Annotated in this window: 53 protein-coding genes (2 of these 53 only partly in view); 22 read left to right on the top strand and 31 right to left on the bottom strand. The window is 68.9% G+C overall.

What is annotated here, in order from left to right; all coding sequences use genetic code 11:
• The 9 genes from LOS78_RS14830 to bhcA all read right to left on the bottom strand — a co-directional run.
• Positions 1-578: the 5' portion of a class I SAM-dependent methyltransferase gene (locus tag LOS78_RS14830; RefSeq protein ID WP_230377323.1), read on the bottom strand. 160 nt of this gene lie to the left of the window's left edge; only the first 578 of its 738 coding nucleotides appear in the window; its start codon is at positions 576-578; its stop codon lies beyond the left edge, outside the window.
• Positions 579-655: 77 nt separating this feature from the next.
• On the bottom strand, positions 656-1,903 hold the full coding sequence (locus tag LOS78_RS14825) for a urate hydroxylase PuuD (RefSeq protein ID WP_230377322.1): 1,248 nt from the start codon (positions 1,901-1,903) through the stop codon (positions 656-658).
• A gap of 205 nt (positions 1,904-2,108) precedes the next feature.
• Positions 2,109-2,459 carry a hydroxyisourate hydrolase gene (gene uraH, locus LOS78_RS14820; protein WP_028712346.1) on the bottom strand — a complete coding sequence of 117 codons (351 nt, stop codon included), beginning with the start codon at positions 2,457-2,459 and terminating at the stop codon, positions 2,109-2,111.
• A gap of 16 nt (positions 2,460-2,475) precedes the next feature.
• Positions 2,476-3,819: an 8-oxoguanine deaminase gene (locus LOS78_RS14815; RefSeq protein ID WP_230377321.1), complete on the bottom strand. Its 1,344-nt coding sequence runs from the start codon at positions 3,817-3,819 to the stop codon at positions 2,476-2,478.
• A complete protein-coding gene (locus tag LOS78_RS14810; protein WP_230377320.1) occupies positions 3,819-5,300 on the bottom strand; it encodes a nucleobase:cation symporter-2 family protein in 1,482 nt (493 codons plus the stop codon). Before LOS78_RS14810 ends, LOS78_RS14815 begins: the two co-directional genes overlap by 1 nt.
• A 41-nt stretch (positions 5,301-5,341) precedes the next feature.
• Positions 5,342-6,304 (bottom strand): iminosuccinate reductase BhcD, encoded by a 963-nt coding sequence (bhcD, locus tag LOS78_RS14805; protein WP_230377319.1) that lies wholly within the window; start codon positions 6,302-6,304, stop codon positions 5,342-5,344.
• The gene (bhcC, locus tag LOS78_RS14800) at positions 6,304-7,467 is read right to left on the bottom strand and encodes a 3-hydroxy-D-aspartate aldolase BhcC (RefSeq protein ID WP_230377318.1); all 1,164 of its coding nucleotides are present in this window, start codon (positions 7,465-7,467) and stop codon (positions 6,304-6,306) included. Before bhcC ends, bhcD begins: the two co-directional genes overlap by 1 nt.
• 21 nt (positions 7,468-7,488) lie before the next feature.
• The gene (gene bhcB, locus LOS78_RS14795; RefSeq protein ID WP_147428863.1) at positions 7,489-8,448 is read right to left on the bottom strand and encodes a beta-hydroxyaspartate dehydratase BhcB; all 960 of its coding nucleotides are present in this window, start codon (positions 8,446-8,448) and stop codon (positions 7,489-7,491) included.
• A gap of 2 nt (positions 8,449-8,450) precedes the next feature.
• Positions 8,451-9,641 (bottom strand): L-aspartate--glyoxylate aminotransferase BhcA, encoded by a 1,191-nt coding sequence (gene bhcA / locus LOS78_RS14790; RefSeq protein ID WP_230377317.1) that lies wholly within the window; start codon positions 9,639-9,641, stop codon positions 8,451-8,453.
• 184 nt (positions 9,642-9,825) lie between these two features.
• Here bhcA and bhcR point away from each other — a divergent pair, with 184 nt between their 5' ends.
• The 3 genes from bhcR (at position 9,826) to LOS78_RS14775 (ending at position 13,369) form a co-directional block, all read left to right on the top strand.
• Complete coding sequence (gene bhcR, locus LOS78_RS14785; RefSeq protein WP_028712352.1) at positions 9,826-10,656, top strand: HTH-type transcriptional regulator BhcR; 831 nt, start codon at positions 9,826-9,828, stop codon at positions 10,654-10,656.
• Positions 10,657-10,856: 200 nt separating this feature from the next.
• Positions 10,857-12,530, top strand: a complete 1,674-nt coding sequence (locus LOS78_RS14780; protein ID WP_230377316.1) for a DUF6345 domain-containing protein — start codon at positions 10,857-10,859, stop codon at positions 12,528-12,530.
• A gap of 86 nt (positions 12,531-12,616) precedes the next feature.
• Positions 12,617-13,369, top strand: coding sequence for a pentapeptide repeat-containing protein (locus tag LOS78_RS14775; RefSeq protein ID WP_230377315.1), 753 nt, complete (start codon positions 12,617-12,619; stop codon positions 13,367-13,369).
• A 5-nt stretch (positions 13,370-13,374) separates the two neighbouring features.
• Here the strand turns inward: LOS78_RS14775 and LOS78_RS14770 are convergent, their stop codons facing one another.
• Positions 13,375-14,940 carry an SARP family transcriptional regulator gene (locus LOS78_RS14770; protein WP_230377314.1) on the bottom strand — a complete coding sequence of 522 codons (1,566 nt, stop codon included), beginning with the start codon at positions 14,938-14,940 and terminating at the stop codon, positions 13,375-13,377.
• A gap of 216 nt (positions 14,941-15,156) precedes the next feature.
• On the opposite strand from LOS78_RS14770, the gene purM reads away from it, so the two are divergent.
• Positions 15,157-16,203, top strand: a complete 1,047-nt coding sequence (purM, locus tag LOS78_RS14765) for a phosphoribosylformylglycinamidine cyclo-ligase (protein ID WP_230377313.1) — start codon at positions 15,157-15,159, stop codon at positions 16,201-16,203.
• A complete protein-coding gene (purN, locus tag LOS78_RS14760; protein ID WP_230377312.1) occupies positions 16,200-16,796 on the top strand; it encodes a phosphoribosylglycinamide formyltransferase in 597 nt (198 codons plus the stop codon). The genes purM and purN overlap by 4 nt, the downstream gene beginning before the upstream one ends.
• An 81-nt stretch (positions 16,797-16,877) precedes the next feature.
• Here the strand turns inward: purN and LOS78_RS14755 are convergent, their stop codons facing one another.
• The 6 genes from LOS78_RS14755 to LOS78_RS14730 form a co-directional block, all read right to left on the bottom strand.
• Entirely contained in the window at positions 16,878-18,218 is a 1,341-nt protein-coding gene (locus LOS78_RS14755; RefSeq protein ID WP_230377311.1) for a branched-chain amino acid ABC transporter permease, read from the bottom strand.
• A gap of 15 nt (positions 18,219-18,233) precedes the next feature.
• Positions 18,234-19,235: a branched-chain amino acid ABC transporter permease gene (locus tag LOS78_RS14750; protein ID WP_230377310.1), complete on the bottom strand. Its 1,002-nt coding sequence runs from the start codon at positions 19,233-19,235 to the stop codon at positions 18,234-18,236.
• 2 nt (positions 19,236-19,237) lie between these two features.
• Positions 19,238-19,948, bottom strand: coding sequence for an ABC transporter ATP-binding protein (locus LOS78_RS14745; protein ID WP_230377309.1), 711 nt, complete (start codon positions 19,946-19,948; stop codon positions 19,238-19,240).
• Complete coding sequence (locus tag LOS78_RS14740; RefSeq protein ID WP_036698098.1) at positions 19,948-20,826, bottom strand: ABC transporter ATP-binding protein; 879 nt, start codon at positions 20,824-20,826, stop codon at positions 19,948-19,950. The genes LOS78_RS14745 and LOS78_RS14740 overlap by 1 nt, the downstream gene beginning before the upstream one ends.
• 102 nt (positions 20,827-20,928) lie before the next feature.
• Positions 20,929-22,113, bottom strand: coding sequence for an ABC transporter substrate-binding protein (locus LOS78_RS14735; protein WP_028712362.1), 1,185 nt, complete (start codon positions 22,111-22,113; stop codon positions 20,929-20,931).
• 125 nt (positions 22,114-22,238) lie between these two features.
• Positions 22,239-23,252: a GlxA family transcriptional regulator gene (locus LOS78_RS14730; RefSeq protein ID WP_230377308.1), complete on the bottom strand. Its 1,014-nt coding sequence runs from the start codon at positions 23,250-23,252 to the stop codon at positions 22,239-22,241.
• 117 nt (positions 23,253-23,369) lie between these two features.
• Between LOS78_RS14730 and LOS78_RS14725 the strand changes: the two genes are divergently transcribed.
• Positions 23,370-24,776: a class II 3-deoxy-7-phosphoheptulonate synthase gene (locus LOS78_RS14725; RefSeq protein WP_230377307.1), complete on the top strand. Its 1,407-nt coding sequence runs from the start codon at positions 23,370-23,372 to the stop codon at positions 24,774-24,776.
• Between the two features lie 333 nt (positions 24,777-25,109).
• Here LOS78_RS14725 and LOS78_RS14720 read toward each other — a convergent pair whose 3' ends face one another.
• Positions 25,110-25,886, bottom strand: a complete 777-nt coding sequence (locus LOS78_RS14720) for a PAS domain-containing protein (RefSeq protein ID WP_230377306.1) — start codon at positions 25,884-25,886, stop codon at positions 25,110-25,112.
• 186 nt (positions 25,887-26,072) lie between these two features.
• Between LOS78_RS14720 and gmk the strand changes: the two genes are divergently transcribed.
• From gmk to LOS78_RS14705, 3 genes are read left to right on the top strand one after another with little or no spacing between them, the layout of a single operon-like run.
• On the top strand, positions 26,073-26,705 hold the full coding sequence (gene gmk / locus LOS78_RS14715; RefSeq protein WP_028712366.1) for a guanylate kinase: 633 nt from the start codon (positions 26,073-26,075) through the stop codon (positions 26,703-26,705).
• Positions 26,702-27,229 carry a gamma carbonic anhydrase family protein gene (locus LOS78_RS14710; protein WP_230377305.1) on the top strand — a complete coding sequence of 176 codons (528 nt, stop codon included), beginning with the start codon at positions 26,702-26,704 and terminating at the stop codon, positions 27,227-27,229. The genes gmk and LOS78_RS14710 overlap by 4 nt, the downstream gene beginning before the upstream one ends.
• Positions 27,226-28,278 carry an ATP-binding protein gene (locus LOS78_RS14705; RefSeq protein WP_230377303.1) on the top strand — a complete coding sequence of 351 codons (1,053 nt, stop codon included), beginning with the start codon at positions 27,226-27,228 and terminating at the stop codon, positions 28,276-28,278. The genes LOS78_RS14710 and LOS78_RS14705 overlap by 4 nt, the downstream gene beginning before the upstream one ends.
• An 86-nt stretch (positions 28,279-28,364) precedes the next feature.
• Here the strand turns inward: LOS78_RS14705 and purF are convergent, their stop codons facing one another.
• The 6 genes from purF to LOS78_RS14675 all read right to left on the bottom strand — a co-directional run bounded on the left by purF (position 28,365) and on the right by LOS78_RS14675 (position 34,297).
• Entirely contained in the window at positions 28,365-29,861 is a 1,497-nt protein-coding gene (purF, locus tag LOS78_RS14700; RefSeq protein WP_230378525.1) for an amidophosphoribosyltransferase, read from the bottom strand.
• 135 nt (positions 29,862-29,996) lie between these two features.
• Positions 29,997-30,602 carry a CvpA family protein gene (locus LOS78_RS14695; RefSeq protein WP_028712370.1) on the bottom strand — a complete coding sequence of 202 codons (606 nt, stop codon included), beginning with the start codon at positions 30,600-30,602 and terminating at the stop codon, positions 29,997-29,999.
• A gap of 42 nt (positions 30,603-30,644) precedes the next feature.
• Positions 30,645-32,009, bottom strand: coding sequence for a DNA repair protein RadA (gene radA, locus LOS78_RS14690; RefSeq protein WP_230377302.1), 1,365 nt, complete (start codon positions 32,007-32,009; stop codon positions 30,645-30,647).
• A 146-nt stretch (positions 32,010-32,155) separates the two neighbouring features.
• Positions 32,156-33,346 carry a UbiH/UbiF family hydroxylase gene (locus tag LOS78_RS14685; protein ID WP_230377301.1) on the bottom strand — a complete coding sequence of 397 codons (1,191 nt, stop codon included), beginning with the start codon at positions 33,344-33,346 and terminating at the stop codon, positions 32,156-32,158.
• A gap of 13 nt (positions 33,347-33,359) precedes the next feature.
• Positions 33,360-33,569, bottom strand: coding sequence for a hypothetical protein (locus tag LOS78_RS14680; protein ID WP_028712373.1), 210 nt, complete (start codon positions 33,567-33,569; stop codon positions 33,360-33,362).
• 41 nt (positions 33,570-33,610) lie between these two features.
• Positions 33,611-34,297, bottom strand: a complete 687-nt coding sequence (locus LOS78_RS14675; RefSeq protein WP_230377300.1) for a pyrimidine 5'-nucleotidase — start codon at positions 34,295-34,297, stop codon at positions 33,611-33,613.
• A 65-nt stretch (positions 34,298-34,362) separates the two neighbouring features.
• On the opposite strand from LOS78_RS14675, the gene LOS78_RS14670 reads away from it, so the two are divergent.
• The 3 genes from LOS78_RS14670 to LOS78_RS14660 are packed head-to-tail and all read left to right on the top strand — an operon-like array spanning position 34,363 to position 36,287.
• Positions 34,363-34,995 carry a GntR family transcriptional regulator gene (locus tag LOS78_RS14670; protein ID WP_028712375.1) on the top strand — a complete coding sequence of 211 codons (633 nt, stop codon included), beginning with the start codon at positions 34,363-34,365 and terminating at the stop codon, positions 34,993-34,995.
• Positions 34,995-35,618: a DNA-3-methyladenine glycosylase gene (locus tag LOS78_RS14665; RefSeq protein ID WP_230377299.1), complete on the top strand. Its 624-nt coding sequence runs from the start codon at positions 34,995-34,997 to the stop codon at positions 35,616-35,618. The genes LOS78_RS14670 and LOS78_RS14665 overlap by 1 nt, the downstream gene beginning before the upstream one ends.
• 9 nt (positions 35,619-35,627) lie before the next feature.
• Positions 35,628-36,287 carry an alpha/beta hydrolase gene (locus LOS78_RS14660; protein ID WP_230377298.1) on the top strand — a complete coding sequence of 220 codons (660 nt, stop codon included), beginning with the start codon at positions 35,628-35,630 and terminating at the stop codon, positions 36,285-36,287.
• A 201-nt stretch (positions 36,288-36,488) separates the two neighbouring features.
• On the opposite strand, the gene LOS78_RS14655 is transcribed toward LOS78_RS14660, so the two are convergent.
• A complete protein-coding gene (locus tag LOS78_RS14655; protein ID WP_230377297.1) occupies positions 36,489-36,908 on the bottom strand; it encodes a VOC family protein in 420 nt (139 codons plus the stop codon).
• A gap of 96 nt (positions 36,909-37,004) precedes the next feature.
• Here LOS78_RS14655 and LOS78_RS14650 point away from each other — a divergent pair, with 96 nt between their 5' ends.
• The 3 genes from LOS78_RS14650 (at position 37,005) to LOS78_RS14640 (ending at position 38,567) form a co-directional block, all read left to right on the top strand.
• Entirely contained in the window at positions 37,005-37,325 is a 321-nt protein-coding gene (locus LOS78_RS14650) for a multidrug efflux SMR transporter (RefSeq protein WP_028712379.1), read from the top strand.
• A 134-nt stretch (positions 37,326-37,459) separates the two neighbouring features.
• Positions 37,460-38,056, top strand: coding sequence for an HNH endonuclease (locus LOS78_RS14645; RefSeq protein WP_028712380.1), 597 nt, complete (start codon positions 37,460-37,462; stop codon positions 38,054-38,056).
• A gap of 274 nt (positions 38,057-38,330) precedes the next feature.
• Positions 38,331-38,567, top strand: coding sequence for a hypothetical protein (locus LOS78_RS14640; protein ID WP_028712381.1), 237 nt, complete (start codon positions 38,331-38,333; stop codon positions 38,565-38,567).
• An 83-nt stretch (positions 38,568-38,650) separates the two neighbouring features.
• On the opposite strand, the gene LOS78_RS14635 is transcribed toward LOS78_RS14640, so the two are convergent.
• Positions 38,651-38,815 (bottom strand): hypothetical protein, encoded by a 165-nt coding sequence (locus LOS78_RS14635; protein ID WP_198019324.1) that lies wholly within the window; start codon positions 38,813-38,815, stop codon positions 38,651-38,653.
• A gap of 153 nt (positions 38,816-38,968) precedes the next feature.
• Between LOS78_RS14635 and LOS78_RS14630 the strand changes: the two genes are divergently transcribed.
• The gene (locus LOS78_RS14630; RefSeq protein ID WP_230377296.1) at positions 38,969-40,051 is read left to right on the top strand and encodes a PA0069 family radical SAM protein; all 1,083 of its coding nucleotides are present in this window, start codon (positions 38,969-38,971) and stop codon (positions 40,049-40,051) included.
• Here the strand turns inward: LOS78_RS14630 and bmt are convergent, their stop codons facing one another.
• Together bmt and trpS are read right to left on the bottom strand one after the other, a co-directional pair.
• The gene (gene bmt, locus LOS78_RS14625) at positions 40,052-41,011 is read right to left on the bottom strand and encodes a betaine--homocysteine S-methyltransferase (protein WP_230377294.1); all 960 of its coding nucleotides are present in this window, start codon (positions 41,009-41,011) and stop codon (positions 40,052-40,054) included.
• Positions 41,012-41,089: 78 nt separating this feature from the next.
• Positions 41,090-42,109, bottom strand: a complete 1,020-nt coding sequence (trpS, locus tag LOS78_RS14620; protein WP_230377293.1) for a tryptophan--tRNA ligase — start codon at positions 42,107-42,109, stop codon at positions 41,090-41,092.
• A gap of 108 nt (positions 42,110-42,217) precedes the next feature.
• On the opposite strand from trpS, the gene LOS78_RS14615 reads away from it, so the two are divergent.
• Positions 42,218-42,931, top strand: coding sequence for a rhomboid family intramembrane serine protease (locus tag LOS78_RS14615; RefSeq protein WP_028712385.1), 714 nt, complete (start codon positions 42,218-42,220; stop codon positions 42,929-42,931).
• Here the strand turns inward: LOS78_RS14615 and murJ are convergent.
• Genes murJ through LOS78_RS14600 form a run of 3 tightly spaced genes read right to left on the bottom strand, consistent with a single transcriptional unit; the run spans position 42,922 to position 48,492 of the window.
• A complete protein-coding gene (murJ, locus tag LOS78_RS14610) occupies positions 42,922-44,466 on the bottom strand; it encodes a murein biosynthesis integral membrane protein MurJ (protein ID WP_230377291.1) in 1,545 nt (514 codons plus the stop codon). The two genes, LOS78_RS14615 and murJ, sit on opposite strands and share 10 nt — an antisense overlap.
• 10 nt (positions 44,467-44,476) lie before the next feature.
• The gene (locus tag LOS78_RS14605; protein ID WP_028712387.1) at positions 44,477-47,287 is read right to left on the bottom strand and encodes a [protein-PII] uridylyltransferase; all 2,811 of its coding nucleotides are present in this window, start codon (positions 47,285-47,287) and stop codon (positions 44,477-44,479) included.
• 2 nt (positions 47,288-47,289) lie between these two features.
• On the bottom strand, positions 47,290-48,492 hold the full coding sequence (locus tag LOS78_RS14600; protein WP_230377289.1) for a penicillin-binding protein activator: 1,203 nt from the start codon (positions 48,490-48,492) through the stop codon (positions 47,290-47,292).
• 102 nt (positions 48,493-48,594) lie between these two features.
• On the opposite strand from LOS78_RS14600, the gene rsmI reads away from it, so the two are divergent.
• The 3 genes from rsmI (at position 48,595) to gshB (ending at position 50,932) form a co-directional block, all read left to right on the top strand.
• Positions 48,595-49,503 (top strand): 16S rRNA (cytidine(1402)-2'-O)-methyltransferase, encoded by a 909-nt coding sequence (gene rsmI, locus LOS78_RS14595; RefSeq protein WP_230377287.1) that lies wholly within the window; start codon positions 48,595-48,597, stop codon positions 49,501-49,503.
• Positions 49,500-49,913, top strand: a complete 414-nt coding sequence (locus LOS78_RS14590) for a YraN family protein (protein WP_230377285.1) — start codon at positions 49,500-49,502, stop codon at positions 49,911-49,913. The genes rsmI and LOS78_RS14590 overlap by 4 nt, the downstream gene beginning before the upstream one ends.
• Before the next feature lie 68 nt (positions 49,914-49,981).
• A complete protein-coding gene (gene gshB / locus LOS78_RS14585; protein ID WP_028712391.1) occupies positions 49,982-50,932 on the top strand; it encodes a glutathione synthase in 951 nt (316 codons plus the stop codon).
• 585 nt (positions 50,933-51,517) lie between these two features.
• Here gshB and LOS78_RS14580 read toward each other — a convergent pair.
• On the bottom strand, positions 51,518-53,032 hold the full coding sequence (locus LOS78_RS14580) for a YifB family Mg chelatase-like AAA ATPase (RefSeq protein ID WP_230377284.1): 1,515 nt from the start codon (positions 53,030-53,032) through the stop codon (positions 51,518-51,520).
• Positions 53,033-53,165: 133 nt separating this feature from the next.
• Here LOS78_RS14580 and coaBC point away from each other — a divergent pair, with 133 nt between their 5' ends.
• Complete coding sequence (coaBC, locus tag LOS78_RS14575) at positions 53,166-54,437, top strand: bifunctional phosphopantothenoylcysteine decarboxylase/phosphopantothenate--cysteine ligase CoaBC (RefSeq protein ID WP_230377282.1); 1,272 nt, start codon at positions 53,166-53,168, stop codon at positions 54,435-54,437.
• Positions 54,434-54,696, top strand: partial view of a cysteine desulfurase family protein gene (locus LOS78_RS14570; protein WP_230377280.1) — the 5' end (the start) only. Its footprint extends 805 nt past the window's final position; the window shows 263 of its 1,068 coding nt (coding positions 1-263); it begins with the start codon at positions 54,434-54,436; its stop codon lies beyond the right edge, outside the window. Before coaBC ends, LOS78_RS14570 begins: the two co-directional genes overlap by 4 nt.

Raw genomic sequence — 54,696 nt, 5'->3', positions numbered from 1 at the left:
AGCAGCACCTGCATATAGGCATGGAAAGGCCGGTGCCAGTTGCGGATCAGGATGCCGCGCCAGCTGACCCATTCCGCGCGTTCCTCGAGGTAATTGTCGATCAGGTAGCCCGAGCCGGGATCGCCGTTCCAGCCGCCCGCCGTGCTGAAGGAGTTCAGGTTGGCGATCAGCAGGCTGCCGCCCGGACGCAGGACGCGCACCATCTCGGCGATGGCGGCGCGGATGTCGTCGATGTCGATGAGCGTCAGGTAGCTGACCACCAGGTCGAATCCGGCATCGGGCAGGGGCAGGGCCTCGGCCCGGGCCTGCAGATAGGTGCCGGCGCGGTCGCGGCTGCGCGCGGTCTCGATCAGCTTCGGGGTCGGGTCGATGCCGGTCGCCGCGATGCCCTCGGCACCGAGCATCCGGCAGAAGCGCCCCTCGCCGCAGCCCACGTCCAGCGCGTTGCGGAAGCCGCGGCCGCGGATGCGGGCCAGCATCGGCGCGTCGAGCACATGGCGGCGCGAGAAATCGCCGGTCTCGCCCATGTCGGCGATCCAGGCCTCGGCGGAAGCGTCCCAGCCGTTGCTGCTGTCCATGCTCTTCTCCCCGGGTTCGGCGGAGAAGCGTATTAGCCGATCGGCGGGGCATGGGCAAACCCCGCGGCGACGGCCGGTCAGTTCAGCGCAAAGGTCCTGGGCAGGCCACGATACCAGTCGATGATCGCCTGGCGTTCCTGCGGCTCCATGAAGCTGACATTGGCGGGCGGCATGGCATCGGTCACGCCGGCCTGGATATAGATCTCGCGCGCGGCGCGGGTGATGTCGTCGGGGGTCTCCAGCAGGACGCCCTTGGGTGCGGTATGGATGCCCTCGTAGCCCGGCTCGCGGGCGTGGCACATGCTGCAGCGGCCCATGACCGCTGCATAGGCCTCGTCCCAGCCGGGCGCATCGACCATGGCCTGCTGCGTGGGCGTCAGGACGCGGGCCTCGGATTCCTCCAGCGTCTGGCGGAACATCGGCGCGGTCGAGAGCCACATGACGACGATGAACAGGATGGTGGTCACCGCCCAGGTCCACCACTTCATGCCGCCGCCGGCATGCATGGTGTTGAAGAAATGCCGGATGGTCACGCCCATCAGGAAGACCAGCCCCGCGATCACCCAGTTGTATTCCGTGGCGAAGGACAGCGGATAGTGGTTCGACAGCATCAGGAAGACGACCGGCAGGGTCAGGTAGTTGTTATGCGTCGAGCGCAGCTTGGCGATCTTGCCGTATTTCGGATCGGCGGGACGCCCGGCCTTGAGGTCGGCGACGACGATGCGCTGGTTCGGCATGATGACGAAGAACACGTTCGCCGTCATGATCGTCGCCGTGAAGGCGCCCAGATGCAGCATGACCGCGCGGCCGGTGAAGACCTGGTTATAGGCCCAGCCCATGACCATGAGCAGCGCGAACAGGATCAGCATCAGCAGGGTCGGGGTTTCGCCCAGCTTCGACTTGCACAGGTTGGTATAGATGAGCCAGCCGATGGACAGCGAGCCGGCCGAGATCAGGATGGCCTGCCAGGGCGCCAGATCCATCTTGGCGGGGTCGATCAGGAACAGCTCGGAGCCGACCCAATAGGTGACCATCAGGAGCGCCGCCCCCGAGATCCAGGTCATGTAGCTTTCCCATTTGAACCAGATCAGATGCTCGGGCATCCGCTCGGGCGCGACCAGGTATTTCTGGATGTGGTAGAAGCCGCCGCCATGGACCTGCCATTCCTCGCCATGCGCGCCGGGCGGCAGGCCGGGCACCTTGCGCAACCCCAGGTCGAGGGCGACGAAATAGAAGGACGAGCCGATCCAGCAGATGGCGGTGACGACATGCGTCCAGCGGATGGCAAAGGCGAGCCAATCCCACATGACGGCGAAATCGGACATGTTCTGTCTCCTGTCTAGCTGGGGAAAGACTAGCCGCTTCGCGGGGTTGCGAGTATTCACGCATTTCCCCTTGCTGTCTTAACGATGCGTTGAAAATCTTTTGCCGGGCCTTGCGGAAACGAAAAAGAGGGGGCTTTGCCCCCTCAGGCCCGTGCCGGGCCTTTCACCCCCAGGGTATTTGGAAAACCGAGAAAGCGCCGGCGGCTCAGCTGCCGCGATAGGTCGAGAAGCCGTAGGGCGAGATCAGCAGCGGCACATGGTAATGGTCCTGTTCCGACATGCCGAAGCGCAAGGGCACCTGGTCGAGGAAGCGGGGCTTGGCCGCCTGATGTCCCTGGGCGTCGAGCCAGGCGCCGACATGGAAGACCAGTTCGTATTCGCCGGTCTGGAATTCCGCCTCGGGCAGGATATGCCTGTCGGTGCGGCCGTCGTGGTTGGTGACGGTCTCGGCGATCAGCCGGCGCTCGGGGTCGAGGCGGTAGAGTTCGATCCGCATGCCCTGCGCGGGCGTGCCGTTGGCGGTGTCGAGCACATGGGTGGTGAGGTAACCGGGCATTTTCGTCCTTTCCTTGTCAATCCGCGAGCCGGGAGATGGCGGCGCGGGCCTGTTCGTTCAGGCGATTCGGGTCTGCGGTCAGCAGGTGGTGATCCTGCACCACGGCGCGGCCTTCCACATAGACCGCGCGCGGGCGGATCGGGGCGCAGAAGACCAGCGCGGCCACCGGGTCCCATTGGCCGGCGGCCGGCAGTTCCGAGACGTCCCAGAGCACCAGATCGGCGCGTTTGCCGGGTTCCAGCGCGCCGATATCGCTGCGGCCCAGCACCCGGGCGCCGCCGAGCGTGGCGATCTCCAGCGCCTCGCGGGCGCCGAGGGCGGCGGGGCCGTCCTTGAGGCGGGCGACCAGCATGGCCTGCCGCGCCTCGAGTCCCAGATGGCTGCAATCGTTGCTGGCCGAGCCGTCGACGCCCAAGCCGACCGGCACGCCCGCGTCGCGCATCCGGCGCACCGGGGCGATGCCCGAGGCGAGGCGCGCGTTCGAACAGGGGCAATGCGCGACCCCGGTGCCGGTGCGGGCGAAGAGGTCGATTTCCTTCTCCGACAGCTTCACGCAATGCGCGTGCCAGACATCGTCGCCGGTCCAGCCCAGGCTTTCGGCATAGTCGCCGGGCAGCATGCCGAAGTTTTCCAGCGAATAGGCGATGTCCTCGTCGTTTTCCGCCAGATGGGTGTGCAGCCGCACGCCTTTCTCGCGGGCGAGGATGGCGGCGTCGCGCATGAGTTCCCGGCTGACCGAGAAGGGCGAGCAGGGGGCGAGGCCCACTTGCACCATGGCGCCGGGATCCGGATCGTGGAAGGCCGCGACCAGGCGCTCGCTGTCCTTCAGGATCGCGGCCTCGTCCTCGACCAGGGCGTCGGGGGGCAGGCCGCCCTTGGACTCGCCGATCGACATGGCGCCGCGGGTGGCGGTGAAGCGGATGCCGATTTCCGAGGCGGCCTCGATGCTGTCGTCGAGCCGGGCGCCGTTCGGGAACAGGTAGAGGTGGTCCGAGGAACAGGTGCAGCCCGAGAGCGCCAGTTCGGCCAGGCCGATCCGGGTGGAGAGCCGGATATCCTCGGGGCCCATGCGGCCCCAGATCGGATAGAGGGTGCGCAGCCAGCCGAACAGCGCCGCATCCTGCGCGGCAGGCACGGCGCGGGTCAACGTCTGGAACAGGTGGTGATGGGTGTTGACGAAGCCGGGGGTGACGACGCAGCCCCCGGCCTCGACGATCTCGGCGCCTTCGGCGGAAAGACCCGGGCCGACGGCGGAGATGACCCCGCCGTCGATCAGGATGTCCCCGCCTGCGATCTCGCGCCGGGCGCCGTCCATGGTGACCACCACTTCGGCGCCCCTGATGAGCAGGCGTTTCGTCATCAATGCGCCTCGGCGGCGTGGGCTGCGGCGGCGATCTCCTCGTCGCTGGCATGCGGGGCGCCGTTGAAGAACCAGTTCAGCAGCACGGCGGCCACGGCGGCCAGCAGGATGCCGGAATGGATCAGCGTGTGCAGCGAATGCGGCAGCCACTGGTTGAAGTCGGGCGCGATCATCGGGACCATGCCGAGGCCCAGCGAGACGGCGACGATGAACAGGTTGTGCTTGTTGCCCTTGAAGTCCACCGTCGAGAGGATGCGGATGCCGGTCGCGGCGACCATGCCGAACATCACCAGCCCCGCGCCGCCCAGCACCGTGGTCGGCAGCGATTCGACCAGCGCGCCCATCTTGGGGATCAGGCCCAGCACGATCATGATCGCGCCGCCCGCCACGCAGACGAAGCGCGAGCGCACGCCGGTCACGCCCACCAGACCGACGTTCTGGCTGAAGGAGGTATAGGGGAAGGTGTTGAACAGCCCGCCGATCGCGGTGCCCAGCCCGTCCACGCGCAGCCCGGCCGACAGCGCCTTGGGCGTCATCCTGCGGCCGCAGATGTCGGAAAGCGCCAGGAACATGCCGGTCGATTCGATCATGGTCACGAACATGACCAGCAGCATGGTCAGGATCATCACCGGGTCAAAGATCGGCATGCCGAAATGCAGGGGCTTGATCGGCGCGAACCAGGCGGCCTCGGCGATGCCGTCGAAATGCATCATGCCCATGACCGCCGCCAGCAGCCCGCCGATGACGATGCCGAGCAGCACCGCGATATTGGCGACGAAGCCCCGGGCGTAGCGCGCGATCACCAGGATCGCCGCCAGCACGGTGATGCCGATCAGGATGCGCGACAGCGAGGCGTATTCCGGGTTGGGCACGGTCGGCATCAGCTTGACGCTTTCCGGGACGTCGCCGGTGGCGCGGGCGGCCTCCAGCCAGGCCTGGGCGGCGGGATCGACCAGCTGCGGCGCCGTGGGGCCGACCGGCAGGCCGAAGATCCAGTTGATGCCCACCGGCATCAGGCTGACGCCGATCACCAGGATCACCGTGCCGGTGACGACGCTGGGAAAGAAGCGCAAGAGCCGGCTGACCAGCGGGGCGAAGAAGATCGAGATGAGGCCCGCCGCCATGATGGCGCCGAACATCATCCGCGCGCCTTCCTGCCCGGGGTTCGATGAGGCGATGGCGACCATGGGGCCGACGGCGGCGAAGGTCACGCCCATCATCACCGGCAGCTTGATGCCGAACCATTGCGTGGCGCCGAAGCTTTGGATGATGGTGACGATCCCGCAGACGAACAGGTCGGCGGAAATCAGAAAGGCCACGTCCTGCGGCGAAAGCTGCAGGGCGCGGCCGACGATCAGCGGCACCGCGATGGCGCCGGCATACATGACCAGCACGTGCTGGAAGCCCAGGGCCAGCAGCCGAGGCGCGGCGATGCGCTCCTCGACCGGGTCGAACCCAGGATTGGTTTCAACTGCTTTCATACGTCCTTATCCTCCCTTGTTCAGGACGCGAGCGGCACGGGTCAGATTTCGACCTCTTGCGCCACCCCCTTGTGTTTCGCCAGTTCGACGACCGCCTTGGCCACCGCGAGGTCCTGCAACCCGACGCCGGTGCCGTCGAAGATCGTGACCTCGGCATCCCCGCGGCCCGGGTTGTCGCCCGCCACCACGGCGCCGATCTCGCCGATCTGATCCTCGCGGATCAGGCCCGAGGCGATGGCGTGCTGGCATTCGCCGATGCTGACCGACTGCGCGACCTCGTCGGTGAAGACCCGGGCGCGCGCGACCAGCGCCGGGTCCAGCTCCTGCTTGCCCTTGGTGTCGGTGCCCATGGCCGCGACATGCGTCGGGCCCTTGACGTGCTGATCCATCAAGAGGGGCGAGAAGGACGAGGTGATCGAGATGATCACATCGGCCTCGGTGCCGAGCCGGTCCAGCTCGACCGCCTCGAAGGGCAGGCCCAGCTCGGCCGCGGTATCGGCAAGGCGCGACAGCATCTCGGGATGCGGGTTCCAGCCGATGACCCTCTCGAACCGGTGCACATTGGCCGCCGCCCGCATCTGGAAGGCGGACTGGTGGCCGGCGCCGATCATGCCCAGCACCTTGGCGCCCTTGGGCGCCAGATACTTGATCGACACGGCCGAGGCCGCCGCCGTGCGCAGCGCCGTCAGCAGGTTGCCGCCCACCGCCGCCGAGACCCGGCCGGTATCCGGGTCGAACAGGAACACGGTGGACTGGTGGTTGATCAGGTTGTGCTTCTGGTTGTTCGGCCAGTAGCCGCCGGCCTTCAGCCCCAGCGTCAGGGCCGAGGCGTCGAAGCCGCCCTTGAAGCCGTAGAGCGCGTCCTCATGGCCGATGGCCTCGCGCACCACGGGAAAGTTGTAGGCCTTGCGCCGGGCCATCGAGGCGAAGACCGCCTCGATGGCCTCGAAGGCCGCCTCGGGGGTCATCAGACCCGCGATTTCCTTTTCGGCGACGACGAGCATCAGTAGCCCTTCCCGCGCGCCGAGACCGGCCAGACCGTCTCGACCTTGCCGTTCCGCACGCCGACATACCAGTCATGGACGTTGCAGGTCGGGTCGCAATGGCCCGGCACCAGCCGCAGCTTGTCGTTGACCTTCAGGACGCCGTCCTTGTCCTCGACCACGCCGTGCTCGTCGCTGCACTTGATGTATTTCACGTCGTCGCGGCCATAGACGAAGGGCAGGCCGCTATCGACCGACTGCGCCTTGAGGCCGGCATCGACCACCGCCAGATGCGGCTTGGCGTGGCTCATCACCGAGGTCAGGATGAACAGCGCGTTCTCCCATTCGCCCTGGTCGATGCGCTTGCCTTCGGCATCGTGGATGCGGCCGTAATCGGCATCCATGAAGGCGTAGCTGCCGCATTGCAATTCGTTGTAAACGCCCGAATTGCTTTCGAAATAATAGGACCCCGTGCCGCCGCCCGAGACGAATTCGGGCTTGAGCCCCTCGGCCTCCAGCGCCTCGACGGCTTCCTTCACCTGGGCGATGGCGGCGTCCAGCTTGGCCTTGCGGTCCTCGAAGCTATCCATGTGCTGCATGGCGCCCTGATAGGCCTGGATGCCCTTGAAGGTCAGGTTCGGGGCGGCATCGGCGGCCTTGGCGATCTCGACCACGGCTTCCTTGGTGGTCACGCCGCAGCGGCCGGCGCCGCAATCGATCTCGACGAAGATGCCGAGCTCGGTGCCGTGGCGCTGCGCGGCGGCCGAGAGGTCGGCGATATTGGCCAGGTCATCGACGCAGACCGTCACCGTGGCGCCCAGCTTGGGCAGCCGGGCCAGGCGGTCGATCTTGGCCGGCTCGCGCACCTCGTTGGTGACCAGCACGTCCTTGATGCCGCCGCGGGCAAAGACCTCGGCCTCGCTGACCTTCTGGCAGCAGACCCCGACGGCGCCGCCCAGCGACTCCTGCAGCTTCTGCACGTCCACCGACTTGTGCATCTTGCCGTGGCTGCGGTGGCGCATGCCGTGGGCCTTGGCATAGTCGCCCATCTTCCTGACGTTGCGCTCCAGCGCGTCCAGGTCGAGGATCAGGCAGGGCGTCTGGATCTCGCTCTCGTCCATGCCGGGCAGGGCGGGAATGTCGTAGCCGACCTCGTAGCCGGAGAAATCCGTTTTCGCGTTCATGGCACTCTCCTCAATTCGGGTTCAGTTCCACGGCAGCTTGTCGAGATCGACATTGCCGCCGGTGACGATGATGCCGACACGCTTGCCGGCGAAGGCTTCGGGGTTCTTCAGGATGGTGGCCAGCGGCACGGCGCTGGAAGGCTCCATCACGATGCGCAGGTGCTTCCAGATCAGCTTCATCGCATCGACGATCTCGGCATCCGAGGCGGTGTAGATTTCGCTGACGTGGTTCTTGACGAAATGCCAGGTCAGATCCTTCAGCGGCACCAGGAGCCCGTCGGCGATGGTCTTGGGCGCGTCGTCGGCGATGATGTGGCCGGCCTTGAAGCTGCGATAGGCGTCGTCGGCCTGCTCGGGCTCGGCCGCGATCACCTTGACCTCGGGCGCCAGCGTCGCAAGCGTCAGGCAGGTGCCCGAGATCATGCCGCCGCCGCCGATGGGGGCCACGACCGCTTCCAGCCCGTCCACCTGTTCCATCAGTTCCTTGGCGCAGGTGCCCTGGCCGGCGATCACGCGCGGATCGTTATAGGGATGGACGAAATCGCCGCCGGTCTCGGCCTGCACCTTGGCGAAGGTCTCCTCGCGCGAAGAGGTCGAGGGCTCGCATTCGGTGATCTTGCCGCCATAGCGGCGCACGGTGTCCTTCTTGGCCTGCGGCGCGGTGCGCGGCATGACCACGTTGCAGGGGATGCCGCGCAGCATCGCCGCATAGGACAGGCAAGAGGCATGGTTGCCCGAGCTGTGCGTGGCGACGCCCTTGGCCGCCTGCGCCTCGTCCAGGCCGAAGACCGCATTGGTGGCGCCGCGGACCTTGAAGGCCCCCGGCTCCTGGAAATTCTCGCATTTGAAGAACAGCTGCGCGCCGGTCAACTCGTTCAGATAGTCCGAGCTGCGGATCGGCGTGCGGCGGATATGCGGCTTGATCCGCTCATGCGCGGCCAGCATGTCCTCATAGGTCGGGATATACATGGCGTCCTTCATCCTCAGGCGGCCTTCTTCTGCGCGGCGGCGGTGGTCTGGCGGTAATGTTCCTGCGCGGCGGCGACGCCCGAGCCCAGCCGGATCGGCAGGCCCAGATCGGCCATCACCATTTCGGCCGTGGCGATGCCGGACAGCGCCATGGCGTCGGTCAGGCTGCCCAGGTGGCCGATGCGGAACACCTTGCCCGCGACCTGGCCCAGGCCGGTGCCGAAGGCCATGTCATAGGTCTCCAGCGCATGGCTGACGATCAGGTTGGCGTCGAAGCCCTCGGGCACGCGGATGGCGCTGACGCTGTCCGAATAAAGCTCGGGGCGGACGGCGCAGAGCTTCAGCCCCCAGGCATCGACCGCGGCGCGCACGCCGCCGGCGATGCGGCGATGGCGGGCGAAGACGTTCTCCAGCCCCTCGGCCAGCAGCCGCTCGCAGCTGAGGTTCAGCCCGTTGATCAGCCCGACCGGCGGCGTGTAGGGATAGCCGTTGCGGGCATAGCCGGTCGCCATGTCGCGGATGTCGAAGAAGGTGCGCGGCAGGCGCGCGCTTTCGACCGCCTCCATAGCCTTGGGCGAGAAGCCGACGATGGCCAGGCCCGGCGGCAGCATGAAGCCCTTCTGGCTGCCGGTGACGGCGATGTCGACGCCCCATTCGTCCATGCGGAAGTCCATCGAGCCGATGGAGCTGACGCCGTCGACGAACAGCAGCGCCGGGTGCTTGGCGTTGTCCAGCGCGCGGCGGACGGCGGCGATGTCGGATTTGACGCCGGTCGCGGTCTCGTTATGCGTGGCCAGCACGACGCGGATCTCGTGGCCCTTGTCGGCGGTCAGGATTTCCTCGAAGCGGTCGGCCGGGATGCCCTCGCCCCAGGGCGTCTCGACATAGGTGACGTCGAGCCCGTGGCGCTGGCACATGTCGATCCAGCGATGGCTGAACATGCCGTTGCGCGCCGCCAGCACCTTGTCGCCGGGCGACAGCGTGTTGGTGATCGCGGTTTCCCAGCCGCCGGTGCCGGTCGAGGGGAACAGGAAAACCTGCGCCGTTTCGGTCTTGAGGACCTTTTTCACCCCTTCGAGAGCCGGGTGCAGCATGCGCCCGAACACCGGCGAGCGGTGGTCGATGGTGGGCATGTCGACGGCCTTGCGCATCTCCTCGGGGATGTTGGTCGGGCCGGGAATGAAGATCGGGTTCTGGCTGGTCATGGCAATTCCTCCTGCGCTTGTGGACCAAGCTACGTTTTGCTGTCCATCGATGCAATTTTTCTGAAAAATATTTCGCAATCGCGGAAAAATAGCGTAAAGTGGCGTGGAATCAGATGGTTGCTCTTTTCCACAGCGGAATGAGAACTTTCAAGAAATCCGCGAAGTTGTCGAAAGGAAAAATTGAATGTCGGTTCAGATTCGGAAACGCGGCCGTCCGAGGGGCCGCGCCGGCGGGTTCGGGGCCGAGGATTCGGGCGGCATCCGGGCGCTGGACAGGGCGCTGGACATCCTGGACCTGATCGCGATGTCGAACGGCCTGACCCTGACCGAGATCGCGCAGCGGCTGGAGATGGCGCCCTCGACCGTGCACCGGGTTCTGGTGACGCTGGCGGCGCGCGGCGTGGCGGAAAGCGACAGCCAGACCCAGGCCTGGCATGTCGGGCCGACCGCCTTCCGCCACGGCTCGGCCTTCATGCGCCGCTCGGGCCTGGTCGAGCGGGCGCGGCCGCTCTTGCGCCGGCTGATGGAGGTGACGGGCGAGACGGCGAACCTGGGCATCCTAAACGGCGAGGCGGTGCTGTTCCTGAGCCAGGCCGAAACGCATGAGACGATCCGCGCCTTCTTTCCGCCCGGCACGCGTTCGGCCCTGCATGCCTCGGGGATCGGCAAGGCGCTCCTGGCCCATGCCCGGCCGGCCGACCTGAAGCGGATGATCCGCGAGATGGCGCTGGAACGGTTCACGCCGATGACGCTGAGCGACCCGCAGGCGCTGCTGGACGACCTGGCCCGCATCCGCGCCCGCGGCTATGCGCTGGACAACGAGGAGCGCACCCCCGGCATGCGCTGCATCGCCGCGCCGATCTTCGATTTCGCGGGCGAGGCGGCGGCGGGAATCTCGGTCTCGGGGCCGACATTGCGCATGTCGGATGCGCGGCTTGAGGCGATGGCCGAGGCGGTGATCGCGGCGGCGCGTGAACTGTCCTTTGGCATGGCGCCGCCGGCGGCCGAGGGCTGAAGGACATGATTCGTCTGCCCGGAAAGGCCGGGATCGTTAGAATCCTTCGGAAAATCCGGGAGTTTCGAGACCGATTTGTTCATTAATCGCAGATTCACGTTCAGTTCACGCCGGCCATCCTAGCTTGAGGCGCGACGCTTACCGCCTCCGTCTTGCCGGTGCCCAGGGCCCCGGCGCGTGTCCTGCAAGGAGCTCACGGCATGGAAGATCTCGTTCCCCGTTTCGGCATGATCCGCGATCCGCGCGCCATGCAGGGCCCGGCTGCCCCGGACCCGCAGGATCCAGCCGAGGAGGCCCCCGGGCAGGGCGGGAACGGCACCGGCGGCCGCCTCTATGGCGCCTGCAGCGTCGAGACCTATCGCGCCGCCGGCGCGCTGCATGCCGCGCATCGCGACGCGGGCGGCTTTCTGGACGCGGTCGATCGCTTTGCCACGCCGGATTTCTGGCGCCGGGACGCGGCGGTGAAATCCTGGATCTATGACCGGCGGGCGACGGAACATGCTCCGGGCCGCGACATGGATTCGGTGCGGGTGTTCTATCACGCCGGCCATGGCCGGATGGACGAGCACGGCAGCTTTCACCTGCCGATGGGCGCGCTTTGGGCCGGGACGGACGCCTGCCTGACCTCGGACCGGATGCGGCTTGGCTCGGGCGCGCTGCGCTATCTGTTCTGGTCCACCAGCCAGTCGCTGCGGGTCGGCCCCGGCCACAGCCCGCTGCGCAGCTGGGGCCCGGCCAATCACGGGTTGCGGATGCTGTTCGGCTTCGATTCGAGTTGCTGGGATTCCGGCCGCTACGGCGCGAATTTCTGGCAGCACTGGCAGATGGGCAAATCCTTCGCGCAGGCCTGGCTGGACGGCGCCTGGGATGTGGCGCATGACCAGAATCCGGTGGTCTGCGCCTGCGCGCCCAAGCGCGAGGCGGCGCTGGCCATGCTGTTCTCCGAGCGGCGGTTCCAGCCGCAGCGCGGCGCGACGGAGTGCTGGGCCTGGCGCTGGCACGCCCCGGCCGCGCTTTACCAGCGCGAGCCGGCGCTGGCCGAGCCACCGGCCGAATTCTCGGCGGTGCGGCTGGTTCCGGTGGCCGGTGACCACACCCTGGCCGAAGAGGTTCTGTCGCGGCTCGGCCTTGATCCGGCGCTGGTGCGGGGCGACGCGCAGGGCTGCCTGTCGGTTCGTCAGGGTCCGGTCCGCTTCCAGCGCCGGCCCGACGGGCGCATCCTGCTGGAGCTTGCGCCCGGCGGGCCGGGGCAGGGTCCGCGCACCCCCCTGCAGCGCCGCGCCCTGATCGCCCGCGCGCGCAGCGCCCTGCGGCGATACGGTTTCCTGCCGACCGAAAGCGAGCTGGTCTTCGACCGCATCGCGCTGGCCATGTCGGCGACCGCCAGCCTGCGCCGGCCGGACGAGCCGCCGGAAGAGAACCTGGACGAGATCATCGTGCAATTCCGCCAGGCGATCGACGGCATCCCGGTCCTGACCCCCGAAACCGGCAGCCTGCGGCTGGCCATGCGGCCGGACGGCACCGTCCTGCGCATCGAATCGACCCTGCGCCGGGTGGCGGAGCGCATGGCCCCGCGCGCCCATCGCCAGGGCCTGCCCGACGATCCGCCGCCGCCCGCGCGGCCCGAGGGCCTGCCCGAGCCCGAACCGCAGGCCATCCCGCGCATCCTGGCGCAGCATTCGGCGCGGCTGATGCGCGACCTTGCGGCGCGCGGGGCGGCGCCGCTCAGCCTGCGCATCCTGCCGGACACCACGGAAATCGGATACGGAATCCGCAGCAACACCGCACGTCTCGTCGCCCGGCAGGGCATCGAGATCGAATGCGTGCGCGGCTTTCGCAAGCGTTACTGGATCCAGTCTGACCTGGGTGACTGACGATCCGGTAGCCCGGGGGCGGAGGCAGCCGCCTCCGGGCACTTTTCCCGCCGCATGGACCGGCGCGAAGCGGTAACGAGGGGACGATGGCGGAATACACCCGCGCCGAGATCGTGCGGCGCATCGCGACGACGGGACGCCTGCGCCTGGCCGGGGCCGATCTGGCCGGGCTGGACCTGTCGGGCATGACGCTGGTGGGGGCGGACCTGTCCTATGCCGACCTGACCCGGACCGACCTGACCGGCGCCCAGCTCTGCGGCGCCAGCCTGTGGTCGGCGCGCGCCGCAGGTGCGCGGCTGCGCGAGGCCAACCTGGCGGGGGCAAGCCTGGGGCTGGCCGACCTGTCGGATGCCGATCTGCGCGGCGCGGTGCTGGAGCGCGCCGATCTGACCGGGGCGCGGCTGGACCGGGCCGACCTGACCGACGCGCAGCTGCGCGACGCCTGGCTTGACAGCATGCAACGCGCCATGGCCACCGGCGCGCCGCCGCTGCGCTATCCGGCGCCGCACCGGCCCCGGACCTGCATCCTGCACGAGGCGCATGCCGCCGAGCCCGTGTCCCTGCGCTGCGGCGACCGGCTGGAGATGCATCTGGACAGTCTGCCCGGGGCCGCCATCCGGCAGCCGGGCCTGGCACGGATCGAGGGCGCTCCGGTCCTTGCCGGCCCCGAACCGCCCGAAGAGCTACGTGCAGAACCGCCAGGCGAACAGCCCGCCGCGCCGCCGGCTCCGCGCTGCGTCCTGGCCTTCTGCGCCGTCGCCCCGGGCCGCGCCCGGCTGGTGGTCGAGCCGGGCGAGGGCAGGGCGCCCATCGCCTTCGAGGTGCTGGTGGCGCCCTGAGCGCGTCACAGGCCCGAGCGCGTGATCCCCATCAGCCCGGCCATGCGCAGCGCCGCGACCGGGTAATCGGGATCGGCCATCAGCTCCAGCGAGAAATCCGGCTCGATCCGGCGCAGATGCCGCAGCGCGTCCGCCGCGCCCGCCTCGTCGCCGCGATGATAGCGCAGCGCCGCCAGAAAGCGCAGCGAGGGCCGGTTGTCGGTGGCGAAGGCAAAGGCGGCGGCGGCCGAGTTCTCGGCATCGCCCAGCCGGCCCAGCCGCAGCTGCACCATGGCGCGGCGCATCAGCCAGCAGGCCGGGCCCAGCTCGGCCAGGGCGCCGCGGGCGCCGCGCTCGGTCGCCTCCAGCGCCTCCAGGTCGCGGCCGACATCGGTCAGCGCCTGCGACAGCGCATGACAGGCCAGCTCGTTGTCGGGATCGTTGCGGCAGGCGGCCTGCGCCAGCTCCAGCGCGCCCACCGCGTCCCGTCGCCACGAGGCCGACAGCGAGGCCACCGCCAGCACCACCGGACTGGCCGGTGCCAGATCGCGGGCCAGCTGCGCGAAGGTCTCGGCCTCTTCCGAGCACCGCGCCGGGTCCCGGGTCAGCCGCTCGCTGATCAGCGTGTGGCGCAGATAGGAGCGCAGCGCCAGGGCCACGCCGCTCTGCCGCTCTTGCGGCAGCGAGGCGAGGATGCGGTCGGCGGATTCCAGACGGTCGCGGGAATAGCTGAACACGTCCCAGACCGGAAAGGTCAGGCCCTTTGCAGGCGGCGCGGTGCGCCGCGCCCGGTCCAGCAGCGCCACCGCGATCTGCGCCACCGCATGGCGCATGGTCGCGGTCTCGTCCGCGGCGCGGATGGTGAAGCGCCGCGTCCAGCCCCGCGCGCCCGAGGCAAGGTCGCGCATCACCACCATCAGCGAGCAATCGACCCCCGCGGAATAGCAGATCGCCCCGACCTGCGTGCCCGTTGCCGGAGCCTTGACGGCGATGCGGTCGGCCAGCACCGCGGGGATCATCTCGCAGGCGCGGGCGGCGGCCTCGTTCAGGATCATCTCGCCGATGACATGGGCGCGGCTGTCATTGCTTTCGACCGGCTGCAGCGCCACGACATAATCGCCGGGCGCGGCGTCGCCGTCGCTTCGGGGCGGCGCGGCCGGGGCGGGAAGCCGCTGCAGCGCGGTCGGCCCGTCGCTGTCCGGCGTCAGCCGCAGGCGCATGTCGCGCAGCCATGTCTCGAATTCCGGGTCGGGAATGTCCAGATCGGCGGCGAATTCGATCGGCGCGCCGCCGGCGTCATAGACCGGCGTCAGGTCGATGCGCAGCCGCTCAGGGTCCAGCCCCACCCAGCCCACGCCGGCCAGCAGGATATCCTTTTCCGGCCCCAGCGCCCCGCGCAATTCCCGTAGCATCTGCCGCAGGCTGTCCGAGCCGCGCTGCTTGGCCCGCTCGCTCCACAGCAGGTCCTGCAGCCGGGCGCGGCTGAGCCGCAGGTCCGGTGCCGTGCCCAGCAGCGCCAGCGCGCCACGCGCCTTCTGGCTGCGGGGGGTCAGGTCCGCCCCGCCGGCGCCCCGCAGACGCACCGTTCCCATCAGACTCAGCATGGCAGGCATTTGATTCGCCGCGGGCCTCGTTAGGGTTGGAAATCGATCTTAATCCCTCGCAGCCCGCCGGAACAGCAAGAAGCCGCGCCGGATCAGGGGGATGCGGCCGCCAGCCTGCAGGCGAATCCCGCCGCGGCCGCAGCCGATCATTGCCTGCGCGCCGCGCCTGCGCTATCGGGGCGTCAAAGCAAAGGGGACCCCAAGATGACCGAGCGCAAAAGCGGCCTGTCCTATGCCGAGGCCGGAGTGGATATCGACGCGGGCAATGCGCTGGTCGAGCGGATCAAGCCCGCCGCCGCCGCCACCCGCCGGCCCGGCGTGATGGAGGGGCTGGGCGGCTTCGGCGCGCTGTTCGACCCGCGCGCCGCCGGCTACCAGGACCCGGTTCTGGTGGCGGCCACCGACGGCGTCGGCACCAAGCTGCGCATCGGCATCGACACGGGCGAACTCGACGGGCTCGGCATCGACCTGGTGGCGATGTGCGTGAACGACCTGGTCTGCCAGGGCGCCGAGCCGCTGTTCTTCCTCGACTATTTCGCCACCGGCAAGCTTTCGGTCGACGAGGCCGCCCGCGTCATCACCGGCATCGCCGAGGGCTGCCGGCGCTCGGGCTGCGCGCTGATCGGCGGCGAGACGGCCGAGATGCCGGGCATGTATGGCAAGGGCGATTTCGACCTCGCCGGCTTCGCCGTCGGCGCCATGGAACGCGGCACGGCGCTGCCCGCCGGGGTGGCGGATGGCGACGTGCTGCTGGGCCTCGCCTCGGACGGGGTGCATTCCAACGGTTTCTCGCTGGTGCGCAAGGTGGCGGATCATGCCGGGCTGGACTGGAACGCGCCCGCCCCCTTCGCGGCGGGCACGCTGGGCCGGGCGCTGCTGGTGCCGACCCGGCTCTATGTCAGGCCGGTGCTGGCGGCGATCCGCGCCGGGGGCGTGCATGCCGCGGCGCATATCACCGGCGGCGGCATCACCGAGAACCTGCCGCGCGTGCTGCCCGAGGGGCTGGGGGCCGAGGTCGACCTCGACAGCTTCAGCCTGCCGCCGGTCTTCGACTGGCTGGCCGAGGCCGGCTCCATCGCCGCGCCCGAAATGCTCAAGACCTTCAACTGCGGCATCGGCATGATCCTGGCCGTCGCCGCGGACCGTGCTGTCGAACTCGAGGCGCTGCTGAAGGCGCAGGGCGAAACGGTGATCCGGCTCGGCCATGTCAGCCCCGGCGCGGGCGTGCGCTACAGCGGCCGGCTGCGGTGAAACGCGTCGCCATCCTGATCTCGGGCGGCGGCTCGAACATGGTCAAGCTGGTCGAATCGATGGCCGGCGACCATCCGGCCCGGCCGGTCGTCGTCGGCTCGAACGATCCGCAGGCGGCCGGGCTCGCCCGGGCCGAGGCCATGGGCGTGCCGAGTTTCGCCATCGACCACCGCGCCTTCGGCGGCGACCGTGCCGCATTCGAGGCGGCGCTGCTGGAACCCTTGCTGGCCGCGCAGCCCGACATCCTTTGCCTCGCCGGTTTCATGCGCATCCTCACCCCGGATTTCGTTCGGCGCTTCCAGGGTCGGATGCTGAACATCCACCCTTCGCTCTTGCCGAAATATCCCGGCCTGCATACCCATCGGCGCGCGATCGAGGCCGGCGATGCCGAGGCCGGCGCCACCGTCCACTTGGTCACGCCCGAGCTCGACGCCGGCCCGATCCTCGGCCAGGCCCGGGTGCCGATCCTGGCCGGCGACACGGCCGAGACCCTGGCCGCCCGGGTGCTGGTGCAGGAACACCGGCTCTATCCGGCGGTGCTCCGCCGCTTCGCCCTGGGCGACCAGAGGCCGGTCACCCTGACTGCGGCCTGAGAAAAAGGCCCGGATCCGCGCCTTTCTCTGTTTTCCAAATACCCTGGGGGTGCGGGGGCAAGGCCCCCGCGGCTTCGCCTGCTACTTCTCGGGCACCAGCCCGCGCGGCGCGAAGCGCAGCACCAGCAACAGCACCACCCCCAGCGCGATGAAGCGCATATGCGGCGCGCTGCCCAGCAGATGGTCGCGCAGGGCGCCCGCCGGCATCGGGCCGGTGACCAGCCGCATGAATTCGGGCCCCCAGACCTCGGCCTTGATCCACAGGAACCAGATCAGGATCGCCCCCAGCGCCGCGCCCCAGTTGTTGCCCGAGCCGCCGACGATCACCATCACCCAGATCAGGAAGGTATAGCGCAGGGGATTGAAGCTGTTCGGCGACAGAAGCCCGTCCAGCGTGACCATCATCGCGCCGGCAAGGCCGATCACCGCGCTGCCGATGACGAAGATCTGCAGATGGCGGCGGGTGACGTCCTTGCCCATGGCCTCGGCGGCGGTCTCGTTGTCGCGGATGGCGCGCATCATCCGGCCCCAGGGCGATTTCAGCGCCAGCTCGGCCAGCAGGATCAGCGCCAGCAGCACCGCGCCGAACAGGCCGGCATAGAGCAGCTTGACCCAGATGCCCGAGGCCACGGCCGGGCTCAGCCCCCATTCCGCGGCCCGGGCCACGAAATCGGGATCGTTCTGCAGGTTCAGCTCATAGGGCACCGGGCGCGGGATGCCCGAGACGTTCTTGACCCCGCGCGACAGCCATTCCTCGTTGCGCATCACCGCCACGATGATCTCGCCGATGCCCAGCGTGGCGATGGCCAGATAGTCCGAGCGCAGCCCCAGCGCCACCTTGCCGATGCCCCAGGCGGCCGCGGCGGCGAACAGCGCCCCGACCGGCCAGGACAGCAGCACCGGCCAGCCCAGCCCGCCGATATTGCCGGCACGGGCGGAATTGTTCGCCTCGATCGCCATCACCGCCGGATCGAACAGCCAGCGATAGAGCACGAATCCCACCACCAGCACCGCGATCAGCGAGGGCACGCGCAAAAGCCCCGGGACGCGCTTCCACACCTGCGCCGCCAGCGCCAGCGTTCCCAGCCCCACCAGCAGCGCCAGGATCAGCCGCGGCCCGCCCGCCGCCCAGGCGCCCTGCACCGGCGCGGTCGAGACCAGCACCGGCGCCAGCCCGCCAAGCGCCAGGAAGCCGACGACGCCGGCGTTGAACAGCCCCGCATAGCCCCATTGCATGTTCACACCCAGCGCCATGACGGCCGAGATCAGCCCCATGTTCAGGATGGCCAGCGCCGTGTTCCAGCTGCCCGAGAACAGCGCGTTGCGAAAGCTGCCCTCGGCCAGGAACAGCGCGGCCAGGATCAGGAACAGCACCGGCGCTCGCCAGGGGCTGACCGCTTCGGCTTGACGTGTATTCGACATGGATAAACGCCCTCCTCAGACGGATTTGCCGCGGAACAGGCCGGTCGGCCGGAACAGCAGGACCACGATCAGGATCACGAAGCTGACCGCGAACTTGTATTCGGTGGACAGCAGTTGCAGCAGCCCCTGGGGCTCGAAGCCCAGATAGGTGGCGATCTTGCGCCAAGGATAGGTGACGGCGACCTCCGAGAAGGCGACGATGAAGCCGCCGGCCACCGCACCCAGGGGATTGCCGAGCCCCCCCACGATGGCGGCGGCAAAGATCGGCAGCAGGATCTGGAAATAATTGAAGACCTTGAAGGACTTGTCCAGGCCGTAAAGCGTGCCCGCCGTCACCGCCAGCGCGGTGGCGATGATCCAGGTCAGGCGCACCACCCGCTCGGGGTCGATGCCGGAAAGCAGCGCCAGATCCTCGTTGTCGGAATAGGCGCGCATCGCCTTGCCGGCGCGCGAGCGGTTCAGGAAGCGGAACAGCGCCCAGCAGGCCAGCGCCGTCACCACCAGCGTCAGCGCCTGGCTGACGCGCAGCGACAGCCCCTCGGACAGGCCGGTCCAGGCGCGGAACTGCTGCACGCTGATCAGGAAACGCGCCCCGTCGTCGAAGCGGATCTCGTCGACGCCGATCACCAGCCGGGTCAGACCGTTCATGATGAACATGACCCCGACCGAGGCCATGACCAGGATGATCGGCGCCGAGCGTTTGCTGCGATAGAAGCGATAGACCGCGCGGTCGGTGCCCAGCACGAAGACCGCCGTCAGCGCGATGCCGACGGGCAGGGCCAGCAGTGCCGTGGGCAGCGGGCCCAGCCCGACGCCGATGGATTGCAGCCCCCAGGTGATCAGGATCACCAGCGCAGCGCCGAAGGCCATGGTGTCGCCATGGGCGAAGTTGGAAAAGCGCAGGATGCCGTAGATCAGCGTCACCCCCAGCGCGCCGAGCGCCAGCTGCGCCCCATAGGCGGCGGCGGGGATCACCACGAAGTTCAGGATGGCCACGAGGGCGTTCAGGATATCCATCTTCAGCCCCCCAGGAAGGTGCGGCGGACCTCGGGGTCGGCGAGCAGCGCCTGTCCGGTGTCGGTGTAGCGGTTGGCGCCCTGCACCAGGACATAGCCGATATCGGCGATCTCCAGCGCTTGCCGGGCGTTCTGCTCGACCATCAGGATCGAGATGCCGGTGCGGGCGACCTCGATGATGCGGTCGAACAGCTCGTCCATGACGATGGGGCTGACCCCCGCGGTGGGCTCGTCCAGCATCAGCAGGCTGGGCCTGGTCATCAGCGCCCGGCCGACGGCGACCTGCTGGCGCTGGCCGCCGGAAAGCTCGCCCGCGTTCTGCTTGCGCTTGTCGGCCACGGCGGGGAACAGCTCATAGACCTGGGCCATGGTGTCGCGGTAATCGTCCTCGCGGATGAAGGCGCCCATTTCCAGGTTTTCCTCGACCGTCATGGTCGGGAAGATGTTGTGGGTCTGCGGCACGAAGCCCATGCCCTTGCGCACCCGTTCCTGCGGGCTGAGAGGGGTGATGTCCTCGCCGGCCAGCGTGACCTGGCCCTCGCGCAGGTGCAGCATGCCGAAGACGGCTTTCATCGCCGTCGATTTGCCGGCGCCGTTCGGGCCGACGATCACGGCGATCTGCCCCTTGTCCACGGTCAGGGTGCAGCCGTTCAGGATGTCGGCCTTGCCATAGCCGCCGCGCATGGCGGTGGCGGAAAGATAGGGCTCTGCCATCACAGCTCTCCCGCCGGTTTGCCGTCGCCGCCGCGTCCGGCCTCGGCGCCAAGGCCGGGCTGGGCGCCGTGCGATTCGCCGAAGGCGGCCTCCTCGGCCACTTCGGCGGCGACCTTGTTCTTGAGCCCGGTGCCCAGATAGGCCTCGATCACCGCCTCGTTCTTCATGATGCTGTCGGCCGAGCCCTGGGCCAGCACCTTGCCCGCCGCCATGACGATCACCGGATCGCAGAGCCGGCCGATGAAATCCATGTCGTGCTCGATCACGCAGAAGGTATAGCCGCGTTCCTTGTTCAGCCGCACGATGGCGTCGCCGATGGTGCCCAGAAGCGTGCGGTTCACCCCGGCGCCGACCTCGTCCAGAAAGACGATCTTCGCGTCCACCATCATGGTGCGGCCCAGTTCCAGCAGCTTCTTCTGGCCCCCGGACAGGTTGCCGGCCTTTTCATCCGCGACATGGGAAATGGTCAGGAAGTCAAGCACCTCGTCGGCCTTCTTGCGAAGCGCGCGCTCTTCCTCGCGGATGCGGCCGCGGCGGAACCAGGTATTGACCAGCGTCTCGCCGCATTGCCCGCCGGGAACCATCATCAGGTTCTCGCGCACCGTCATCGACGAGAATTCATGCGCCAGCTGGAAGGTGCGCAGCAGCCCCTTGTGGAACAGTTCGTGCGGCGGCAGGCCGGTGATGTCCTCGCCCGCCATGGTGACTTGACCGGAGGTCGGTTTCAGAACCCCGGCGATCACGTTGAAAAGTGTAGATTTTCCGGCGCCGTTCGGGCCGATCAAACCGGTGATCGAGCCTTTCTCGATCGTCAGGCTGGCGCCATCGACGGCGCGGAAGCCTCCGAAATGCCTGTGCAGGTCCCGGACCTGGATCATGTCGCTCCCCAGCTTCATGCGTTGCATGAAGAATTCCCGTTACGGGATTGCTTTTGATTAGGAAAAGGGCCCGGCGGACCGGACCCTTCCCGACCGTCCGCCTTAGCGGTAGCCGACCACGTTCAGCTGGCCGCCCTTGAAGTCGACCTCACGATAGACGCCGGCGCTTTCGCCGGGCTCGATCAGCTCGACCGAGGTGGCGCCGACGTAATCGATGTCCTGGCCCGCGGCGAGCAGTTCAAGCGCCTTGGCCAGCTCGCCCGGATAGATCTTCTCGCCCGGCTCGTTGGCGACTTCCATCACCTTGTCCTTGTAGACCTTGGGGTCCGAGGACTGGGCGGCCTGCATGGCCAGCAGCATCAGCGCGGCGGCGTCATAGGATTCGCCGGCATAGGCCGAGGTGCCGTCGAAACCGGCTTCCTTGGCCAGCGCGTCGAATTTCTCGTGCCCTTCGCCCTCGGCCGAGGGGTTCTGGCCGAACGAGGTTTCCAGCTGGGTGCCGAATTTCTCGACCAGGACGTTGTTCACCATGCCGTCGGGCAGCACGAAGGTTTCGAAGGCGCCGGTGTCCAGCGAACCCTGGATGATGCCCGAGCCGCCCTGGTCGGCATAGCCGGCCACGACCAGCGCATCGCCGCCGGCGGCGGCCAGCGCGGCGACCTCGGCCGAATAGTCGGCCTTGCCGTCGTCATGGGCCGAGACCACGGTGACGCTGCCGCCCTTGGCCTTGTAGGCCTCGGCGAAGCTGTCGGCGAGGCCCTTGCCGTAATCGTTGTTGGTATAGGTGACGGCGACGCTGTTGATGCCGCGCTCCAGTACGATATCGGCCATGACTTCGCCCTGGCGCGCGTCCGAGGGCGAGGTGCGGAAGAAGAAGCCCTTGTCGTCGATAGTCGAAAGCGCCGGCGAGGTGGCCGAGGGCGAGATCATCACCACGCCGTTCGGCACGCCGACCCGTTCCAGCGAGGCGATGGTTTCGCCCGAGCACATGCCGCCCATGATGCCCTTGACGCCCTCGGCCGTCACCAGGCGTTCGACCGCGGCCACCGAGGCGGCGGCGTCGGCGCAGGTGTTGTCGGCCACCACGGGCACGATGGTCGAACCGTCCAGCAGCTTGCCGCTGTCCGAGACCTCCTTCATCGCCAGTTCCGCGCCCTTCTGCATCGCGGGCGAGATCGATTCCAGCGGGCCGGTCAGGCCCAGCGAAATGCCCATCTTGATTTCCTCGGCACCGGCCGCACCGGCAAGCAAGGCTCCGGCGGCGCTGGCCAGAAGAAGCTTTTTCATCAGTCGTCTCCCTGAGTGGAACATTGTCCTGTCTGACAGGTTATAAGCGCGCGGATGAAAAGAAAAGCGTATTGGCGACCGGCGAAAGCGGCAAATCGGCCGCGTGCCGCAGCGAAATGACCCCCTCAGCCCGCCGCCGCCGCGCCGCGCTCGCGATAGGGGGTGCAGCCATAGGTGGCGCGGTAGCATTTCGAGAAATGCGCGGCCGAGGCGAAACCGCTGGCCAGCGCGATTTCCATCACGCTCATCTCGGTCTGCAGCAGCAGGTTGCGGGCGCGTTCCAGGCGGATTTCCATGTAATAGCGCTTGGGCGAGCGGCCTAGGTAGCGCGCGAACAGCCGCTCCAGCTGGCGCGGCGACATCCCGGCTTCCGAGGCCAGCCGCGCCGGGCTGATCGGGTCCTCGATATTGGCCTCCATGCGGGCGACGACCTGCGCCAGCCGGGGATGGCGGGCGCCGATGCGGGTCGGGACCGAAAGGCGCTGGTGGTCCTCCTCCGAGCGGATGGCGGTGTGGATCATCTGGTCGGCCACGCGGCTGGCCAGTTCGGCGCCGTGGTCGCGGGCGATCTGGCGCAGCATCAGGTCGATGGCGGCCGTGCCGCCGGCGGCGGTCAGCCGGTTGCCATCCTCGACGAAAACCGTGCGGATCAGGGTCACATCGGGGAACCTCTCGGCGAATCCGTCCTGGTTTTCCCAATGGATGGTGCAGCGGCGGCCGTCCAGCAATCCGGCCTCGGCCAGCACCCAGGTGCCGGTGCAGAGCGCGCCGATGCGGGTGCCGCGCCGGGCCTCGCGCCGCAGCCAGGCCAGCACCGAGCGGGTCGTCGCACGGCCCACGTCGAGCCCGCCGCAGACCAGCACCGTATCGTCGCGCCGGGTTTCGGTCAGCGGGCCGTCCAGCAGGATGCGCGTGCCGTTCGAACAGGTGGCGGTCTGGGCCTGTTCGCCGATCAGCCGCCATTCGTAAAGCTCGCGGCCGGCAAGCCGGTTCGCCAGCCGCAGCGGCTCGATGGCGGCGGCAAAGGAGGCCATGGTGAACCGTTCCAGAAGCAGGAAGACATAGCGCCGCGGCCGGGACGCGGAAGGGGCCGGAATCGGCTCCGGAACGGAGGGGACGGCTGGATCTGGCTCTGGCATGTCGGTCGCGCGGCTGAACTCGGCGCAGATCAGCAGGCAATCGCGGCGCGCGCAAGGCTTTTCCTTTGGTTCTGCACCCTCTATATGGCAGGCACCGCTTGCATGAAGGATAGGATCATGGCACCGACGAATTCCAGTTCCGCGACCCCGGCGAAGGCATGGGACAAGCGCGGCTGGCGCGCCTATCCGCGCGTCCAGATGCCCGACTATCCCGACCAGGCCGCGCTGGAGGCGGTCGAGGCCCAGCTGGCCAAATACCCGCCGCTGGTCTTTGCCGGCGAGGCGCGTCGCCTGAAGGCCTCGCTGGGCGAGGTCGCCGCCGGCCGCGCCTTCCTGCTGCAGGGCGGCGACTGCGCCGAAAGCTTTGCCGAATTCTCGGCCGACAACATCCGCGACACCTTCAAGGTCATGCTGCAGATGGCTGTGGTGCTGACCTGGGGCGCGCAGCTGCCGGTGGTCAAGGTCGGCCGCATGGCGGGCCAGTTCGCCAAGCCGCGCTCGGCCCCGACCGAAAAGATCGGCGAGCAGGAGCTGCCGATCTATCGCGGCGACATCATCAACGGCTTCGATTTCACGCCCAAGGCGCGCATCCCCGACCCGCAGCGCATGCTTTCGGCCTATACCCAGGCCGCGGCCTCGCTGAACCTGCTGCGCGCCTTCTCGACCGGCGGCTATGCCGACATCCACCGGGTGCAGAACTGGATCAGCGACTTCACCGGCGGCGAGGAAGCCGCGCGCTATCGCGACATCGCCGAGCGGATCAGCGACGCCATGGCCTTCATGGCCGCCGCCGGCGTGACCTCGGAAACCGCGCATGACCTCGGCAAGGTGGATTTCTACACCAGCCACGAGGCGCTGCTGCTGGAATACGAAGAGGCGCTGGCCCGCATCGATTCGACCACCGGCCTGCCGGTCGCCGGCTCGGGCCACATGATCTGGATCGGCGACCGCACCCGCCAGGTCGACGGCGCGCATGTCGAATTCTGCCGCGGCGTGCAGAACCCGATCGGGCTGAAATGCGGCCCCTCGATCACCGACAGCGATCTCAAGGCGCTGATTGCCAAGCTGAACCCGGAAAACGAGGCCGGCCGGCTGACGCTGATCGCCCGCTTCGGCGCCGGCTCGGTCGGCGACCACCTGCCGCGCCTGATCAAGGCGGTGCAGGAAGAGGGCGCGAATGTCGTCTGGTCCTGCGACCCGATGCACGGCAACACCATCAAGTCGGCCTCGGGCTACAAGACCCGGCCCTTCGATTCGGTGCTGCGCGAGGTGCGCGAGTTCTTTGCCGTCCATCGCGCCGAGGGCACCATCCCCGGCGGCGTGCATTTCGAGATGACCGGCAAGGACGTGACCGAATGCACCGGCGGCGTGCGCGCCGTGACCGACGAGGACCTGTCGGACCGCTATCACACCGCCTGCGATCCGCGTCTGAATGCCAGCCAGTCGCTGGAGCTGGCCTTCCTCGTGGCCGAAGAACTGCGCAATCGCCGCGTCAACGGCTCCAGGCACGCCAAGGCGAGCTGATCCGCCGGCAAAGGCGAAACGGGCGGCGGGCCACGGCCTCGCCGCCTTTTTCATGCGCGGTGTTCAGGCGCGGCGTTGCCCCGTGCGCGGCAGGCATCCTGCTTCGGCACGGGCGGCGAAGCGCCCCGCCGGAAGGGCCGGCGCCATGCCGCAGGGCTGCGGGCGCTTGCCGCCGGAGACGGTTTTCGGGACAGCGGGAAGGGGCAGGCAGGGCCGCGGCGACATGGGCCCGATCAAAGGGGATAGCGGCGGCGGGGGTCATGCGGCCGCTCCGCCCAAAGCGGCGGGTCCGGAACCCTATGCGGCCCGCCTCTCCCCTGCCGGGAACAAGGTTCAGAAGCGGCGTCCGCGCGGCTTTGGCGGCTCGGTGCTGCTGACGATGCGGAAACGGGCGCGGCGCTCTTCTGGCGTGGCCGGATCGGGAGGTGGATCGGAAGGACTGGATGCGCAGATCCCGCTCCAGGGCGCGGGGGGCTCGGCAAAGCCCGCCCGCGACGGCGAGGGCTCCAGCACCCGGGCGCCGGGAATGACCGGAAATTCCTGATCCGAGAGCAGGTCGAAGCGGCGCGGCGCCTCGCCGAACCGGCCCTGCGCGATCAGGCAGCCAAGCGCCCGCGTCACGTCCCCGAGATCCGAGCGCAGCGGCAGGAGCAGCAGCCGCCCCTCCAGCGCCGGGCGGCCGTAGCCGGCCGGCGATTCCAGCGTCATCTCGGCGATCTGCGGGCCGCGGAACACGCTTTCCAGCACATCCGACAGCCGCCCGCGCGAACTGGTGTTCAGAAAGGCGCAAAGCGGCATGCCGCGCACCTCCATCCCCATCAGGTCGATCAGATGGCGCCCGGCCAGACGAAAGCGCGCCGCGCCCGGGGCGATGCGTTCAAGGATGAAGGCATAGTCCAGCGCCCGGCGGATGCCGCGCGGCTCGATATCGGCGCGGTCGGGAATGGCGCGGCCCTGGCGCAGCCCTTCCCAATAGCCGCGCAATTCGCCCAGGATGCGTTCGGGCTGGACCGGCTCGTAATCGGCAAGATGCAGAAGCTTGCCGGGCCGAAGCCCGGGCAGGCCGGGTTTCCGCGCGCAATCCTCGTCCTGTCCGTGGTCCTTCGCCATCCGTTCCGGCCTTACCTGCTTACCCGTGCAACAAACCCTTGGCGGAAATCTAATCCTTTCGCTTCCCGCTGCCGAGCGATTTCTTTACCGATGGTTAAAAACCCCGGCGCTTCCCCCGGGGCTTGACCCGGCTGGCGGGCAAGGCCATTCAGGCGGCGCTGGAACGGCAGGGGCAAGGGCATGCAGATGGAACGCAACGGACTTCTGGTCATCCTGTCCTCGCCCTCGGGGGCGGGCAAGTCGACGCTGGCGCGGCGGCTGATGGACTGGGACCCCGATCTGCGCTTTTCCGTCTCGGCCACGACCCGCAGTCCGCGCCCGGGCGAGATCGAGGGCGAGCACTATTATTTCCGCACCCCCGCGCAGTTCCGCGCCATGGTCGAGGCGGGCGAGATGCTGGAACATGCCGAGGTCTTCGGCAATTTCTACGGCACGCCGCGCGGCCCGGTGGAAGAGGCGATGCGGGCCGGTCGCGACACGCTTTTCGACGTGGACTGGCAGGGCGGCCAGCAGATCCGCGCCTCGTCCCTTGGCGCGCATGTCATCTCGATCTTCGTGCTGCCGCCCAGCCTGGCCGAGCTGGAGCGCCGGCTGGTCGCGCGCCAGCAGGACGCGCCCGAGGTGATCGCCGGCCGGATGCGCAAGAGCCGCGACGAGATCAGCCATTGGGCGGAATACGACTACGTCATCGTCAACGACGATCTGGACCGAAGCGCCGAGGCGCTGAAGACCATCCTGCGGGCCGAGCGGATGCGCCGCGCCCGGCAGGTCGGCCTTGGTCCCTTCGTCCGCGCGCTCATGGAGGAGGAAAGCGCATGATCTGGGAACTGGACGGCATCGCGCCGCAAATCGCCGGGGACGCCTGGGTGGCGCCGGATGCGCAGCTGATGGGCAAGGTGGTGCTGGAGCCGGGGGCCAGCGTCTGGTTCGGCGCCGTGCTGCGCGGCGACAACGAGGAGATCCGCGTCGGCCGCAACTCGAACGTGCAGGACCTGACGGTCTGCCATACCGACCTGGGCTATCCGCTGACCATCGGCGCCGATTGCACCATCGGCCACCGCGCCATCCTGCACGGCTGCACCATCGAGGACGGGGCACTGATCGGCATGGGCGCGATCATCCTGAACGGGGCGCGAATCGGCGCCGGCTCGCTGATCGGCGCCGGGGCGCTGATCGCCGAGAACAAGGTGATCCCGCCCGGCTCTCTGGTCATGGGCGCGCCGGGCAAGATCGTGCGCGAACTGGACGAGGCGGCGCGGGCGCAGCTGCTGAAATCGGCCGAGGGCTACAGCCGCAACGCCGCCCGCTTCCGCCGGGGATTGACCCAGGCCCTCCCGGAATGATCGAGGCGCGGCTGCATGCGCTGCTTCGCGGCGTGCCGGTGCCGATGCTGGTGGTGGACGGCCATGCGCGCATCATCGGCGCCAACGAGGCGGCCGAGGCGCTTCTGGGCACGGTGCCGGGCGGGCGGCCCTTCGTCACCGTGCTGCGCCACCCCGAGGTCAATGCCGCGCTGGACGCGGTGCTGGCCGGGCAGGACCGGGCGCCGCTGACCGCCACGCTGGGCGCTGCCGACCGGCGGGTGTTCTGCGAGGTGACGGTGACGGCGCTGCGGGCGCCCGGGCTCAACGGCGCCACGGTGGCGATCGAGGACCGTTCGCGCGACGAGGAGACCGAGCAGATGCGCCGCGATTTCGTCGCCAATGTCAGCCACGAGCTGCGCACACCGCTGACCGCGCTGATGGGCTTCATCGAGACGCTGCGCGGCCCGGCCCGCAACGATCCCGCGGCGCGCGCCCGCTTTCTCGACATCATGGAGCGCGAGGCGTGGCGGATGAACCGGCTGGTTGCCGACCTCCTGTCGCTGAGCCGGGTCGAACAGGACGAGCGCCGCCGGCCGGCGCAGAGCCTCGATCTGGCGGCGCTGCTTGGCGGCGTGGTGGCGACGCTGACCCCTGCCGCCACCGCGGCCGGGGTGCAGCTGGACCTGCAGGGCGCCGGCGGGAAGGTGCCGGTGCCGGGCGATGCCGACCAGCTGGTGCAGGTGTTCCACAACCTGATCGAGAACGCGGTGAAATATGGCGGCGCGGGCGGTGTCGTCACGGTGACGCTGGAGCGTCTGGCGCATGAGCCGGTGCTGCGCGGCCCGGCCTGGTCGGTCTGCGTCGCCGACCGGGGCGAGGGCATCGACCCCCAGCATCTGCCGCGGCTGACCGAACGGTTCTATCGCGTGGATACCCACCGCTCGCGCGAGCAGGGCGGCACCGGGCTGGGCCTTGCCATCGTCAAGCATATCGTGAACCGGCATCGCGGCCGGTTGCGCATCGAGAGCGAGCGCGGGCAGGGCAGCCGCTTCACCGTCATCCTGCCCGAGCAGATCGGCCGCATCTGAACCGGCCAGGCAGGGGTGGGATTGAAAAAACCCGGGGGCATCGAACCCCCGGCTTTTTTCTGCCCGGCTTCAGCGCCGCGCGCGGATCACTCTGCCGCGTGGCCGGTGACCGGCGCCGGGTTGCCGTCGGATTTCATGCGGAAGCCGCGTTCCAGCTGGTCGAAGGGCGCCACCGGATATTCGCCCGAGAAGCAGGCGTCGCAATATTGCGGACAGGACTTGTTGCGGCCCTCTGCCTCGCCCACGGCGCGATAGAGCCCGTCCAGCGACACGAAGGCCAGGCTGTCGACGCCGATCCATTCGCGCATCTCTTCCTCGGACATCTGCGCGGCCAGCAGCTTGTCGCGGTCGGGCGTGTCCACGCCGTAGAAGCAGGGCCAGGCGGTGGGCGGGCTGGCGATGCGGAAATGCACCTTGGCCGCGCCGGCGTCCAGGATCATGTCCTTGATCTTGCGGCTGGTCGTGCCGCGCACCACGGAATCGTCCACCAGCACCACGCGCTTGCCCTTGACCAGCGCCCGGTTGACGTTGAGCTTCAGCCGCACGCCCATGTTGCGGATCTGCTCGGTCGGCTCGATGAAGGTCCGGCCCATATACTGGTTGCGGATGATGCCCATGCCGAAGGGGATGCCACTTTCATGCGCATAGCCGATGGCGGCGGGGGTGCCGCTGTCGGGCACCGGGCAGACCAGGTCGGCCTCGACCGGGGCCTCGCGCGCCAGTTCCACGCCGATCTGGCGCCGGGTCTCATAGACCGAGCGGCCGCCGATGATCGAATCGGGGCGCGAGAAATAGACATGCTCGAAGATGCAGAACCGGCCCTTGGAGGGGCCGAAGGGGCGCGAGCTTTCGACCTCGCCCTTCGAGATCACCACCATCTCGCCCGGCTCGATCTCGCGCAGGAACTCGGCGCCGATGATGTCGAGCGCGCAGGTTTCCGAGGCCAGCACGAAGCCCTCATCGCCCAGCCTGCCCAGCACCAGCGGCCGCACGCCCAGGGGGTCGCGCACGCCGATCAGCTTGGTGCGGGTCATGGCGATGACCGAAAAGGCACCCTCGACCCGGCGCAGCGCGTCCTTCATCCGCTCGGGGATGTTGCGCTGGATCGACCGCGCCATCAGGTGGATGATGCATTCGCTGTCGCTGCTGGACTGGAAGATCGAGCCGCGCTCGATCAGTTCGCGGCGCAGCGCCATGGCGTTGGTGATGTTGCCGTTATGAGCGATGGCGCAGCCGCCCATGGCGAATTCGCCGAAGAAGGGCTGCACGTCGCGGATCGCCGTCGCCGCCTTGGTGCCGGCGGTGGAATAGCGCACATGGCCGATGGCGAGCGAGCCGGGCAGCGTTTCCATCAGGCTTTGCTTGGTGAAGTTGTCGCGCACATAGCCGAAGCGGTGGGCGCTGTTGAAGCCCTGCTCGGCATCGTGGCTGACGATGCCGCCGGCCTCCTGTCCGCGATGCTGCAGGGCGTGCAGCCCGAGGGCGACGAAATTGGCGGCATCCGTCACTCCGATCACGCCGAACACGCCGCATTCTTCGTGCAGGCGGTCGGAATCGAAGGGATGGGCAAGGAATGGCTGCATCATCACCGACTCTTGGGGCTATTCCGGGGCTGGGTATAGGGGACGTTCGACGCCAATCTAGGGTGTCAGGCCGGCGAAGTCACGCCCCACCGCCATCGCGGGGCGCATTTTATGTCACAAAAGAGCCATATCGTCCTAGTTCGCCGGCGTGGCGGGGACGGGAGTCGCGGCATCGACCGGCTGGCCCACGGGTCCGCAGCTGCGCACCAGCTGCTCGTAGCGGCTGACCACCCAGCCGGGGGCGTCCTGCGGGATCTGCTGGTCCATCTGGCCGCGCATGCGCTCGAACACCTGGGCAGAGCGCGAGTTTTCCACCACCGCGACGGGCTGGGTGGCCATCACCCGGTCATAGACGATGAAGGCGATGGCGACGAGCAGGATGCCGCGCGCCACGCCGAACAGGAAACCCATGCCCTGGTCGACGCCGCCAAGCGCGGAACGCTGCACGACCGAGGAAAACAGCGGCGTGATGATCGAGAACAGCACCAGCGCCAGCGCGAAGACCGTGGCGAAGCCGGCGATGGTGGCCAGCTCGCAGCTGTCGGCCAGGAACTTGTTCAGCCCCGGCACCTGCGCCACCATCGGCCGCACCGTCGGCGCGAAGATGAAGGCCAGCACCGCCGCGCCGATCCAGCCCAGGATCGCCAGCGATTCGCGCACGAAGCCGCGCGCATAGGCCAGGATCGCCGAGAGGATGATCACGGCCGCGACGATGCCGTCGATGATGGTGAATCCGTCCATTTTCACGCCCTTTCGCGGCATTGCCCGCGTCTTGGGACGAGTTCATCCGGCGCCGAATGTCTCGCCCACGAAACTTGTCAGATCCGCGATGCGGTCGATCCGCATCGCGGCCATGCCCTCGACCTTGGTGGCCGCCGGCAGGATCGCCCGTGAAAAACCAAGTTTCTGCGCCTCTTTCAACCTGTTTTCCGCCTGCGCGACCGGCCGTAACGCGCCGGAAAGGCTGATCTCGCCGAAAAGCACGGCTTCGGGCGGCAGCGCGATGTCCTCGCGCGCGCTGAGCAGCGCGGCGGCGATGGCGAGGTCGGCTGCAGGCTCGGCGACGCGCATCCCCCCGGCAACATTGAGAAAAACGTCAAGGCCGGCGAAGGGAACGGCACAGCGCGCCTCAAGCACGGCGAGGATGGTCGAGACCCGGCCGCCATCGAGTCCGACCACGGTTCGGCGGGGACTTGCCAATGTCGAGGGGGCGACGAGGGCCTGCACCTCGGTCAGCACCGGGCGGGTGCCCTCGATGCCGGCGAAGACGGCCGAGCCGGCGCTGGCCTCGCCGCGTTCGGACAGAAACAGCGCCGAGGGATTGGCGACTTCGGAGAGCCCGCCGCCGGTCATCTCGAAGACGCCGATCTCGTCGGCCGGACCGAAACGGTTCTTGTGGGCGCGCAGGATGCGGAACTGGTGGCCGCGCTCGCCCTCGAAATACAGCACGGTGTCGACCATGTGCTCGACGACGCGCGGGCCGGCGATCTGGCCCTCCTTGGTGACATGGCCGACCAGGATGACCGCGGTGCCGCGGCGCTTGGCGAAGGTGACGAGCTCATGCGCGGCGGCGCGGACCTGGGCGACCGAGCCGGGCGCCGCCTCGATCCGGTCGGACCAGAGCGTCTGGATCGAGTCGATCACCGCGACGTCCGGCCGTTCGGCGTCGAGCGTGGTCAGGATGTCGCGCAAGGCGGTCTCGGCCCCCAGGCGGACGGGTGCGTCGCCGAGGCCCAGGCGCTGCGCGCGCAGCCGGACCTGGGCGCTGGCTTCCTCGCCCGAGACATAGATCGCCTGCTGGCCGGCGCGGGCGAAGGCGGCGGCGGCCTGCAAGAGCAGCGTGGACTTGCCGATGCCCGGATCGCCGCCGACCAGCACGGCCGAGCCGGGCACCAGCCCGCCGCCCAGCACCCGATCGAACTCGGCGATGCCCGAGATGGCGCGTGGCGGCGGCGCCTCTTGCGTGGCGAGGCCCGAAAGCGGGATCGGCTTGCCCTTGAGCGTGCCGAGGCCGCGACCGGGGCCCTGGGAAAGCGGCGCTTCCTCGACGATGGTGTTCCAGGCGCCGCAGGCGTCGCAGCGGCCGGCCCATTTGCGATGGCTGGCGCCGCAGGCGGTGCAGGTGAAGGCGGTGATCGGTTTGGCCATGCGGGATATGTGGCAGATCGCGGCGGGGGATGCCATGGGGGGCCGGACGGGCTTTCTCTGTTTCTGAAATACCCCTGCGGCGGTTCCATCAACTCGGGCGCCGGGCCGGGCTGCAAGATGGGTATTTGGAAAACAGAGAAAGCCGCTCAGCTGACACCCAGGCCGGCCCGCATCATGAAGCGGCGGACCGGGGCCACGGCGTAGAGCCCGCCCAGGGCGGCGGCGCGCAGGTCGCGCAGCGGCCGGGCCGAGATCATGCTGGCGCGGTTCAGCGCGTCGATGCCGATCAGCCGGGCCAGCGCCTCGGGACGGCGGCGGCGCTCATAGGCGGCGAGCGATTCCGCGCTGCCCGGGTCCTCCGCCGAGAGATCGAGCAGGGCGGCGAGATCGGCAAGGCTCATGTTCAGCCCCTGCGCGCCGATGGGCGGAACCACATGCGCGGCCTCGGCGATCAGCGCCGTGCGCGGGCTTGTGAAGCGGTCGGCGATCTGGCTGATGATCGGCCATTCCGTCAGCCGCGTCGCCTGGGTCAGGCGGCCCAGCACCCCGGCCGAGCGGCGGTTCAGCTCGGCCTCGAAATCCTCGCGGGGCAGGGCGCGCAGCCGGGCGGTTTCCGGGCCGCGCTCCATCCAGACCACGGCCGAACTGGGCTTACCGTCGCGGTCGGGCAGCGGCACCAGCGTGAAGGGGCCGCCCGAGCGGTGGATCTCGGTCGAAACGTTGTCGTGCGGGCGGTCATGGGTGACGGCGAAGGCCAGCGCCTTCTGGCCGTAGCGCAGCGTGCGGGTGCCGATGCCAAGCGATTCGCGCACCGGCGAGTTGCGGCCGTCGGCGCCGATCACCAGCTTCGCGCGGATGCGGCGGCCATCGGTCAGCGTCGCCAGTGCCTCGCTGTCGCGGGCCAGCAGCCCCGCCGTGCCGGTGCCGGGCAGGAAGCGGACATTCTGCAGCCCGGCGAGGCGGGCCGAGATCTCGCGCTTCAAAAGCCAGTTGGGCAGGTTCCAGCCGAAGGGCTGGTCCGAGATCTCGGCGGCGTCGAAATCACGGGTCAGCCGCGCCTGCGGCAGCTTCCCGCCGGCGTCGATGATCCGCATCACCTGCAGCGCCGTGGCATGCGGGGAAAGGCGGTCCCACAGCCCGGCCGCCTGCAGCACAGCGATCGAGGGGCGCAGGAAGGCGGTGCTGCGCAGGTCCGAGCCCTCGGCCGCCTCGTCGGTCACCGGCGGGGCGGGGTCGACGCAGACCACCCGATGCCCGGCGCTGCCGAAGGCGGCGGCCGCGATCAGCCCGGCGATGCCGCCGCCGGAGACGAGGACCTCGGTATCGTCGATCTGCATGGTCGGGCCCGGCCTAGAACCCGGCCGCATAGGCGGCGAGCATGGCGAAGACCAGCGCCGTCGCGGCCAGCGCGATCAGGCTGAGCCCCGGCAGGCCCCAGAGCACCAGGACCACCACCGAGAGCACCACGGCCAGCAGCGCGAAGGTGAAAAGGCTTCTCGCGGTGCGCGCCTCGGCCCGGTCCTGGGCGGCGGCTTCGGCGGGGGTGAGCGGTTGGGACATGGCGCGTTCCTCGGCTTGCGGTTTTCCTGTCGGGCGGAAGCTCAAGTCTTAACCGGCCCGTCGGTTCCGGCAAGCCCGCGCAGGAAGGCGGCCAGGTCGCCGGTGCGGTAATGCACATGCGGCCCGTGGTCATGGTCCCCGGCAAGCTCGTCCGGGCCGTGTCGGCCCGGACCGACCAGAATCGTCCGCATTCCAAGCTCATGCGGGATGGCGAGGTTCCTGGGGTCGTCCTCGAACATGGCGGCGCCGGCAGGTTCGAACCCCTCGGCGGCCAGGACTGCGGCATAAGAGCGCGCATCCGGCTTGGGGTGGAAGCCCGCTTCCTCGACACCATGGATCGCGTCGAAGACCATCAGCCCGCGATGTTCCAGCACCCGCGTCGCATAGGCGCTGTCGGCATTGGTATGCACGATCTTGCGGCCGGGCAGGGCGGCGATCAGCGCCGCCAGTTCCGGGTCCGGGGTCAGGACCGTGAAGTCGATGTCATGGACGTCGCGCAGATAGGACAGCGGGTCGATGCCATGCTCGGCCATCAGCCCGGCCAGCGTCGTGCCGTGCGTCCGCCAGTAATGGCGGCGCAGCCGGCTGGCCTCCGCCTCGGTCACGCGCAATTCGCGCATGACATAGGCGGTCATGCGCCGCTCGATCTGGGCGAAAAGCCTGACCTCGGGCGCATAAAGCGTGTTGTCCAGATCGAAGATCCAGGTGGAGACATGACGAAAATCCATGGCGCCTGCCTAAACCCGCGGCATGGCGCTTGCAATCGCCGTTCCAAGCGGGGATCGTGCCCGCCATGAAAGACGCCTATTCCCTGATCCTTTCCGCCATCGACAACGGCATCTATCGCCCCGGCGACCGGCTGGTCGAATCCGAGCTGGCCGAGCGTTTCGGCGTCTCGCGCACCCCGGTCCGCGAGGCTTTGCAGCGGCTGGAAACCCAGTCCATGCTCAAGCGCGACGGGCGCAGCCTGATCGTCGCCACGCTGGACCACAACCAGCTGGCCGAGCTTTACACCGTGCGCGCCGAGCTCGAGGCGCTGGCCGCCCGGCTGGCCGCCCGCCACGCCACGCCCGAGGAGGTGCGCGTGCTGGCCGGCATGGTCGAGGACGACCGCGCCATCCTGGGCGACCCGCAGGCCCTGGCGCGGGCGAACCGCCGCTTTCACCACCAGATTCACCTGGCCTCGCACAACCGCTATCTGGTGCAGCAGCTGGACCTGGTGCATCGCAGCATGGCCTTGATGGCGCGCACCAGCCTGGCCGCGCAGGGCCGCGACGTGGTGACGCTGGACGAGCATCAGGCCATCGTCGACGCCATCGCCGCCCATGACGGGGCGGCGGCGGAACAGGCGCTGCGGCACCATATCTCGATGGCCTTCGAGACCCGGCTGAAGGAAGAGGCGCGGCTGGCCGACGAGGAGGAATGATGCGCGAGATCCGGGCCCCCGCCGATCTGGAGGAAGGCGCGGCGCATCTGGTCCGGGTCTGCCCGGTCTGGGCGCGGGAACTGCCGGCGCTGCTGCCCCTGCCGATGCGGCGCTGGCCCGAGGGTTTTCCGGCGATCCGCGACGCGCTGGTCTCGCAGCAGATCTCGACCCGGGCGGCGGCGGCCATCGGCGCGCGCATGGCCGAGGCGGGGCTGGCCGACGAGGCCGGGATCGCCGCGGCAGAGGACGAGACGCTGCGCGCCGCCGGACTGTCGCGGCCGAAGATCCGCTATCTGCGCGGCATCGTCGCGGCCGGGGTCGACTGGCCGGGCTTGCGGGCCCTGCTCGACGAGGAGGTGATCGCCCGGCTGACCGCCCTGCCGGGAATCGGCCGCTGGACCGCCGAGATCTATCTGAAATTTGCGCTCGGCCGCGCCGATGCCTTTGCCGCTGGCGACCTGGCGCTGGCCGAGGCGGCGCGGCTGCTCTACGGCCTGCCCGAGCGGCCCGGCCCGGCGGCGCTGACGGCGCTGGCCGAGCCCTGGCGGCCCTGGCGCGCGGTTGCGGCCCGGGCGCTCTGGGCCTATTACCGGGCCGCAAAGGGGCGCGAGGGCGTCCGTTAGGGGGACGAGATGCTGCGCGAACTGAAATCCGAACGCAAAGGCCCGCAGAAACCCGATTCGGTGGTGGTCTTTCTGCATGGCTACGGCGCCGACGGGGCCGACCTGCTGGGCCTGGCCGATCCGCTGGCGCCGCATCTGCCGGGCACCGCCTTCTATTCCCCGGACGCGCCCGAGCCCTGCCTGAACAACCCGATGGGCTATCAATGGTTTCCGATCCCGTGGATGGACGGCTCCAGCGAAGAGCAGGCCCGCAGCTCGGCCGAGCAATCCTTCAAGGACATCAATGCCTTCCTCGACAAGGTTCTGGCGGATGAGGGGCTGACGCCGGACAGGCTGGCGCTGGTCGGCTTCTCGCAGGGCACGATGATGGCGCTGGCCGTGGCCCCGCAGCGCGACGCCGAGATCGCCGGCGTCGTGGGCTTCTCGGGCCGGTTGCTGGACCCCGAGAACGTGGACAAGGCACGGGTCCGGCCGCCGATCCTGCTGGTGCATGGCGATCAGGATCCGACGGTGCCCTTCGAAAGCATGGGAATCGCCGGCGAGGCGCTGCAGAAGGCCGGCTTCACCGTCTACGGCCATGTGATGAAGAATACCGGACACGGCATCTCTCCCGACGGGCTGTCCGTGGCGTTGGCCTTCCTGAAAGAGCGGTTTGCCGCCAAACCGTGAGGGTTTGATCGATTGGCCTCTTGCGAAACCCGCGGCAGCCCCTACGTTTTTTAAAGAGACACAGAGACGAGGAGAGGCCCCATGACCCTGATCTGGATGACTGCGATCGCCCTGATTCCGACCGGCATGCTGGCCCTGCGTCTCGCCCGTCAGCCGCAGCATGCCGCGGTGCGCGCCCGGCGCTGACCGCCCGGCCCGCGATCAGTCCCAGATCGCGGGATCGGCTATCTCGATTGAATTTCCGGCGGGATCGCGGAAATAGAGCGAGCGGCCGCCTTGCGGCCAGATGAAATCCGCCTCGATCTCGACCCCCGATGCTTCCAGATGCGCGCGCCAGGCGTCGAACAGGCCGGGCTCTGCGGCCATGCAGAAATGCCCCGGCCCCTCGGCGCCATGCGGCGGCACGGGCAGGCGGGCGTCGGGCTTGGGCGGAATCCGGGTCGCACTGGCGCGAAATACCAGCAGCACCTGCGCGCCGCAGCGGAAGAAGACGTGCCGGTCGGGGACGCGGGCGATTTCGGGCAGGCCGATGGTTTCGGTCCAGAAGCGGGCGGCCTCGTCCAGATCCTCGGCGTAAAGCGCCGATTCCAGCGTGCCGATCAGTTTGGGCGGCTTGGTCATGCCGCCATCCTGCCAGCAATCGGCCGGGCAGGCCAGCCCGGCTTGACCTTGCCCCCGCCCCGCGCGACAGCTTGCCTGCAGGACAGGAGGCGCGGCATGGCATGGATCTATCTGGGTGTGGCGGGGTTGCTCGAGGTGGTCTGGGCCTTCGCCATGAAACTGTCCGAGGGGTTCACCCGGCCCTGGCCGACCGCCATCACCTTGGTCGCCATGGTGGCCAGCGTCTGGTTCCTGTCGCTGTCGATGAAGGTGCTTCCGCTGGGCACCGCCTATGTCATCTGGACGGGCATCGGCGCGGTCGGCACCTTCGTGCTGGGGATGGCGCTGCTGGGCGAATCGGCCGACGCCCTGCGCCTTGTCGCGGCGGTGCTGATCGTCGCCGGGCTGGTGCTGATGAAAATCGCCTCGCCGCATTGAGCATGTCACGCCCTTGTCACGCCGCCCGGTTATTTGAGCGCCAGGCATATATTCAGGGACTTGTCAGCCCGGAGCCGCGATATATAGTCGGTGCCATGTTCTGACCCGTCCCGGACAAGGCGAAGCGAGGGCCGATGCTGGACGACCATGGCGAATTCCGAACGCAATTCGTGCGCGAGCCGTCCTGCTTGCGCCACCACCCCGCGCTGGTGCTCAACGCCGATTTCAGGCCGCTCAGCTACTACCCGCTGTCATTGTGGCCCTGGCAAGAGGCGATCAAGGCGGTGTTCCTGGACCGGGTCCAGATCATCGCCGAATATGACGAGGTGGTGCGAAGCCAGCGCCACGCCATACGCATTCCCTCGGTCGTGGTGCTGAAGGATTACGTCAAACCCCAGAAGCGCGTGGCCTTCACGCGCTTCAATCTTTTTCTGCGGGACGAATTCTGCTGCCAGTATTGCGGCGCCAAGGGCGAGCTGACCTTCGACCATGTCGTGCCGCGCTCGCGCGGGGGCGGCACCAGCTGGGAAAATGTCGTCGCCGCCTGCTCGCCCTGCAACCTGAAAAAGGCGAACAAATCGCTGAAGCATTCGGGCCTGAGGCTGCGCCGCCCGCCGCGCCGGCCCACGCCCGAAGAGATGCACGCCATCGGCCGGCGCTTCCCGCCGAACCATCTGCACGAAAGCTGGATGGATTTCCTGTATTGGGATACCGAGCTGATCGCGGATTAGCGCGGTCGCGCATGACGCTGCTTTTTCAAGCGTTTTTCGCGCCAGAGCCTGGGCGGGGGGCCCGCGATTGCCGGCCCGCGCCACGACAATGACAGCGGATCGTTGCAGTCGCCGGCAATGCCGGGTAAAGAAGCCGTCAGGTTTGCGTGATGACATCCAGACCTGTATGCGGCGGGCCGCCCTTCGCCCGGCGCAGCGACTATCGTCCGCGCGCATGGCCGCCGCTGACAGGCGGCCCTGCAGGGCGATCACGAAAGACAAGAAAGGATCTCGTATGTGGACGCGTATTCAGACCGTGGTTGAGGGAAAGCCTGTCTCTGGCGACTGGACGATCTGCCGCAATGAGGTGCCGGTCGGGCGTATCCGCCACGATCCGCAAGTGCCCGGCGTCGCCGCCTGGGCCTGGAGCCTGTTGCACGATCCGGCTGCCGGCGGACGGGCATGGACGGAGGAAGCGGCCATGTCGGCGGTCAAGGACAGTGCCGAGAAACCGGGCGACGCAGCCGCCTGAGACAGTCCGGGCCGGGCGGCGATGATGCCGCCCGTCCGTTTCCGCCAGGCCGCCCGCACCTTGCGGGCCGGATGCGGGAGAATCTAGCTTCGGTGATCGCGCGTCGTCAGATGCGCGATCGCGGCGGCCAGAAGCGCCAGAAGACCCAGCGCGAACAGCGGGATGCCAACGGCGCTTGCCGCCCAGATCGTCAGCCCTGCGGCCAGGATCACGGCGAGAATCAGGATCAGGAAATGCGGCAGCGGCATGTCATCCTCCGTTGCCTTCAATATGGTCTCGGCGGCGCGGCTGGAAAAGGCCCCGCCGCGGTTTTGCGCATGCTGTTGCCGATGAATCGGGCCGGGGCGGAGCATCGCCTGCGCGATCTGGAAAATGTTCGCTAAATGTTCTAGTCTGGCGGCATGAGCCTGCCACCCCGGAACCCCGACGAGATCCTGCGCGCCCGCGGCGCCGACTCGCGCCCCGCCGCGCGCTTCGAGCCCTATCGGGCCGAGCGCGAGGAAGACGGCTGGGACATCCCCGAAGAGCAGAGCCTGCTGCGCACCGAGGTCACGCAGGAGCGGGCGCGCTCGATCATCACCCGCAACACCTCGCCCGATATCTCCTTCGACCGCTCGATCAACCCCTATCGCGGCTGCGAGCACGGCTGCATCTATTGCTTCGCCCGGCCGAGCCACGCCTATCTGGGCCTGTCGCCGGGGCTGGATTTCGAGACGCGCATCACCGCCAAGCCTAACGCTCCCGAATTGCTGGAAGCCGAGATCGGCCGGCGCGGCTATGCGGTGGCGCCCATCGCCTTCGGCACCAATACCGACCCCTACCAGCCCGTCGAGGCCAAGCTGGGCATCATGCGCGGCTGCCTGCAGGTGCTGCATGACTGGAACCATCCGCTGAGCCTGGTGACGCGCGGCGCCACCGTGATGCGCGATGTCGACCTGCTGGGGGCGATGGCGGCCAAGGGGCAGGTGATGGCCGGCGTCTCGATCACCACGCTGGATGCCGAACTGGCGCGGCAGATGGAGCCGCGGGCGCCCGCGCCCTCGACCCGGCTGCGGATGATCCGGGCCCTGGCCGAGGCCGGCGTGCCGGTGCGGGTCATGGTGGCGCCGGTGATCCCGGTGCTGACCGAGCACGAGATGGAGCGCATCATGCAGGCCGCCCGCGATGCCGGGGCCAGCGCCGCCAGCATGATCCCGATCCGCCTGCCGCTGGAGGTGGCGCCGCTGTTCCGCGACTGGCTGGAGCGGCACCATCCCGGCAAGGCGAGGCATGTCATGGCGCGGGTGCAGGCGATGCGCGGCGGGCGCGACAACGACCCGCGCTTCGGCAAGCGCATGCGCGGCGAGGGCCCCGAGGCCGAGCTGCTGCACCAGCGCTTCCGGCTGGCCCGCAAGCGGCTGGGGCTGGTGCGCGAGGCCGAGGTGCTGGATTGTAGCCGCTTCGGCCCGCCGCCCCGGACGGGGGACCAGCTGTCGCTGTTCTGATTACTCGCCCGGCCCCATGGCTTCGGCGATGCGGGCCGAGATGCGCTCGGGCGAGGGGCGCGGCCCGCGCGGCGCCGCGACCAGCGCGTCGCGCATGGCGGCCAGATGCTCGGGCGTGGTGCCGCAGCAGCCGCCGATGACGCGCACGCCCAGATCGCGGGCCAGCACGGCGAATTCCGCCATGACCCCGGGCGTCGCATCATAGATCAGCCCGCCGTCCTGATAGCGCGGCACGCCGGCATTCGGCTTGGCGATCAGCGGCCGTTCGTTGCCCGAGGCGGCGAAACCCGCCACCGCCATCAGCAGCTCGGCCGGGCCGGTGCCGCAATTCGCGCCATAGGCCAGCGGCGGATAGGGCAGCCGGTCGATCAGCGCGGCGAGTTGCGGCGGCGTCACCCCCATCATGCTGCGCCCGCCCGGCTCAAAGCTCATCATGCCGCACCAGGGCATGCCGACCGCCTGCGCGGCCTTGGAGGCGGCGCGCATCTCCTCGGCGGCGCTGATCGTCTCGATCCACAGGATGTCCGCGCCGCCCTCCTTCAGCGCCTGCGCCTGTTCGGTGAACATGGCGGTCGCCTCGGCCTCGGTCAGCCGGCCCATCGGCGCCATGATCTCGCCGATGGGGCCCATCGAGCCGGCGACGATCACCGCGCGGCCGGTCCCGGCCACAGCCTCGCGTGCCAGGCGGGCGGCGGCGCGGTTCAGCGCGGCGACGCGGGCCTCGGCCTTGGCCAGCCGCAGCCGGCTGGCATTGGCGCCGAAGCTGTTGGTCAGGATGATGTCGGCGCCCGAGGCGATCATCTGCCGGTGCAGCTCGCGCACCTTGTCGGGATGGGTTTCGCACCACAGGTCCGGCGCCTGTCCCGGCGCCAGCCCCATGTTGTAGAGATTGGTTCCCGTCGCCCCGTCGGCCAGGAGCCAAGGGCGTTCGCCGAGCATCCTCGACAGCTGGTCAGGCATGGTCTTTCCCGTTCTGCGGCAGGATCGGGGAATCATAGCCCATCCTGCCGGGAAGTCATTGGGACATTTGCGGCCCGCTCAGCGCGAGCGGATCATGCCCATGATGTCCTTGGTGCGCTCGACGATCGGTTGGGCGATGGCCTGCGCCTGGTCGGCGCCGCGGCCGAGGATGCGGTCGATCTCGGCCGGGTCGGCCATGAACTCGGTCATCCGCCGGGTGATCGGCGCCAGGGCCTCGACCGCCACCTCGGCCAGCGCGGGCTTGAAGGCGCCGAAGCCCTGGCCCTCGAAGCGGGCCAGCACCTGATCGCCGCTCTCGCCGGTCAGCGCGGCATAGATGTTGACCAGGTTCTTCGCCTCGGGCCGGTCCTTCAGCCCCTCCATCGTGCCGGGCAGCGGATCGGCATCGGTGCGCGCCTTGCGGATCTTTTGCGCGATGGCGTCGGCATCGTCGGTCAGGTTGATGCGGCTGGCATCCGAGGGGTCGGATTTCGACATCTTCCTGGACCCGTCGCGCAGGGACATGACGCGGGTGGCCGTGCCCTCGATCATCGGCTCGGTGATCGGGAAGAAGTCCACGCCGTAATCGTGGTTGAACTTGGCGGCGATGTCTCGGGTCAGCTCCAGATGCTGCTTCTGGTCCTCGCCCACCGGCACGGCGGTGGCGTGATAGGCCAGGATGTCGGCGGCCATCAGCGACGGATAGGCCAGAAGGCCGAGGCTGGAATTCTCGCTGTTCTTGCCGGCCTTGTCCTTGAACTGGGTCATGCGATACATCCAGCCCACCCGCGCCACGGTGTTGAACAGCCAGGCGAGCTCCGCATGCTGCGAAACCTGGCTCTGGTTGAACAGGATCGAGACCTCGGGGTCCACGCCCGAGGCCATGAAGGCCGCCGCGACCTCGCGGGTGTTGTGCCTGAGCTTCTCGGGCTCCTGCCAGACGGTGATCGCGTGCAGGTCCACGACGCAATAGATCGTCTCGGCCCCCTTGCCCTGATAGTCCGCAAAGCGTTTCAGCGCGCCCAGATAGTTGCCCAGCGTCAGCCCGCCCGAGGGCTGGATGCCGGAAAAGATGCGCTTGGCGAAGCTCGTGGTCATGGCACTACCTGCTTGGAAAATCCCGGTGGCTGGCTTACCTCTTGCCCCGGTCGGGCGCAACCGCCCGCAAGGAGGGCTTGCGCAACAGCCCACTGGAAAGGAGCCTCGATGCGACCCGGTTACGATGAATCGCCGCTGAACCCCGTGCCCGCCGTGGTCTGGATGATCGCCCTGCCGATGATCGCCTGCGAGGCGGTGTTCGGCCTGGCGCAGATGGGCTTCATCGGCGGCGGCGGGCAGGGCGCCGGCCTCGCCATGCGCCAGATCGCGGTCGAGCGCACCGCCTATATCCCCGAATTCGTGCTGCGGCTGTGGCAGATGAAGGTGTTCCTGCTGGACCAGAGCTGGCGCATCCTGACCTATTCCTTCGTGCATCTGTCGCTGACCCATGCGCTGTTCGTCATCGTCTTCACGCTGGCGCTGGGGAACCTGATCGCGAACCAGTTCCGGCCTTGGGCGGTCGCGGCGCTGTTCTTCGGCTCGGCCATCGGGGGCGCGCTGGTCTATACGCTGGCGGCGGGGCTTCTGCCGCAGTTCCGCTTCCAGGCGCTGATCGGCGGCTATCCGGCGGTCTACGGCTTCGTCGGTGCCTTCACCTTCCTGCTCTGGACGCGGCTGGGGCAGGAGAACGCGAACCGCCTGCGCGCCTTCACCCTGATCGGCATGCTGCTGGCCTTCCAGCTGGTCTTCGGCATCCTGTTCCAGGACGGCAGCCTGACCTGGATCGCCGAGATCGCCGGCTTCTGCTGCGGCTTCCTTCTGTCCTTCGTGCTGGTGCCGGGCGGGATCGGGCGCGTGATGCGCCAGATCCGTCAGCGCTGACGCCGCAAGCCCGCGCGCAGGTCCGAGGGCCGGAACGCGCCCAGCACCAGCGCCGCCGCGCCATAGGCCGCCATGCCGCCCAGGACCAGCGCGGCCAGCGCCAGATAGCGCGTCCCGGGCTGCTCCAGCGTGTCGCCCAGGGCCAGCATCAGGCCCCAGATCACCGCGCCCATGACCGCGGATGCCGCGCAGATGCGGGGCAGGCGGTGGCGGAAGCGGTCGTCGAGCGCGGCCGCCTCGCCGAAGGCTTTCGTGCCGCGCCAGAGCTGCGCCGCCATGGTCCAGCCGGCGACGGTGGTGCCCCATGCGGCGGCGGAAAAGCCGATGAAGGGCGCCAGCCCCAGCGCCACCACCGCATTGACCACCATGGACCAGACCGCGAAGCGGAACGGGGTGCGGGTGTCCTCGCGGGCGAAATACAGCGGCTGCAGCACCTTTTGCAGGACGAAGGCCGGCAGGCCGAGCCCGTAGATTGCCAGCGCCAGCGCGGTCGGCCCGACATCGGCAGTCAGGAAGGCGCCGCGCCGGAACAGCACCGAGATCAGCGGATAGGCCATCACCACCAGCGCCACCGCGGCCGGCACGGTCAGGAACAGCGCGAATTCGGCGGCGCGGTTATAGGCGTGCCTGCCGCCGCCGGTATCGCCGGATTTCAGCCGGCGCGAGATGTCGGGCAAAAGCACGATGCCGATGGCGATGCCCACCACCCCCAGCGGCAGCTGATACAGCCGATCGGCATTGGTCAGCCAGGCGATGGCGCCGTCGAAGAACGAGCCGACCTGCCGCCCGACCAGCAGGTTGACCTGCACCACGCCGCCCGCCAGCACCGCGGGCGCGGCCACGGCCAGCAGGCGCCGCATGTCCGGCGTCAGCCGCGGCCGGCGCAGGCGCAGCGGAAAGCCCATGCGCTTTGCCGCCCACCAGACGGTGAAGAGCTGCGCGATGCCCGAGACCGGGGTGGACCAGGCCATGGCCAGCCCCATGTCCCAGCCCCGCCAGTCGGCCAGCAGCATGGCGGCGATCAGGACGAAGTTCATCAGCACCGGCGCGGCGGCCGCGGCCATGAAGCGCCCGCCGGCGTTCAGCAGCCCCGAAAGCAGCGCGGTCAGCGAGATGAACAGGATATAGGGAAAGCAGATGCGGCCATAGATCACCGCCAGCTCGAAACGCTCGTCGCCCTGGAAGCCCGCGGCCTGCATCAGCACCAGCCAGGGCATGGCCAGATGCGCGATCAGCGACACGACCAGCACCACCGAGAACAGCCCCGAAAAGGCCTCCTCGGCAAAGCCGCGCGGGTTCTCGCCGCTTTCCAGCCGCTTGGCGAACATCGGCACGAAGGCGGTGTTGAAGGCGCCCTCGGCGAAGAAGCGGCGGAACATGTTGGGCAGGGTGAAGGCGACGATATAGGCCTGCGCCACCGGGCCGGTGCCCAGATAGGCGGCGATCATCACGTCGCGGACGAAGCCTACGACGCGGCTGGCCAGAGTCCACGCCCCCACCGAGAGGAAGCCCCGGATTAGTCTGATCGGTTGCATCTTTGGTCCCTCAGAACGTCCCGCCCAGCGGCCGCCCGGCGCGTTCGGCGCGCTCGGCCCCGTCCTTGATCGCCTGGCGCAGCTTCTTCTCCAGCGACTCGCGGCGGCCGGCCTGGTGCAGCTTCAGCCCGAACATGTCCTTGACATAGAAGGTGTCCACCACCTGCGCGCCGAAGGTGGCGATCACCGCGCTGGCGATCTGGATATGGTTGTCGGCCAGGGTGCGCGTCAGGTCGTAGAGCAGGCCGGGACGGTCGCGGGTATCGACCTCGATGACGGTGTAGACGTCGCTGCCCTCGTTGTCGAAGGTGATATGCGTCGGGAAGCGGAAGGCGCTGTCGCGCTTGCGGGGCTTGTCGCGGCCGGCCAGCGCCTCGCGCGCGACGATCTCGCCCTTCAGCGTGCGCTGGATCATGGTGTGCAGGCGCGGCAGCCGGTCGGCGGCATAGGGATGGCCGTCGGCATCCTGCAGCCAGAACACCGCCGTCGCGAAACCGTCCTTGGTGGTATAGGTGCGGGCATCGACGATGTTCGCCCCGACCAGCGCCAGCGCCCCGGCCATGCGCGAGAAGATGCCGGGATGGTCGGCCAGCACGAAGGCGGCGCGGGTGGCGTCGCGGTCGGTGTCGGGATGCAGGTCGGTGCGGATCTCGTCATCGCCCAGGTCCTTCAGCATCTCGGCAAAGACATATTGCGTCTCGGTCGGCAGGCCCGGCCAGTAATTGTCGTAATGCCGGCCCAGCTCGGCCTTGATCGCCTTCGGCTCCCAGCCCTTGGCGGTCAGCAGGTGGCGCAGCGAGCGCTTGGCCTCGCCGGTGCGCTTGTCGCGGTTCAGCTCCTCAAGGCCGTTTTCCAGCGCCGCCTTGGTTTCCTGGTGCAGCTTGCGCAGCAGCATCGCCTTCCAGTTGTTCCAGGTGCCGGGGCCGACGCCGCGGATGTCGCAGACGGTCAGCACCAGCAGCATGTCCAGCCGCCGGGTGGTCTTCACCGCCTTCGCAAAGTCGCGCAGCGTGCGCGGATCGGCGATGTCGCGTTTCTGCGCCACGTCCGACATCAGCAGGTGGTTGCGGATCAGCCATTCGATGGTCTCGATCTCGTCCGCCGGCAGGCCGAAGCGGGTGCAGATGCGCCGCGCCAGCCGGGCGCCCAGGATCGAATGGTCCTCGGCCCGGCCCTTGCCGATGTCGTGCAGCAGCACGGCAAGGTAGATCACCCGCCGGTTCACCTTGCCCCGCATGATCTTGCTGACCACCGGCAGGTCCTCGGCATCCTCGCCGCGCTCGATGGCGGCCAGGGCGGCGACGCATTGGATCAGGTGCTCGTCCACCGTGTAATGGTGATAGACGTTGAACTGCATCATCGCCACCACCGGAGCGAATTCCGGGATGAAGGCGGCCAGCACGCCCAATTCGTTCATCCGGCGCAGCGAGCGTTCCGGGTTGCCGTGCTTCAGCAGCAGGTCGAGGAAGATGCGCACCGCCTCGGGGTCCGAGCGCATGCGGTCGTCGATCATCTCCAGATTGGCCGCGACGGCGCGCATGGCGTCGGGATGGATCAGGATGCCGGTCCGCAGCGCCTCCTCGAAGAGCCGCAGGATGTTCAGCGGATCGGACAGGAACTGCTTCTCGTCGGCATAGGTCAGCCGCCCGCGATCCACGCGAAAGCCGGCCCGGACGCGGCGGCGGCGCTGGAACAGCCGGTTCATGATCGGCGCCTTGTAAAGGTGCCTTGCCTCCAGCGCGACGAGGAACACCCGGGTCAGCTCGCCGACCTTGGTGGCGTGCAGGAAATAGTCCTGCATGAAGATCTCGACCGCGCGGCGGCCGCCGAGGTCGCGATAGCCCATGCGCTTGGCCACCTCGACCTGCATGTCGAAGGTCAGCTGGTCCTGCGGCCGGCCGGCGATCAGGTGCAGGTGGCAGCGCACGGCCCAAAGGAAATCCTCGGCCTGCCAGAAGGTCAGGTGCTCGTCGCGGGTGAAGAAGCCCAGGTCGACCAGTTCCACGGCGCGGTCGACGCGATGGATGTATTTGGCGATCCAGTAGAGGGTCTGCAGGTCGCGCAGGCCGCCCTTGCCCTCCTTGACGTTGGGCTCCAGCACATAGCGCTGCCCACCCTGGCGGCGGTGGCGCTCGGCGCGTTCGGCCAGCTTCGCCTCGATGAACTGGGGGACGGTCTTGTCGAACAGCTCGGACCAGAGCCGGTCGCGCAGGGTTTCGGCGGCGGTGGCGTGCCCGCAGATCAGCCGATGCTCCAGCAGGCTGGTGCGGATGGTGATGTCGCCGGCGCCCAGCCGCAGGCAGTCATCGACCGAGCGCGTGGACTGGCCGATCTTCAGCTTCAGGTCCCACAGCATGTAGAGCATGGATTCGACGACGCTTTCCGCCCAGCCGCTGACCTTCCACGGCGTCAGGAACAGCAGGTCCACGTCGGATTGCGGCGCCATCTCGGCCCGGCCATAGCCGCCGATGGCCAGCACCGCCAGCCGCTCGGCATCGGTGGGGTTGAGCAGCGGGTGCAGGATGGTGGTCGCGACGTGATGGATCGCCAGCACGACGGCGTCGGTCAGGCTGGCGATGGCGCGCACCGTCTCGCGCGCGGCGCGGGGGTGGGACATGAAGCCGGCCGCGATATCCTCCATGGCGGCCGCGCGCGCCTGGGACAGGATGGCGACGGTGCGGGCGCGGATCTCGCGCGGCTCGGCGATATCCGCCAGCGCGCCGGTCAGCGCGGGCAGGAAGCTTTCGGGGGCGAACAGCGAATGCGCCCCGGGCAGGGCCGGGGCGCTTTGCGGCAAGGTGTCGGTGTCCCTGGCGCTCAAGATCAGAACCCGAAGCCGCCGAAGCTGCGCGGCGCCGGATCCAGCACCACCACCTGGTTGCCCCGCACCGTGGCCACCGCCAGGGCGCGTTCGTTGGTGCCGTCCCGCTTGAGACGGAAGGCGCCCGAGACCCCGGCGAAGCCCGCGCTCTGCGTCAGGCCCGAGGTGGTCAGCGCATTGCGCTTGCCCGCCCGCACCAGCGCCGCGATGGCCGCGACCCCGTCATAGGCCAGCGAGCCCAGCTCGTGCGGGGTCTCGCCATGGGCGGCGCGGTAACGCTGGTCGAACTGCGCCTTGAGCGTGGTGTCGGGAATGGCGAACCAGCCGCCCTGCACGCCGCGCAGCTGCAGCCGGGCCGAGGGCTGGTCCCAGCGCGTCAGCCCCATCATCTGCACCGAGGCCGAGGTGACGCCGGCATCGGCCAGCCTGTCGGTCAGATAGGGCAGCACCGCGCCCTGGTTCGCGGTCAGGAAGACCGCGTCGACATTGCCCGACAGCGCCGCCTGGGCGACATTCGGCACGATGCCGTCGATGCCCTGCTTGGATAGCGGATGCACGGCGGTGCCGACCAGGGTGGCGCCGTTGCGCTGGATGGCGCGCTGGATCGCGTGGGCGCCGACCTGGCCGGCAGTGTCGTCCTCGGCCACCATCAGGATGCGGCGCTTGCCGTTCCTGACGCCGTATTTGACCAGCCGGTCGGCGACGTTGTCGAAGGTGTTGCCCAGCACGAAGACATTGCCGCCGGCGATGTCGGTGTTGTTCGAGAAGGACAGCACGTTGACGCCCTGCGGCGCCATGGCATTGCCGACCGCATTGGCGCTGTCGGCGAAAAGCGGGCCCAGGATGATCTTGGCACCCTCGGCCACCGCCTGGTTGGCCATGGCGACGGCCGTGCCGGGCTCCGAGCCGGCATTGTAGATCCGCAGGTCGATGGTCGCGCCGCGCGCATCCGCGGCCGCCATCTTGGCCGAATTGGTCAGGGAGCGCGCCAGCCAGTCCAGATCCGCGCTGCCCGTGCCCCCCGGCACCAGCAGCGCCACCGGCACCGGCTGCGACGGGTCGATGCTCTGGCCGGTCTGCGGGCCCGAGGCCCCCATCTCGATGGGCTGGCAGGCGGCAAGCGTCACGGCGGCAAGGACAGCTCCGACGCGCGCCAGCGGACGGCGCAGGTCGAAGGCGCCGCGGATCGTTTTCAGGACGGTCATGGCGTGATTCCCTGTTGGATCGAGGCTGGGGGTTTGATGGGGGCAGGTTATTGGCATATTCCGGACATGGCAACTTGCCCGGCAGAGAGAAAGGGACCCGCGATGGAGGACAGCGCCAGCACAACCGGGACGGGCGCGCGGCCGCTTTCCCTGACCGTTTCGGCCGCCGCGCCCGAGCCGGGCCTCTACCTGGTCGCGACCCCGATCGGGGCGGCGCGCGACATCACCCTGCGGGCGCTCGACGTGCTGAACACGGCCGATGTGCTGGCGGCCGAGGATACCCGCAACCTGCGGCATCTGCTGGATATTCACGGCATCGCGCTGCGCGGCCGGCGGCTCGTCGCCTATCACGACCACAATGCCGACCGGGCACGCCCGGCGATCCTCGCGGCGCTGGGCGAGGGGAAGAGCGTGGCCTATGCCTCGGATGCCGGCACGCCGCTGGTCGCCGATCCGGGCTACCGCCTGGCGCGGGACGCCGCCGAGGCCGGGTTTGCGGTTCGCGCGCTGCCCGGGCCATCGGCGGCGCTGGCGGCGCTGTCGGTCTCGGGCCTGCCCAGCGACCGCTTCCTGTTCGTCGGCTTTCCCCCGGCCGCCGGCGGCGCGCGCCGGAAATGGATCGAGAGCTGGCAAAAGGTCGACGCGACGGTGATCGCCTTCGAAAGCCCGAGGCGCGTTAAGCAACTGTTGGAGAACTTGTGCGAAACTGAGGCGAATCGGTCTACGGTGATCTGCAGGGAACTGACCAAGAAGTTCGAAGAGGTGATGCGTGGCAGCGCGGCGGAGCTGGTCGAAAAAATCCCTGCGGAAGGGTTGCGCGGCGAGGTCGTGGTGCTGTTCGGGCGTCCCGAACCCGTCGTCGCGGATGAGGGCAGCTTGCGCGTGGCTCTGGACGGGCTGCTGGGCACGCTGTCCGTGAAAGAGGCGGCGGCAGAGGTTGCTGCGCGGTTCGGTCTGCCCCGGCGCGAGGTCTATGCGCTGGCGGTGGAGATGAAGAGGGAACGGGAATGAAGTTCGAAAGAATCTCCGAGGGGACGCCTGTTCCGGCCATCGGCGTCAGGGCGCGGCGGGGTGCCGTCGCCTGTGCCGCAGGCCGTTTCGCCGAGGAATCGGTGGCGCGGGAATATCGCCGGCGCGGCTATGAGGTGCTGGCCGAGCGTTGGCGCGGCCGGGGCGGCGAAATCGACCTGATCCTGCGCAAGGATGAGGAATATGCCTTTGTCGAGGTCAAGAGGTCGCATTGTCACGACCGCGCGGCCGAGCGGATCAGCGGCCGGCAGATCGCCCGGATCTGCCAGGCTGCGCTGGAATATTGCGGGCGCCTGCCTGCGGGCCTGCTGACCGCGATGCGTTTCGATGCCGCGCTGGTCGACCAGCTCGGCCGGGTCGAGATCATCGAGAATGCCTTTGGCATGAACTGACCGCTGCGGCTTGCAAACCCGGCCCGCGCGCGCGACAAGATCGCTCGAAACAGGCTGGGGATGATGGCATGAGTCTTTACGTGGCCCTGCAGATGGACCCGATCGAGCAGGTCTCGATCGACGGTGACAGCACCTTCCGGCTGGGGCTCGAGGCCGAGGCGAGGGGGCACCGGCTGTTCCAGTACACCGCCGACCGGCTGAGCTATAGCGAGGGCAGGATCCTGGCCCGAGGCCGCCCCGTCACGCTGCGGCGAGAGCCGGGCAATCACGTGACCTTCGGCGACTGGGTCGATGTCGACCTGTCGGAATTCGACGTGGTCTGGCTGCGGCAGGACCCGCCCTTCGACATGGGCTACATCACCACCACCCACCTGCTGGATCGATTGCATCCCTCGACCTATGTGGTCAACGATCCGTTCTGGGTGCGCAACAGTCCCGAGAAGCTGCTGGTGCTGGATTTTCCCGAACTGACGCCACCGACGCTGATCACCCGCGACCTGGCGCAGATCCGTGCCTTTCGCGAGCGGCATGGCGATTTCATCCTCAAGCCGCTCTACGGCAATGGCGGGGTCGGCATCTTCCACATGCGGCCCGACGATCCGAACCTGTCCTCGCTGGTCGAAACCTTCCTGGCCAACAGCCGCGAGCCGATCATCGCGCAGAAATACCTGCCCGCGGTGGTCAGGGGCGACAAGCGCATCATCCTGGTCGATGGCGAGCCGGTCGGCGCAATCAACCGCGTCCCGGCCGCGGGCGAGGCGCGCTCCAACATGCATGTCGGCGGCCGTCCCGAGAAGATCGGCCTGACCGAGCGGGAATACGAGATCTGCGCCCGGATCGGCCCGGTCCTGCGCGAGAAGGGGCTGATCTTTACCGGAATCGACGTGATCGACGGTTGGCTGACCGAGATCAACGTGACCTCGCCCACCGGCATCCAGGAACTCGAGCGGTTCGATGGCGTCAACGCCGCGGCGCTGATCTGGGAGGCGGTCGAGCGCCGGCTGGCGGAGCGAGGCTGACCTCCGGGTTCATCCAGGGGGCACGGCGTGCTGCGGATGAGACTATCGGGCAGGTGAGGCCTCGATTGCGAATGTTCCGTGGCCGGGCCTTTTCGCAGCATTCCCGGCACCTTCCGGGGGCGCTGATATTTCCCGGCTGCAGGATGGCGAGACAGCAGCACCGGTTGACAATATGCGGATGCGGATCAGTGCCGTGCTGTCAGGCCATCGGGAAATAGCGGCCGCTTTTCCACCGGTAGCGACATTCGGTGCGTATCGCGGTGCTTCCGGTATTTTATGAACGGCTTCATCACCTCGACCGGCGGTCGAGAGTTTCGCCTTGGCGAGGTGGATCCCCTCGCGCCACGGGAGCAAGGGGCGTGATCGAGGCAGGCGCCGGCCGAAGGCGCTTGTTCGCCTGGCGCAGATCTCGGCTCCGCATAATGCATCCTGCGAAAGAATCCGGGCCCTCACACCTCTGCAGGCGCGTGAAAATCTGGAGGTCGAGGATATGGTGGTCATATCGCCCAGGCAGACCGGTCGCCTGAACTCAGTCACAAGACGTGTGGCCTCCGACTGGCCCCCGAAGAACCGGCGGGCACGCCCTCAATCCGGCCGGCCGAAGGGCAGGCGGTAGGTCAGCGCCTCGGCCAGGTGCGGCTGGCGGATCGCCGGGGAACGGTCCAGGTCGGCAATGGTCCTCGCGCTGCGCAGGATGCGGTGGTAGCCGCGCGGCGTCAGGCCCAGCCGCTCGGCCGCCAGGGCCAGCAGCGACCGGCATTCGCTGTCGAGCGGCGCGATCTCCTCGAGCAGACGGCCCGAGGCGTCGGCGTTCACCCGCGCCGACGGATGGCCGGCGAAACGTTCGGTCTGGAGCATCCGGGCGGCGGCGACCCGCTCGGCGACGCTGGCCGAGCTCTCGCCGGTCGCCGGCAGGCCCAGGTCCTCGATGGCGACCTGCGGCACCTCGATGCGCAGGTCGAAGCGGTCCATCATCGGCCCCGAGACCCGGCCCAGATAGTCCGATCCGCAGCGCGGCGCCTTGGAACAGGCGCGCGCGGCGTCGGCGATCTCGCCGCAGCGGCAGGGATTGGCGGCGGCGACCAGCAGGAAGCGCGCCGGATAGCGGATATGGGCATTGGCGCGCGAGACGTGGATCTCGCCGGTCTCGATCGGCTCGCGCAGGGCGTCGATGACCCGGCGCTCGAATTCCGGCAACTCGTCGAGAAACAGCACGCCATTATGCGCCAGGCTGGCCTGGCCGGGCCGGGCATTGCGGCCGCCGCCCACCATCGCCGCCATCGAGGCGGTGTGATGCGGCTGGCGGAAGGGCGCCATGCGCGAGATCCCGCCCTCGGCCAGGAGCCCGGCGACGGAATGGATGATCGAGGTCTCCAGCGCCTCGGGCGGGGTCAGCGGCGGCAGGATGCCGGGCAGGCGGGTCGCCAGCATGGACTTGCTGGCTCCGGGCGGGCCGACCATCAGCAGGTGATGGCGGCCGGCGGCGGCGATCTCCAGCGCGCGGCGCGCGCGCTCCTGGCCCTTGACCTCGGAGAGGTCGGCCTCGTGCACGGTTTCGGCCAGCTCGCCCGGCGCGGCGCGGGGCAGGGGCGCGCGGTCGGTCAGGTGATCGACCGCCTCGCGCAGGGTGCGCGGCGCAAAGACCGGCACCGCGCCGACCCAGGCCGCCTCGGCCCCGCAGGCGCGCGGCACCAGCAGCGCCCGGCCTTCCTCGGCCGCGGCCATGGCGGCGGGCAGGGCGCCCGCCACCGGCGAGAGCCGGCCGTCCAGCGCCAGTTCCCCCAGCGCCACCACGCGCTCCAGCGCCTCGGCCGGGACGATCTCCAGCGCGGCCAGCACGGCCAGCGCGATGGGCAGGTCGAAATGCGAGCCCTCCTTGGGCAGGTCGGCGGGCGACATGTTCACCGTCACCCGCCGCGAGGGCATGGCGATGGAGAGCGCCCCGAAGGCGGCCTTGACCCGCTCGCGCGCCTCGCTGACCGATTTGTCGGGCAGGCCGACGATGCCAAATCCCGGCAGGCCCGGCGAAACCGAGCATTGCACCTCGACCAGCCGCGCCTCGACCCCGTCGAAGGCCACGGTATAGGCAATCGCCGCCATCACCTCTCCCCATGTCACAGGGGCTCTGGTTAACCCGCCGGAGCTTAAAGATTGGTTAACGGGCGCGGCTTGCTTGTTCCGCGGCCCGCTTCGGCCTATGTGCAGGGCGAACGTCACGGCAGAGGAAGCGACCATGCAAGGCAGCCGCATATTGCTGATCGTCGGCGGGGGCATCGCCGCCTTCAAGATCCCCGAGCTGATCCGCATGATCCGGCGCGAGGGGGGCTCGGTCGTGCCGGTGCTGACGCGGGCGGGGGGGCAGTTCGTGACGCCGCTGACCCTGTCGGCGCTGGCCGAGGCGCCCTGCCATACCGAGCTGTTCGACCTGACCCGCGAATCCGAGATGGGCCATATCCAGCTGTCGCGCGCCGCCGATCTGGTGGTGGTGGCGCCGGCGACCGCCGACCTGCTGGCGCGGATGGCGGCGGGGATGGCGGACGACCTGGCCTCGACCCTGCTCTTGGCCACCGACAAGCCGGTGCTGGCGGCGCCGGCGATGAACGTGCGCATGTGGCAGCACCCCGCGACGCAGCGCAACCTGGACCTGCTGGAGAATGACGGCGTCCGGTTTGTCGGCCCGGACGAGGGCGACATGGCCTGCGGCGAATACGGTCCCGGGCGCATGGCCGAGCCCGAGGCGATCCTGCAGGCGATCCGTGCGGCGCTGGGGCGCGAGAAGCCGCTGCGCCTGCCGCCCGAGGCGGTGGTCTCGCTGCCCGCGCGGGTGCTGGGCGGGCGGCATGTCATCGTGACCTCGGGCCCGACGCATGAGCCGATCGACCCCGTGCGCTATATCGCCAACCGCTCCAGCGGGGCGCAGGGCGCGGCGATTGCCGCGGCGCTGCGCGACCTGGGCGCGCGGGTCAGTTTCATTACCGGCCCGGCCGAGGTGCCCCCGCCCGAGGGCGTCGCGGTGATCGTCGTCGAGACGGCGCGCGAGATGCGCGAGGCGGTCGAGGCCGCCTTGCCCGCCGATGCCGCGGTGATGGCCGCTGCCGTGGCCGACTGGCATGTCGCCAATGCCCGGCCGGGCAAGATCAAGAAGGACGGCTCCGGCAGGCTGCCCGAGCTGCAATTCGCCGAGAATCCCGACATCCTGGCCTGGATCAGCCAGCTGGGCCGCGACCGTCCGTCGCTGGTGGTGGGCTTTGCCGCCGAGACCGACGACGTGCTGGACAACGCCGCCCGCAAGCGCAAGCGCAAGGGTTGCGACTGGATCGTTGCCAATGACGTGAGCCCGGCGACCGGGATCATGGGCGGGACCGAGAACGCGGTGACGCTGATCTCCGAGACCGGGGCGGAAAGCTGGCCGCGGCTCTCCAAGGACGAGGTGGCGCACCGGCTGGCCGCGCGCATCGCCGACGCGCTGAACGCCGGGGACGGCATGGCGGAGGGGCATGCATGAACCGGGTCTATCTGGACTGGAACGCCACCGCGCCGCTGCGCCCCGAGGCGCGCGAGGCCATGCTGGCGGCCAGCGAGATCGTCGGCAACCCGTCCTCGGTCCATGCCGAGGGGCGGGCGGCGAAATCGGCGCTGGAACGGGCGCGCGAGGAGATCGCCTCGGCCCTGGGCGCCGAGGGGGGGGATGTGATCTTCAACTCGGGCGCCACCGAGGCGGCGGCGCTGGTGCTGCAGGACCGCGGGCTGGCCTGTTCGGCGGT

This window comes from Paracoccus sp. MA, assembly GCF_020990385.1.
GTDB lineage: Bacteria > Pseudomonadota > Alphaproteobacteria > Rhodobacterales > Rhodobacteraceae > Paracoccus.
This window is presented reverse-complemented; position numbering and strand designations above follow the sequence as displayed.

Bases quoted from the DNA above. Each gene is read 5' to 3' on its own strand.
- LOS78_RS14825 (WP_230377322.1), bottom strand. From the start codon at position 1,903: ATGTCCGATTTCGCCGTCATGTGGGATTGGCTCGCCTTTGCCATCCGC.
- uraH (WP_028712346.1), bottom strand. From the start codon at position 2,459: ATGCCCGGTTACCTCACCACCCATGTGCTCGACACCGCCAACGGCACG.
- LOS78_RS14815 (WP_230377321.1), bottom strand. From the start codon at position 3,819: ATGACGAAACGCCTGCTCATCAGGGGCGCCGAAGTGGTGGTCACCATG.
- LOS78_RS14810 (WP_230377320.1), bottom strand. From the start codon at position 5,300: ATGAAAGCAGTTGAAACCAATCCTGGGTTCGACCCGGTCGAGGAGCGC.
- bhcD (WP_230377319.1), bottom strand. From the start codon at position 6,304: ATGCTCGTCGTCGCCGAAAAGGAAATCGCGGGTCTGATGACCCCCGAG.
- bhcC (WP_230377318.1), bottom strand. From the start codon at position 7,467: ATGAACGCGAAAACGGATTTCTCCGGCTACGAGGTCGGCTACGACATT.
- bhcB (WP_147428863.1), bottom strand. From the start codon at position 8,448: ATGAAGGACGCCATGTATATCCCGACCTATGAGGACATGCTGGCCGCG.
- bhcA (WP_230377317.1), bottom strand. From the start codon at position 9,641: ATGACCAGCCAGAACCCGATCTTCATTCCCGGCCCGACCAACATCCCC.
- bhcR (WP_028712352.1), top strand. From the start codon at position 9,826: ATGTCGGTTCAGATTCGGAAACGCGGCCGTCCGAGGGGCCGCGCCGGC.
- LOS78_RS14780 (WP_230377316.1), top strand. From the start codon at position 10,857: ATGGAAGATCTCGTTCCCCGTTTCGGCATGATCCGCGATCCGCGCGCC.
- LOS78_RS14775 (WP_230377315.1), top strand. From the start codon at position 12,617: ATGGCGGAATACACCCGCGCCGAGATCGTGCGGCGCATCGCGACGACG.
- LOS78_RS14770 (WP_230377314.1), bottom strand. From the start codon at position 14,940: ATGGGAACGGTGCGTCTGCGGGGCGCCGGCGGGGCGGACCTGACCCCC.
- purM (WP_230377313.1), top strand. From the start codon at position 15,157: ATGACCGAGCGCAAAAGCGGCCTGTCCTATGCCGAGGCCGGAGTGGAT.
- LOS78_RS14755 (WP_230377311.1), bottom strand. From the start codon at position 18,218: ATGTCGAATACACGTCAAGCCGAAGCGGTCAGCCCCTGGCGAGCGCCG.
- LOS78_RS14750 (WP_230377310.1), bottom strand. From the start codon at position 19,235: ATGGATATCCTGAACGCCCTCGTGGCCATCCTGAACTTCGTGGTGATC.
- LOS78_RS14745 (WP_230377309.1), bottom strand. From the start codon at position 19,948: ATGGCAGAGCCCTATCTTTCCGCCACCGCCATGCGCGGCGGCTATGGC.
- LOS78_RS14740 (WP_036698098.1), bottom strand. From the start codon at position 20,826: ATGATCCAGGTCCGGGACCTGCACAGGCATTTCGGAGGCTTCCGCGCC.
- LOS78_RS14735 (WP_028712362.1), bottom strand. From the start codon at position 22,113: ATGAAAAAGCTTCTTCTGGCCAGCGCCGCCGGAGCCTTGCTTGCCGGT.
- LOS78_RS14730 (WP_230377308.1), bottom strand. From the start codon at position 23,252: ATGCCAGAGCCAGATCCAGCCGTCCCCTCCGTTCCGGAGCCGATTCCG.
- LOS78_RS14725 (WP_230377307.1), top strand. From the start codon at position 23,370: ATGGCACCGACGAATTCCAGTTCCGCGACCCCGGCGAAGGCATGGGAC.
- LOS78_RS14720 (WP_230377306.1), bottom strand. From the start codon at position 25,886: ATGGCGAAGGACCACGGACAGGACGAGGATTGCGCGCGGAAACCCGGC.
- gmk (WP_028712366.1), top strand. From the start codon at position 26,073: ATGGAACGCAACGGACTTCTGGTCATCCTGTCCTCGCCCTCGGGGGCG.
- LOS78_RS14710 (WP_230377305.1), top strand. From the start codon at position 26,702: ATGATCTGGGAACTGGACGGCATCGCGCCGCAAATCGCCGGGGACGCC.
- LOS78_RS14705 (WP_230377303.1), top strand. From the start codon at position 27,226: ATGATCGAGGCGCGGCTGCATGCGCTGCTTCGCGGCGTGCCGGTGCCG.
- purF (WP_230378525.1), bottom strand. From the start codon at position 29,861: ATGCAGCCATTCCTTGCCCATCCCTTCGATTCCGACCGCCTGCACGAA.
- LOS78_RS14695 (WP_028712370.1), bottom strand. From the start codon at position 30,602: ATGGACGGATTCACCATCATCGACGGCATCGTCGCGGCCGTGATCATC.
- radA (WP_230377302.1), bottom strand. From the start codon at position 32,009: ATGGCCAAACCGATCACCGCCTTCACCTGCACCGCCTGCGGCGCCAGC.
- LOS78_RS14685 (WP_230377301.1), bottom strand. From the start codon at position 33,346: ATGCAGATCGACGATACCGAGGTCCTCGTCTCCGGCGGCGGCATCGCC.
- LOS78_RS14680 (WP_028712373.1), bottom strand. From the start codon at position 33,569: ATGTCCCAACCGCTCACCCCCGCCGAAGCCGCCGCCCAGGACCGGGCC.
- LOS78_RS14675 (WP_230377300.1), bottom strand. From the start codon at position 34,297: ATGGATTTTCGTCATGTCTCCACCTGGATCTTCGATCTGGACAACACG.
- LOS78_RS14670 (WP_028712375.1), top strand. From the start codon at position 34,363: ATGAAAGACGCCTATTCCCTGATCCTTTCCGCCATCGACAACGGCATC.
- LOS78_RS14665 (WP_230377299.1), top strand. From the start codon at position 34,995: ATGCGCGAGATCCGGGCCCCCGCCGATCTGGAGGAAGGCGCGGCGCAT.
- LOS78_RS14660 (WP_230377298.1), top strand. From the start codon at position 35,628: ATGCTGCGCGAACTGAAATCCGAACGCAAAGGCCCGCAGAAACCCGAT.
- LOS78_RS14655 (WP_230377297.1), bottom strand. From the start codon at position 36,908: ATGACCAAGCCGCCCAAACTGATCGGCACGCTGGAATCGGCGCTTTAC.
- LOS78_RS14650 (WP_028712379.1), top strand. From the start codon at position 37,005: ATGGCATGGATCTATCTGGGTGTGGCGGGGTTGCTCGAGGTGGTCTGG.
- LOS78_RS14645 (WP_028712380.1), top strand. From the start codon at position 37,460: ATGCTGGACGACCATGGCGAATTCCGAACGCAATTCGTGCGCGAGCCG.
- LOS78_RS14640 (WP_028712381.1), top strand. From the start codon at position 38,331: ATGTGGACGCGTATTCAGACCGTGGTTGAGGGAAAGCCTGTCTCTGGC.
- LOS78_RS14635 (WP_198019324.1), bottom strand. From the start codon at position 38,815: ATGCCGCTGCCGCATTTCCTGATCCTGATTCTCGCCGTGATCCTGGCC.
- LOS78_RS14630 (WP_230377296.1), top strand. From the start codon at position 38,969: ATGAGCCTGCCACCCCGGAACCCCGACGAGATCCTGCGCGCCCGCGGC.
- bmt (WP_230377294.1), bottom strand. From the start codon at position 41,011: ATGCCTGACCAGCTGTCGAGGATGCTCGGCGAACGCCCTTGGCTCCTG.
- trpS (WP_230377293.1), bottom strand. From the start codon at position 42,109: ATGACCACGAGCTTCGCCAAGCGCATCTTTTCCGGCATCCAGCCCTCG.
- LOS78_RS14615 (WP_028712385.1), top strand. From the start codon at position 42,218: ATGCGACCCGGTTACGATGAATCGCCGCTGAACCCCGTGCCCGCCGTG.
- murJ (WP_230377291.1), bottom strand. From the start codon at position 44,466: ATGCAACCGATCAGACTAATCCGGGGCTTCCTCTCGGTGGGGGCGTGG.
- LOS78_RS14600 (WP_230377289.1), bottom strand. From the start codon at position 48,492: ATGACCGTCCTGAAAACGATCCGCGGCGCCTTCGACCTGCGCCGTCCG.
- rsmI (WP_230377287.1), top strand. From the start codon at position 48,595: ATGGAGGACAGCGCCAGCACAACCGGGACGGGCGCGCGGCCGCTTTCC.
- LOS78_RS14590 (WP_230377285.1), top strand. From the start codon at position 49,500: ATGAAGTTCGAAAGAATCTCCGAGGGGACGCCTGTTCCGGCCATCGGC.
- gshB (WP_028712391.1), top strand. From the start codon at position 49,982: ATGAGTCTTTACGTGGCCCTGCAGATGGACCCGATCGAGCAGGTCTCG.
- LOS78_RS14580 (WP_230377284.1), bottom strand. From the start codon at position 53,032: ATGGCGGCGATTGCCTATACCGTGGCCTTCGACGGGGTCGAGGCGCGG.
- coaBC (WP_230377282.1), top strand. From the start codon at position 53,166: ATGCAAGGCAGCCGCATATTGCTGATCGTCGGCGGGGGCATCGCCGCC.